This window comes from Pseudomonas sp. Sample_22, from assembly GCF_004307635.1.
In the GTDB taxonomy this organism is placed as follows: domain Bacteria; phylum Pseudomonadota; class Gammaproteobacteria; order Pseudomonadales; family Pseudomonadaceae; genus Aquipseudomonas.
The window spans coordinates 57,672-115,342 of record NZ_RCNY01000016.1 but is presented as its reverse complement, the minus strand read 5'-3'; the positions used below and the strand labels follow the sequence as shown (position 1 = coordinate 115,342).

Sequence of the window (57,671 nt, the reverse complement as noted above, 5' to 3'; positions counted from 1 at the left end):
GCCAGCGCGTTCTGGCTGGCGTCGAGCAATGCCCGTGGCAATTTGAGGATCAGTTGCTCACAGCCCTCCTCCCACACCACACGCGCGTGTTCACGCGGGGACAGAATCGCCACTTCTCCGGGGCTGACGCCATAGCCCATGCCGTCGGACTCAAGGGTGGCACTGCCGCGCAGTGGCATCTGTACCAGTACGAAATCTTCGAAAGGCCGCGGGCGGATCTCCACCTGGCCACCGTAGCGCAACGCATACAGTTCGCAGCTGGCGACCTGGCCGCGATAGAATGCCGTGTCGACACCGCCCCGTGGCCAATCCAGCTCATGCTCCACCAGCGCTTGCCCCATCAAACGCTGGGTTTCCTGCGCCGAACGGCTGGTGAAAACCGGCTCGCGGCACATCAGCGACAAGTTCAGGCCCACGCTGTTGGCGGTGGCGGCGTGTAAAGTCGTCATTTCAAAGCGACCGGTTGCGACGGGCTTCGCTGCGTTGCAAGGTGGCGCTCGGCGTTTCGTTGAACAGCTTGCGGTATTCGCTGGCGAACCGACCCAGATGCGAGAACCCCCAACACATTGCGATCACCGAAATGTTGCGCACCGAGGCGTCTTCGAGGATTTCCTGGCGCACCGCGCCGAGGCGATACTTTTTCAGGTAAGCCATGGGCGAGACGCCGAAGTGTTTGCGAAAGCCTTCGAACAGTTTGAAGCGGGACACGCCTGCTGCCGCCTCGATGTCCTCCAGGTGCATGTCTTCGCGGGCGTTGCTTTCGATGAAATCCTTGGCGCGTATCAAGTAGTACGGCAACTTGGCGCCCAATTGGTCACGCAGTTCAGCACTGTAGTTGTTGGGCTGCGAAAGGATCAGGCCCTTGATCAGCGCGCTTTCGATATCGCGGGTGAAGAACACCTGATTGAACAGATCCTGGCCGCGCTCAAGTTCATCGATGTAATAACGGGCCAGCCGCCACCAGGAGGCAGAGGCGCCGTTGACCGCGTCCATCACCGGCTCGAACTTCAGCGGCATTTCCAACGGGCGCTGCAGCATGCCTTCCAGGGTCTGTCGCATGGCCATGCGGGTAATCACCACGGAGATCTTGTGGCAGTCACCGGCCATGGTCAGTGACTGGGTTTCGTGGGGGGTGACGATCAGGCCCTGGTCCTGATTGGAGTACAACCGGCGACCGTCCTTGAGCAACTCTTGCTCGCCACGAATCGGCAGGCTGAGGCTGTAGCAATTGAGGTGTTCGGCATCTTCGACGCCGATGGTCACGTCGGTGCCGTATTCCATCCGGCCCAAGGTCGTGGACATGGATTTGAACACATTGGCCTTGTGGTGAAATTGAATCCGGTTCGGCTGGCTGGTCTGCAACTCATGTGGCCCGCAAATGCCGGCCATCCATGCGCGGGCACCGGCCAGGTCGTAGCGATCTATGCGGATATCTCGAAACTGGGCAACATTTGGTTCAGTCATTTCAGTACACCCACGGCAATGGACATCGACACGCTCTTCGGCGCGTATTCTCATTGGATTTGCAAGGGCTGTGCCCAGCCGGCGCGAACAAGCGATATCCGCATTTTTTGGCTAGTAATCGGAAACAATCTGGATATTGAACGCGTTGCGCGTCGTTGATGCACACGGCAACAGTGCCGATAAAGGTCGACGCCAAGGGTAATGCGCTACCCAAGGCGTCACTTCAGCGCACAACCGCGTTCGATTTGAGGGCAGGACGTTACCAAAATTTCCAGGTGTAAGTAGTGATCAGACGGTTCTCCACCCAGTCATTGCCGTGGCTGAATTTGGCGACAACATTGCCGGCTTCCACACCCACGCCCTTGAGCGGACCGCTTTGCACCACATAAGACAGCACCAGGTTACGCTCCTGCTCCGCTGCCTGGCTGAGGTTGTCGCCACGGTCCACCGAAGTACCCTTGAAGTAACGGGTCATGAAGTTCAGGCCCGGTACGCCGAGGGCGGCGAAATCGAAGTCATAACGCAGCTGCCAGGATTTTTCGTTGGGCTTGATGAACCCTACCCGCGACCAGTTCACCAGAAACGGCTGGGGTACATAACCACCCAAAGTCGGAAAGTTGCTGTCGCCGAGCATCCGCTGGTAGCCCACGCCGAATCGATGGCCGCCCTTTTTGAGCGAGGTCATGGCACCGTAGGAGCTGTTATCAATGTTTCCGTACAGGGCCTCGCCATCTTCGTTGTTATTGAAGTAACGCAGGTCGGTCTTCAGCCCATAACCGTCACCCAGATCCGCCAGGTGAGTGATACCCAGATAGTGCTGTTGATAGATGTCTTCCAGTTGCGCGTAGAAGTAGGTGCCGGTCACTGAGGGCGTCAAGGCATAACTGGCGCCGGCGAGGTTCAGACCGTCGCTGCCGTGGCGCACGCCGGAGCCGGTCTGCAGGTACAGTTTTTCGTAATTGGAGGAGTTACGCGCGCCGATTTCCGTCAGGCGTCCGGCGGTCAATGTCAGACGATCGACTTCCTTGGACTCGAGCAAGGCGCCGCGATAGGTCGTGACCAACTGGCGCGAGTCGTCAATGATCACCACTGGCAGAAACGGCCGCAACTCACCGACTTTCAGTTCGGTTTTTGAATAGCGCATTTTCAGCGTCACACCGCCACGGCCATATTCATCGGCCTGCTCCTGACGACTCTGGCTGTACGGGATGATGGTGTCATCGCCACGCCCGCCACCGCCGTCCAGTCGAAAGGCATACTGCGCCTCTGCATCGAGGCCGAACTGCAGCGGGCCATCGGTATAGCCGGAGGCAAAACGCAGGTCGAAACCCTGGGTCCAACTGCCCACTTGCGAATGGGGCGGGTTGTTCTCCTTGTAATCCCGATCAAGGTAAAAGTTGCGGGTACCCAACGTCAGCTTGCTGTCACTGACTACATCTGCCTGTGCCAACAATGGCGTCAACAAGCCAACTGCTTGAACCCCCCGAACTAACCACGCTTTATGCAACATATTATTTCTTCCCCCTGCCGCTTATATAGCAACACATGAATAGAAGGCACTTCGGGTACAGAACCCAGGGCCATGAGCAATGGCAGTTTTAGTGACCTGAAGCGAGACACTCTGGTGGTGCTTCGATTGAAATTAAGCCGTAACAAGTTCATCAGCGGCTATCCCGTTACTGAACGACAAATAGCCGTTTGCTCAGCCAGCGATCGCGATGAAAGCCCGTGTTTACGGGGATATATCGTCAACAGCTGCGTATCAGGGCTTATTTTCCGGATGGGTTTCCACTAATAAGCGGATAGACCCTGCCGGTCACCCCGTCATTAAATGAAGGCACGAATTAGCCCATTGGCCGAGGACTGGGAAATGACAACTGCACGAAGTGTCGAACAGTGGAAAAGTTATATCGAAAGTTGCCTGGACTTCCGCCCGCAAGACGGTGTTTATCGCATTGCCCGCGATATGTTTACCGATCCGGAATTGTTCGATCTGGAAATGGAACTGATTTTCGAGAAGAACTGGATCTATGCCTGTCACGAAAGCGAGATCGCCAATAACCATGACTTCATGACGATGCGGGCCGGTCGCCAGCCACTGATCATTACCCGTGACGGTGAAGGTCGCCTCAACGCCCTGATCAACGCCTGCCAGCACCGCGGCACCACCCTCACCCGCGTCGGCAAGGGCAACCAGTCAACCTTCACCTGCCCCTTCCATGCCTGGTGCTACAAAAGCGACGGGCGCCTGGTGAAGGTCAAGGCGCCGGGCGAGTATCCCGAAGGTTTCGACAAGGCCACCCGCGGCCTGAAAAAAGCCCGTATCGAAAGCTACAACGGCTTTGTGTTCGTCAGCCTCAACGTAGAGGGCACCGATACCCTGGAAGACTTCCTCGGTGACGCCAAGGTGTTCTTCGACATGATGGTGGCGCAGTCGCCGACCGGTCAGCTCGAAGTCCTGCCGGGCAAGTCGGCCTACACCTACGACGGTAACTGGAAACTGCAGAACGAGAACGGCCTGGACGGCTATCACGTCAGCACCGTTCACTACAACTACGTAGCCACCGTTCAGCACCGCCAACAGGTCAATGCCGAGAAAGGCCTGACCGCCAGCGACACCTTGGACTACAGCAAGTTGGGCGCAGGCGACAAGGAAACCGATGACGGCTGGTTCGCCTTCCACAATGGCCACAGCGTGCTGTTCAGCGACATGCCCAACCCGGCCGTGCGCCCGGGTTACGCCAGCATCATGCCGCGCCTGATCCAGGAACACGGCCAAGGCAAGGCCGAGTGGATGATGCACCGCCTGCGCAACCTCAACGTCTACCCGAGCATGTTCTTCCTCGACCAGATCAGCTCGCAGCTGCGGATCATCCGCCCGCTGGCCTGGAACAAGACAGAAATCAACAGCTTCTGCCTGGGCGTCGTCGGCGAGTCGGATGCGGATCGGGAAAACCGCATTCGTCAGTTCGAAGACTTCTTCAACGTGTCCGGCATGGGCACCCCCGACGACCTGGTGGAGTTCCGTGAAGCCCAGCGTGGTTTCCAGGCGCGCCTGGAGCGCTGGAGCGATATTTCCCGCGGCCAGGGCAAGTGGGTCGAAGGCCCGACTCGCAACAGCGAGACCATTGGCATCGCACCGGCACTGACCGGCACCGAATTCACCCATGAAGGCCTGTACGTCAATCAGCACGCCAACTGGCAGCGCTTTTTGCTTGAGGGCCTGGCGCGCAAGGCTGCCGAACAACAACCGTTGAAACTGCGTGAGGTGTGAAGATGAATTCGCAACTGCAATACCGCGTCGAGCAATTTCTTTACCGTAAAGCCGAAGCCTGCGATGCCCAGGACTGGGACACCTACCTGGCCATGTTCAGCGACGACAGCGAATTCCATCTGCCGCAATGGGATTCGGAACACGTCTACACCACCGACCCGAAAAAAGGCATGTCGCTGATCTATTACCCCAACCGGGGCGGCCTGGAAGACCGGGTGTTCCGTATTCGCACCGGCAAAGCGGCGTCGACCATCCCGATGCCGCGCACCCTGCACCTGATCAGCAATGTGCGCATCGCGTCGCTGCAGGACGATGAGCTGGAAGTGCGCGTCAACTGGAACACCCTCTACTACCGCATGCAGACCGCCGAACAGTTCTTCGGCCACGCCACGTATCGTCTGCGCCCCGACGGCGAGAGCTGGAAAATCGCCCGCAAACATGTGGTTCTGCTCAACGACACGATCAACTCCGTGCTCGATTTCTACCATCTCTGAACCCTGCGGATTAACGCTCATGACGTACAAGGTCGCCTTCAGTTTCGCCGACGGCAAAACACTCTTCTGCAACGTGCAGAACAATGAAATCCTGCTCGACGCGGCACTGCGCAGTGGAATCAAGATTCCGTTGGACTGCCGCGAAGGGGTTTGCGCGACCTGCCAGGGCCGCTGTGAATCCGGGCAGTACACCCAGGACTATGTGGACGAAGAGGCCTTGTCCGCCAGCGACCTGGTAGAGCGCAAAATGCTGACCTGCCAGACGCGCGTGCAGTCGGACGCGGCTTTCTATTTCGATTTCGATTCCAGCCTCTGCGGCAGCAACGGCCCGAGCAGCCTGCATGGCACTGTGAGCGAGGTGCGGCAAGTCTCCCCGACCACCGCCATCGTGCATGTGGAAGTCGGCGCAGCGGGCGCGGCGCTGGACTATCTGCCGGGACAGTACGCTCGCCTGAAAGTACCGGGTACCGAACATCGGCGCTCGTATTCCTTTGCCTGCGCGCCGGGCAGCAGCAACTTGCAGTTCCTCATCCGACTGCTGCCCAGCGGCGTGATGACCGACTACGTGCGCGATCGCTGCCAGGTCGGCGACGTGATTCACATGGAGGCGCCGCTGGGTGCCTTCTACTTGCGCCATGTCGACCGGCCGCTGGTGATGGTAGCCGGCGGCACCGGGTTGTCGGCATTCCTCGGCATGCTCGATCAGATCGCCGCGCAGCAAGGCTGCGGCCACCCGGTGCACCTGTACTACGGCGTGCGCGAGGCCGCGGACCTGTGCGAGGTTTCGCGCATCGAAGCCTATGCCGCACGAATCCCGGGATTCCGTTTTACGCCGGTGGTCAGCAACCCCGCCCCCGACTGGCCGGGCAAGACCGGTTACATCGCCGAACACCTCGAATTGGCCGAACTGCGTGACCAGCCATTTGACCTGTACCTGTGCGGCCCGCCGCCGATGGTCGAGTCGATCAAGGACTGGCGCCAGCACCACGGCCTGGACCACAGCCGTCTTTACCTGGAGAAGTTCACCGAGAGCAACAGCTGACGCAGCACCCCATAACAACAATCAATCGGCCCGACCGAACACCGAATCACTGCCCTCATCGACATCTACCGTGCGTTGGCACGACCTACTTCATAGGCCGCCTCATGAAAAACCTGGTATTGCGTGCATGTCTGGCAACCTCCCTCTGCGCAGCGACGGCTGCCCAGGCCGTGGAGCCTGTCCGAATCGGCTTCATCACCACCCTCTCCACCCCCGCCGGCTACCTGGGCGAAGACTCGCGAGACGGCTTCCAGCTGGCGATCGATCAGGAAGGCGGCAAGCTCGGCGGCGTGCCGGTGCAACTCATCGTGGAAGATGACGGCCTGCAACCGGCCAAGGCCAAGCAGATCGCCGACCGCATGAGCCTGGACGGCATTTCGCTGTTTACCGGGGTGATTTTTTCCAACGTGCTGGCGGCCGTGATCAACACCGCCACCAAGGACGCCTTCTACGTCAGCAACAACACTGCGCCCTCGACCCTGGCCGGTGAAAAATGCATGGCCAACTACTTCGTCGGCTCCTACCAGAACGACACCCCGCACGAAATGGCCGGTGTCGCTGCCAACGAGCTGGGCTACAAGAAGATGGTGATTCTGGCGCCCAACTATCAGGGCGGTCGGGACGCTTTGGCCGGCTTCAAGCGCACCTTCAAGGGCGAAGTGACCGAGATCTACACCAAGCTCAACCAACTGGATTTTTCGGTGGAACTGGCGCGCGTGCGTGCACTGACACCGGATGCGATCTTCCAGTTTCATCCGGGTGGTGGCGGCATCAACTTCGCCAAGCAATACGGCGGCTCGGGCCTGTCGGCGCAAATCCCGATGGTGGTGCCGGTGTTCTCCATGGATGAACGCATGCTCGCCGCCGTCGGTGATGTGGCCAAGGGCACCAACGTCGTCACCCTCTGGAACCCGCAATCGGACAATCCGGCCAACCAGGCTTTCGTCAAGGCCTTCACCGAGAAATACAAGCGCGCCCCGACGGTGTATGCCGCCCAGACCTACGACACGGCACGGCTGATCGGCGCCGCCCTGAAAACTTCCCAAGGCAATCTGAAAGACCAGCCGGCTTTCCGCGCGGCGATGAAGAACGTCCAGTTCGATTCCATTCGCGGTGACTTCAGCTTCGCCCAGAACCAGCACCCGGTGATCGACTGGTACCTGCTGCAAGTGCAGGCCGGTGCCGACGGCAAGCTGGTGGAAGTGCCGATCAGGACCCTGGCGACCCGCCACGTCGACAGCTACGCCGCTCAATGCTCGATCTGACCGGCACCTGAGCCCTGTCCTCGCCCTGCAGCACAGCTGCGGGGCGTTTTCGTGAGGAACGCAGTCATGTTATTGCTCGAACAGATTCTCAACGGCCTGCAATACAGCGCCTTGCTGTTTTTGCTGGCCTCAGGCCTGACCCTGATTTTCGGCATCATGGGCGTGATCAATCTGGCCCACGGTGCTTTCTATATGGTCGGCGCGTTCTGTGCTGCCTACACCGCCATGGCCACCGGCTCGTTCTGGCTGGGTGGCCTGGCCGCGCTGATCGGCTCGGCCTGTTACGGCGCGCTGATCGAAACTTCGATCATGCGCCGCCTCTACAATCGCGATCACCTGGATCAGGTACTGGCGACATTGGCCGTGGTGTTTTTCAGCAACGAACTGCTGACCCTGATCTTCGGCCGCAGCCCACCGGCGATGCCCACACCCGAGTGGTATTCAAGTTTTGTCGAAGTGCTGCCGGGGCTGATGTACCCGGTCAGCCGGCTGCTGTTCATCGCCGCAGGGCTGGTAGTGGCTGTCGGCATGTGGCTGCTGATCAACCACACGCGCCTGGGCATGCTGATTCGCGCCGGTGCCGACGACCACGAAATGGTCGGCGCGCTGGGCGTCAACATCGCCCGGCTGTACACCCTGGTGTTCGTATTCGGCTGCGTACTGTGCGGCCTGGCCGGTTTCATGGCCGCACCGCTGCTGTCGGTGGAAATCGGCATGGGTGAAAAGATCCTGATCACCACCTTCGTGGTCATCGTCGTCGGCGGTGTCGGCTCGGTGCGCGGTGCGTTGGTGGGGGCGTTACTGATCGGCATGGTCGACAGCCTCGGCCGTGCCTACATTCCGCCGCTGCTGGACCAGCTGTTACCCAGCGAAACCAGCGGCACCCTGAGCGCCGGGCTGATTTCCGCCAGCGCCTACATCGTCATGGCCCTGGTGCTGCTGGTTCGCCCACGCGGCCTGCTGCCGGCCCGCGCCTGAGGAGAACGCTATGTCACCACGCCTCATCATCGACCTCGCGTGCCTGGCGACATTCGCCTGCATGCCGCTGCTGGCTCACTGGTTGCACGAACCTTACCTGGTCAGCTTCTTCACCCGCCTTGCCATCTACGGCATGGCGGCCATCAGCCTGGACCTGCTGATCGGCTACGGCGCCATGGTCAGCTTCGGCCATGCCGCGTTCTTCGGCCTGGGCGGTTACATTGTTGGCATCGTTGCTTTTCATACTTCGCAAGGCATGCCGTTGTGGGGCTGGGAAGGCAGCAACAGTGCGCTGGTGGTGTGGCCCCTGGCCTTGCTGGTCTGCGCACTGCTCTCGCTGCTGGTGGGTTATCTGTCGCTGCGCACCAGTGGCGTGCAGTTCATCATGATCACACTGGCGTTCGGCCAGATGCTCTACTTCGTGCTCGGTTCGCTGTCGTTGTACGGCGGCGACGACGGCATTCTGCTTAACGAGCGCAATACCTTCGGCGCGCTGGATCTGGGTGACGCCAACCACTTCTACTACCTGTGCGTGGCCTTGCTGGCCGGCTGGTTGCTGCTGTGCCGGCGACTGGTCAATTCACGTTTCGGTTTTGTGTTGCGCGGGCTCAAGCAAAGCGAGCGGCGCAGCGTCAGCCTGGGCCTCAAACCCTTGCGCTATCGCCTGACGGCGTTTGTGATCGCCGGCACCGGCGGTGGCCTGGCGGGGATTTTGTGGGCTAACTACGCGTTATTCGTGAGCCCCGACATGGGCGCCTGGCACAAGTCCGGCGAGCTGATGGCGATGGTGATCCTCGGTGGCGTCGGCACCCTGCTCGGCCCACTGCTGGGCGCGGCCACTTACCTGGGCCTTGAACAGGTGCTGAGCCAGTGGACCGAGCACTGGATGCTGATCTTCGGGCCTCTGCTTTTGCTGGTAGTGCTGTTCGGCAAGAAAGGCGTCTACGGATTGCTGCTGAGTCTGTTGCAGCGCAAACCGAAGAGAGTTGCCATCAAACCGAACGCCGCTGTGGAGGCACGCCCATGAGCGCACAACTATCGATTCATGATCTGCACAAGGCCTTCGGCGCGGTGAAGGCCACTAACGGCGCCAGCCTTGAACTGGCCAAGGGCGAGTTGCACGCCATCATTGGCCCCAACGGCGCCGGTAAATCCACGCTGATCGCGCAGATCGCCGGGGAGATTTTTCCCGACCAGGGCCAGATTCACCTCAATGGCCAGGACATTACCCGCGTGCCGGCCTGGCAGCGGCCGCGCCTGGGATTGGCGCGGGCCTTCCAGGTCAGCCAGCTGTATACCGAGTTCACCCTGCTGGAAAACGTCGCCCTGGCCATCGCTGCCCGCGACGGCAAGGCGTTCGGCATGTGGCGTCCGCTGAGCCGCGACACCCGCCTGCTGGAACCGGCGCAGGGCTACTTGCAACAGGTGGGCCTGGGTCTTCGCGCACAAGACCCGGTCCACGAACTGTCCCATGGCGAACGGCGGCAACTGGAGATCGCACTCGCACTGGCCCAGGAAGCTTCGGTGCTATTGCTTGATGAACCGATGGCCGGGATGGGGGCCGACGAATCTGCGCGCATGACCGAGCTGCTGCACAGCCTCAAGGGCCGGTACGCGATCCTTCTGGTCGAACACGACATGGACGCGGTATTCGCCCTCGCCGACCGCATCACGGTGCTGGTGTATGGCCAGACGGTGCTGACCGGCAGCGTCGAGCAAGTGCGCAATGACCCGCAAGTACGGGCCGCTTACCTGGGAGAAGAACATGCTTGAGGTTCAAGGTTTGAAAGCAGGCTACGGCTTGAGCCAGGTGTTGTTCGACATGCACCTGAGCATCGAGCAGGGCCAGGTGGTGTCGCTGATCGGCCGCAACGGCATGGGCAAGACCACCACGGTCAAGTCGATCATGGGATTGCTCAAGCCCAGTGCCGGCAGCATCCGCATCAACGGCACGGAAATGCGTGGAGCTGCGCCCTATCGCATCGCCAAGGCCGGCCTGGGCCTGGTGCCGGAGGGTCGCCGCGCGTTCGGAACCTTGAGCGTGCGGGAAAATCTGCTGGCCACCGCTACGCGGGGCAAGTGGGATCTGGCGCGGGTCTATGAACTGTTTCCGCGCTTGCTGGAACGCCAGGACCAACTGTCACGCACCCTGTCAGGCGGCGAGCAGCAGATGCTGGTAGTCGGCCGCGCGTTGTTGACCAACCCCAACCTGCTGATTCTCGACGAAGCCACTGAAGGCCTGGCACCGATCATTCGCGAGCAGATCTGGAGTTGCCTGGCCACCCTCAAGGCCGAGGGCGAGACGATTCTGGTAATTGACAAAAACCTCAAGGAAATGGCGCGGGTGGTCGACCGTCATCACATCATCGAGAAGGGACGACAGGTCTGGGACGGCACACCGCTGGAACTGGCGGCGCAACCCGAACTGTCACAACGCTACCTGGGAGTGTGAGCGGACATGGACCTCGATCAGGCTTACAACAACGTCGCCGCCGTGGGTAATTTTCCACAGATCATGCAGGGCTTTCGTCAACGCAGTGCCCAGACCTACAAGCGCCATGCCTGGCAACGTGACCTGGCGTATGGCGATGCCATACGCGAGCGATTCGACTGGTACGCCCAGACGACTGCCGGGGCGCCGACACTGCTGTTCATCCACGGCGGTTACTGGCAGGCCTCGGACAAGGAAGACTACGCCTTTATCGCAGAAGGCCTGATCGAGGCCGGCTGCAATGTCGGGTTGCTGGAGTACACCCTGGCGCCCGAGGCAAGCATGGGCACCATCGTCGGCCAGATCGGCAAGGCTCTGGACTACCTGTTGGCGCATCGCGAATTTTTCAACATAGGCCAGCAAGTGGTGCTGTGCGGGCACTCGGCGGGTGGCCACCTGACTGCGTTGCATCGCCGGCATCCGCTGGTGACCCTGGCCATGCCGATCAGCGGCCTGATGGAGCTGGAACCCATCAGCCGTTGCTGGCTGAACGACAAGCTGCAACTGAGCGACGAAGACATCCAGCGCTATAGCCCGCAAAGGCTGATCGGCGATGGCGCACCGCTGCTGCTGACCGTGGGCGCAGATGAGTTGCCGGAGTTGATACGCCATTCCCGCGAGTACGCCAGTGCCTGTCGCGAGGCCGGGCAGGCCGTGAGCCTGGTCGAGCTTGCAGGGTGTCATCACTTTGCAGTGCTGGACGATCTGGCGAAGGCTGAGGGTGAACACTTGCGGGTTTTACTTGAGTTGCTGAACCGGTAGGAGCGGGCCTCGCTCCTGCAACAATCACTCTCGCCAGAAGTGGATACCGGTTTGCCGTTTGCGGCTTTTTTGACCCTCTGAGGCTTCATACAGTGGCTACGAATTCAGACAGGAATTGCGTATGTCCAGCCTCTCGCTCAGGGTCCAACAGATCGAGCCTCTGACCCCAAGAATCCGCCGCGTGCTGCTGGTGTCCAGCAACGCCCAGCCATTGCCCGGCTTCACCGCCGGGGCGCACCTTGAGTTGCATGTCCCTGGCAGTCGCGCTCAACGCCGAGCCTATTCGCTGGTCAACCTGCCCGATGGTGCACACTACGAAATCGCCGTTCAGCTCGAAGAGTCGAGCACAGGTGGATCGCGTTGGGTGCACTCGCTCAAGGTCGGCGATGAACTGCTGGCCGAGGCGCCACGCAACCACTTCCCATTGTGTGAAACCACCGAGCATGCCCTGCTGATCGCCGGGGGCATCGGTATCACGCCGATGCTCAGCATGGCCCGGTCACTGCAAGCAGCGGGCAAGTCCTTCACCCTGCATTACGCCGGTCGCGACGAAACGCAGATGGCCTATCTGCCAGAAGCTCGCGCCTGCCTCGACCACCATTGCTGGATCAGCGGCGGCGACCCGCAAAAGCGCTTGCCTGCCGCCGCGATCCTTGCCGCGCCAAGACCCGGCCTGCACCTCTATATCTGCGGCCCGACCGCCCTGCTCAACAGCGTGCTGTCCTGCGCTCGCGAACAGGGCTGGGCAGAAGATCACCTGCATTACGAACTGTTCAGCGGCGCTTTGGAAATGGCCGGCGATCAAGGCTTTGAAGTGCACCTGCGCGAAAGCGGCGTGAACCTGCAGGTGGCCGCCGGGCAAAGCGTGCTGGACGCCATGCTCCAGGCCGGCCTGGACCCGATGTTCGATTGCCGACGAGGTGACTGCGGGGTGTGCGTCGCCCAGGTCATCGACGGTCAGCCAGACCACCGTGACATCTGCCTGTCGGAGCGCGAACGCGCCACCGGCAGTTTCTGCACCTGTGTCTCCCGTGCCAGCAGCGCGCTGCTGGTGCTCGATCTGTGACAAGCCGAGGACATCCCGTGATACCGACCAACGAGCAAATTGCTGCCTTGATTCGCGAGGACAGCGTACACAAGAGCGTCTACACCGATCCGACCCTGTTCAAGCTGGAAATGGAGCGCATCTACGGCAACGCCTGGATCTACGTTGGCCATGAAAGCCAGGTGAAAAACCACGGCGATTACCACACCACGCGCATCGGCGATCAGGACGTGATCATGGTGCGCGGCGCCAACCAGCAAGTCAGCGTGCTGTACAACCGCTGCCCGCACAAGGGCGCCAAACTGGTCGCCGACGGTGACGGCAGTGTCGGCAAATTCTTCCGCTGCCCGTACCACGCCTGGACCTTCAAACTCGACGGCCAACATTTGTCGGCACCGCTCAAAAGTGGATTCGAAGGCACTTGCTACGACCCCAAGCACCCGGATTTTTCCATGGTCAGCGTTGCCCGCGTCGAGACCTATCGCGGCTTCGTGTTCGCCAGCCAGGCAGCGTTCGGACCGGACTTGAAATCTTTCCTGGGCGGCGTCATCACCTCCATCGACAACCTCTGTGACCGCTCACCGATCGGTGAAGTCGAGGTCGCAGGCGGCATCTTCCGTGTTCAGCAGCGTTCGAACTGGAAGGTGTTCTACGAGAACCTGCACGACACCATGCATGCCCGCGTGACCCACGAATCGTCGGTAGACGCGGCGCGTGGCGAAGCCGAAGCCATCGGTGAAATGCCCTTCGAGTTGCTGATCATGGACGGCAACGGCGAACCCTACGACTTCTGGGAAAAACTCGAACTGCGCGCCTACCACAACGGCCACGGCTACATGGAAGCGATCTTCGACCCGGCCGCCGCCGAGCGCGACGAGGTCTCCCGCGCTCACTTCGAATGCCTGAGCCAAGCCTACGGCGAGCAGCGCGCCAAGGAAATTCTGGGCATGAACCGCCACAACACGGTGATTTACGGCAGCGGATCGCCGCACACGGTGTTCATGCAATTCCGGGTCATCCGCCCCATCGCCGTGGACCAGACCATGGTCGAGATCCAGACCTTCCGCTGCAAGGGTGCTCCAGATGCCGTGTTCGACCGCGCGCTGACCTACGCGAACGTCATCAACTCGCCCTCCTCCAACGTGATGCCCGACGACGTCGAAGTCTATGCCCGCTGTCAGGAAGGCAACATGACCCGCGGTGGCGAGTGGATCAGCATGCACCGCTACGCGGGCACCGATAAGCCGCTGGAAGACGGAGCAGTGTCCACCAACGGCACCAGCGAACTGCCGATGCGCAACCAGTTCGCCGCCTGGAAACAGTTCATGACCGCCACCCTGATCGCCAAGGAGAGCACCCATGCTGCTTGACCGCCGTATCGACGTCGACACCCGCCAGTTGACTCCCGCCCAGGTTCCCGTCGAAACCCTGCGCCAGCTCGAACAGTTTCTTTACCAAGAGGCGCGCCTGCTCGATGAGCGGCGTTTCTGGGAGTGGGACAAGCTGTTCACCGACACCGGCATGTACTGGGTGCCGCACAAGCACGAGCAAGCCAACCCGTTCGACCATATCTCGCTGTTCTGGGAAAACCGCATGCTGCGCGAGGTGCGGATCCGCCGCGTGGAAAACGCCCGCAATTGGTCGCAGCAACCGCAGACGCAAACCGCGCACCTGGTCGGCAACGTGATGGTTGAAGGTCTAGATGCCCAGGGCCTGCTGGTGGTCAGCGCCAGCTTCCAGTACAGCGAATGGCGTCTGGAGCAACGCCAACTCGCCGGTCGCTACACCTATAAATTGGCCGCCCGGGAAAGCGGCGGCTGGCAGATCCAGCTCAAGCGCGTGGACCTCATCAACTGCAACGATGTGTTCGCCAATCTTGAGGTATTCGTGTGATGAACGCGCCGATGCTGATCGCCCTGCATTATCAGAACGACGTATTGCATCCCGAAGGCAAGATTCAGGTCGGGCTCGGCGCCGATGACGGCGTGCGTGCTGAGCTGCTCGACGCTGCCGGCCGACTGCTCGCCGGCGCACGCGCCAAGGGCTGGCCAATCGTTCACGTGCGTGTGGCGTTCCGACCGGACTACGCCGACCTGATCCAGAACGCGCCGATATTGCGCACGGTCGCCACCCTTGGCGCCGTCCGGGAAGGCAGTTGGGGCGCGGAATTCCTCGGCGCTCTGGCCCCGCTCAACAGCCGCCGTGAGTTCGTTGTCACCCATCAGCGGATCAATGCGTTTTATGGCTCGCCGCTTGAAACCGTGGTGCGCCAATTCAATCCCTCGCACCTTTTGATAGCCGGCGTGGCCACCCACTCGGTGGTGGAAAGTACGGTGCGCCATGCGGTGGATTGCGGTTTCGAGGTGACGGTCGCAGCGGATGCCTGCGCCAGCGCAGACAGCGGCGCACACGCGGCATCGCTGGCGAGCATGGCGCTGATCGCCCGAATCCGTCAGGTCAATGAAGCTCTGGAGGACTTGTCATGATGCTCGAAGGCAAAGTGGCCATTGTGACCGGCAGCACCCAGGGTCTGGGCCTGGACATTGCTCGGCAGCTGTCGACCGAGGGTGCACGGGTGATGCTGGTGGGGCGCAACGCCGACAGTGGCCAGGCACTGGCGCAGGAACTCGATTGCGGATTTTCGGCTTGTGACGTGGAGCGCGACGAGGACATCGACGCGTGCATCGCGGCCACGCTGGCCCGTTTCGGCCGGCTCGACATACTGGTCAACAACGCTTGCCTGTACGCCGATCAAGGCCTGGCCTCGAACCGCGCACAGTGGCTGAAAACCCTGAACGTCAATCTGGTGTCGGCGGCGATCTTTACCCAGAAGGCCGCCGTGCATCTGCCCAGCGGTGGCGTGGTGATCAACATCGGCAGCACCGGTGGCAAGTTCGGCGCGGCCGGGCGCGCGCTCTACCCCGCCTCCAAAGCCGGCATCCTGCAACTGACAAAAAACCTGGCGATGACCCTGGCTCCGGAACAAATCCGGGTGCTGAGTGTGTCACCTGCCTGGACCTGGTCGCCCAGCGTCGCCGAACTGAGCGACAACGACCCGCAGCTGGCCGATCGGGTCGGGGCACCTTTTCACCCGCTCGGCCGCATCGGTCGCGGCCATGAGATAGCTAGCGTCGTGGCCTTTCTATGCAGCACCAGTGCCGGTTGGATGACCGGTGTCGATGTGCCGGTGGACGGCGGCTTTTCGATTCTCGGACCAGATCGTGGCGTGTCGCCGCGCGCGTGGTTCCAACAACACCGTGACAGCCAATAACTCCTGATAACCGAATGAGGTAGATGACATGGGCAAGATGATTGAGATCCGGGCAACGGACAGCTGCGCCACGTTCAGCGGTTACCTGGCCTTGCCGGCCAGCGGCAAAGGCCCCGGCGTGGTAATCGGCCAGGAGATTTTCGGGATCAACGCCAACATGCGCGCAGTGGCCGATTTCTATGCCGAGGAAGGCTATGTGGCGTTGGTGCCAGACCTGTTCTGGCGCCTGCAACCGGGCGTTGACCTGGGCTACACCGAAGCGGACTTCGCCGTGGCCATCGACCTGTTCCAGCGCCTGGACGTGGACAAGGCCGTCAATGACATCGACGCCAGTTTCAACACCCTGCGCGCACTGCCTGAAGTCGAAGACACGGGCCTGGGTTATGTCGGCTTCTGCATGGGGGGCAAACTGGCCTGGCTGACTGCCACGCGTACCGACGTGGCCTGCGCTGTCGGCTACTACGGCATGGGTATCGAGCACCTGCTGCACGAGTCGGAAAACCTCAAGGGTCGCCTGGTCCTGCATTTTGCCGAAAACGATGGCTATTGCGACGCCAGTGCCCGCGCCCAAATCAGCCAGCACCTGGCGGCCAATGCCAAAGCCGAAGTCTACGTGTACCCAGGCGCCGACCACGCTTTCGCCCGGGCCGGCAGCTCACACTACGACAAGCCGTCCTCGCTGATGGCCCATGAACGCAGCATCGCCGCTCTCAAGCGCGAGATCGGCCCACACTTCAATCTGTCGGCCCTGTGGGACGAACACATCCGCCACGAGTTCGAGACCCGCGACGTACCTGCCACCATGGCGACCATGGTCGCCGAGCCCTACGTCAACCATATTCCCACCATGACCGGCGGCGTCGGCGCCAAGGAACTCAGCCGTTTCTACCAACACCATTTTGTCCACGGCAATCCAGCGGACATGAAGCTCATCCCTATCTCGCGCACCATTGGCGCATTGCAGATCGTCGATGAGTTCATCATGTGCTTCACCCACAGCAGCGAAATCGACTGGATGCTGCCCAACGTGGCTCCGACCGGAAAGTACGTCGAGATTCCGATGTTGGGGGTGATCAAGTTTCGAGGGGACAAGCTCTACCACGAGCATATCTACTGGGACCAAGCCAGCGTGCTGGTGCAAATCGGCTTGTTGAACCCTGAAGGGCTGCCGGTGGCCGGAGTGGAAACGGCGAGAAAGCTCTTGGATGAACAACTGCCGTCGAATACGTTGATGGGGCGCTGGACGCAAAGCGGGCAATAGAAACCGACAATGAAAAAGGCCGATCTGTCATTCAACAGATCGGCCTTTTTTCATTCACTCAACCGTCAGACATGCTCACTGGCTTTCGCAAGCGTTGCCCGTGGCTCGCCATGCCCGTGTTCCGCCTCGACCACCGGAATCTCCTTGCCATCGCAGTCGTGCAGTTTGCCGTCGCTGAAGTAATCACCCTCACGCAGCGCCGCCAGATCCTGATAACGCAGAACCCGCTCAGTACCCGCTGCAAATACCGACTGCTGATCGGAGTTACCGGCAGTAAGGTGGTTGAAGGTCAGGTTGAGTACGATCGCCATGATCGCCGAGGAGCTGATGCCCGAATGGAAGATCGTGGCGAACCAGCTTGGGAAGTGGTCGTAGAAGTTCGGTGCAGCGATCGGGATCATGCCGAAGCCGATGGAAGTGGCGACGATGATCAGGTTGACGTTGTTGCGGTAGTCGACCTTGGACAGCGTACGAATGCCGCTGGCTGCCACGGTGCCGAACAGCACAATACCGGCGCCCCCCAGGACAGACGTCGGCACGGCGGCGATGACCCGCCCCATGAACGGCAACAGGCCGAGGATCACCAGGAACAGGCCGCCTGTGGCCACCACGTAGCGACTTTTGATTCCCGTCACCGCCACCAGCCCGACGTTCTGGGCGAAGGCGCTTTGGGTGAAAGAGCCGAAGATCGGCGCGATCATGCTCGACAGCATGTCAGCGCGCAGGCCATTGCCCAGACGCTTGGAGTCGACCTTGGTGTCGATGATTTCACCGACAGCCAGGATATCCGCCGAGGTTTCCACCAAGGTCACCATGACCACGATGCACATCGACAGGATCGCCGCGAAGTGGAAGGTCGGCATGCCGAAATGGAACGGGGTCGGGAAGCCGAACATCGGACCCTCGCTGACGGATGAGAAATCCGCCATGCCCAGGAACACCGCGACCACCGTACCGATAACCATTGCCAGCAGGATCGAGAGACGGGAGATGGTCGCGCTGCCGATCTTGCTCAATAACAGCACCAGCACCAGCGTCATTGCGGCCAGGCCGATGTTGGCCATGCTGCCGAACTCTGGGGAATGGCTGTTACCGCCCATGGCCCAGCGTGCGGCCACCGGCATCAACGTCAGGCCGATGGTGGTGATCACAATGCCCGTGACCAGGGGCGGGAAAAACTTGGTGATTCGTGAGAACACCGGCGTTATCAGCAATCCAATCAGGGACGCCGCTATCACCGCGCCCAGAATCGATTGAAACCCGCCCTCGCCGCCGCTGCTGACAATCGCCACCATGGTCGCGACACCCGAGAACGAAACACCCTGTACCAGCGGCAACTGACAACCGAAAAACGGCAGACCCAGGGTTTGCAGCAACGTGGCCAGCCCCCCCGCGAACAATGAAGCAGCAATCAACAAACCGATGTCCGCCGGCGACAGCCCGGCAGCCTGGCCGATGATCAAAGGCACCGCGACGATGCCACCGTACATGGTCAGAACATGTTGCAGGCCGTAAGCCATATTCGCGCCGATCCCGAGGTTTTCGTCTTCGGGCCGTTGGTGTGAAACATGGGGCGTTTTCATGTTAGGGGGTTCCCTGGTTTTTGTTATGCGCACACTGTATGCAAGACTCAGGACAAATGTCTATAGAGTTGTATACAACTTGCCCGTCAAAATATGAACGAGCAGTCATGCAGACTGTGTGCCACCGCGCTCCTGCCTCACCTAATTCCTTGAAATACATCCAGCCGAGCCATTCTCCTGCGCCCACTAGTCTTTTGAATGCATGGCGACGATCGGTCGACACCGCCTCCTTCCATATACATATAAAGTATGCATAATGAAGTCATTCGAAATTCAGTACCACAAGGCAAAGAACGCAGCCAACAAGCTCAAGCACCAAGGCATCAGCCTCGCCGAGGCTGAACCGGTTTTCCATGACGAGCGCGCTCTGACATTGCAGGACGACCACCATGACGAACAGCGCTGGATCACCATTGGGCTGGATGGCAAAGGGCGTTTATTGGTCGTTGCATACACCTATCGTGATCCGAATTTCGTTCGAATCATTTCTGCGCGCCTCGCCAGCAAAAACGAGCGGCGCCAGTATCTGGAGGCTTGAACCATGAAAGACGAATACGATTTTAGCGATGCCAAGCGCGGGGCAGTTGCCTCGGGCAAAGGCAAAACCCGCATCACCATCATGCTTGATGACGTGGTCATCAAGGCCGCACGCGCGTTGGCAGAAGATGAGGGCTACGGCTACCAGACCGTAATCAACAACATCCTGCGACGGGCTTTGCTCACCGCTTCGAGCAAAACGGCTGAAACGAATACGACTGGACATTTAAAACCGGGCATCACGGCCACGGAATTGAAAAGCCTGGAGAAAAAACTGCTCGAGGCCCTCAACGAAATTCATCGCGTGATGGAGCCCGACGCTCGGCCCTAGACCCTGGCCAATAAACAAAAACGGGCAGATTGATGCAATCTGCCCCTTTCTTGTGCACACGATAATGGCGCTATTGCAGCTTGATAAGCTGTTCGAGTGTGTGCATTAACGTCGCCTGGGTTGGCACCCGAATACCAAACTCGCCTTCCAGCACGCCAAGCAGGTCCTGCAAGTCGGCCATCTGCCGACGCTCGCTTTCGTGGCCGATGCGATGGATCGCAAAGCTGCCGTTATTGAGGGTGCGGCGCCAACCCTCCCCGGTCCGCGCCACCATCAGCTGACGGGCGAAGGGTGATTGCGGATGGGTCGAGACGTACCAATTGCCGACGCAATAATCGATATCTTCCTGGCGCTGCAGATCGAAGATGTACATCGCCCGCCACTCGTCGCCGACCTTGGCACGAAGCGTGTAGCCGTCAGCGTGCTGTTCGATGCGATAGGGTTCGTGTGGCGTGGGTTGCTCGGCGGGACTGTCGAGCAGCAGCGGCGCGGTGGGCACCATGCCGCCGAAACCGACATCGGTGATGTAACGCACGCCATCCAGCGTCACCAGGCTCAAGCGATGGGTGCGCGCCGTCCATGCGCCTTCGGGCTGGCCCATGACCACGCGACCACTGATGCCACGCACTTCGAAACCCAGTTCCTGCAGCAAGGTCAGGTACAGATAATTGAGTTCGTAACAGTAACCACCGCGTCCCTGATGCAAGACTTTTTGCTCGATCGACCCAAGATCGATGAGCACCGGCTCGCCGGACAAGGTCGTCAGGTTTTCAAACGGGAAAGCCCCGGTGTGGCGCAATTGAAGCTGACGCAAGGTCTCCAGGGTCGGCGCCGGGGGGGTATCGAAGCCCAGCCGTTGCAAATACAGCGCACGATTGGTCAGGCGTGGTTCGCTCATCGTTCAGTCCTTATGCACGCAAGCGGCGGATCATTCCGCCAATGGCCGCCAGGTATAAGGGATGAACCACTGCGCACGACAATTGATTTAACCAATGGGCTGATGGGACAAATCAATGACGCTTGCGCGTACCCAGTTGAATCCAGGTTGGCGCATGGTCACTGGCATGGGGTTCATTTCGGACCCAGGCATCGACGCCAGCCTCCTCCAGGTAAGGACTCAGGGCCGGATTGAGGAGCAGATGATCAATGCGCAAACCGGAATTCGTCTGCCAATGCTGGCGAAAATAATCCCAGAAGGTGTAGACCCGTTCCTGCGGGTACAAATGCCGGATGGCGTCGGTCCAGCCCTGATCCAGCAGACGCTGAAAACACGCTCGGCTCTCGGGTTGCAGCAGCGCATCCTTGAGCCACGAGCGCGGATTGTAGATATCCAGATCGGTCGGGACCACGTTGTAGTCGCCGGCCAGCACCACCGGATGCTCACTGCTTTGCAGCGTCTGCGCGTGGCGGATCAGGCGCTCGAACCACGCCAGTTTGTAATCGAACTTCGGCCCCGGCTGTGGATTGCCGTTGGGCAGGTACAGGCAACCCACCAGAATTCCATGCACGGCAGCTTCCAGGTAGCGGCTGTGACTGTCGCTGTCGTCACCCGGCAACCCCCGGCGGCTTTCCAGCGGTTGCGCATCGCGCGCCAAAATCGCTACCCCATTCCACGAGGCTTGCCCTTGCCAGATCGCACCATAACCAATGGCTTCAAGCTCCGCTGCGGGGAATGCGCTGTCAGCTGATTTGAGTTCCTGTAAACAGGCGATGTCTGGACGTTCGCGTTCGAGCCAGGCAAGCAGGTTTGGCAGCCGTGCGCGCATACCGTTGACGTTGAACGTCGCGATCCGCAGTTTTTTCATGACCAACGCTCCATTTCCTGGCTGTCCTGGCTGTGACCGCAGGAACTTGCCAGTGGTTGCGTCGGCCCGCTGATTTGCAAGGCATTTGTAGGCATTCCAGCGCCAACAAGGCACAGGCTGCGCCGCTCGTCACCCTACCGGCACCAACCCTGCCGCCGTCCACACCAACATCAGGAACCGACTCACTTTTGTGGAGACGTAACCATGTTGAACATCAAAATGACTTCGTTGTTACTGGCCGGATTGTTGTCCGCGATGTCCGTGCACACCTTTGCGGAATCTACCGACAGCCCCGATGCAACCAACACCAAATCCGGTGCCACCAGCGGCCCGGTCATGCCACCTGATAACACCCCCTCAGCGCCCTCGGGTGGCAACGCCGGTGACGGCGGCGCTACCGGCTCCTCGAGCGGCAGTGCAGGAAGTGGTAGTGGTAGCGGCTCAGGCGCGGGTGGAGGGACCGGCTCTGCAGGTGGTGGAACCGGTGGTGCCGGCGGCGGGACAGGCAGCTGAACAAACAAACGCAGCCGATGACCGTCCTTCATCGGCTGCTTTCCATTGCTCGTATTTCACATCTGTTTGACCGGGGGCGGGTTCCATTTGCCGTTCAGCGCTTCGGCCTTTGGCCCGTACAGGCGCATGGTCAGGTTAAATGGGCCTTTGGGGGCCGGTAGCCAATTGGCCTCAAGATCTTTGCCGGGGCTTTCGTTCTGGAAGTAGATATCCAGTGAGCCATCTTCATTGGTTTTGAAAGGCATCCAGCTACTAACAGCAAAGCGATTGAGGCCATTGCCGACCTGGAAGCCTTCAGAATCGTAGAGAGTGATCGACCAGAATGCGTTCACCGGAGGCGCCTCACCCTTGGCGAAATGCATCACGTACTTGTTCACGCCATCGAGGGGCTTACCGTTGGCATCACCGATGTTCAGAGGATAAATCGCATCTTCGGGCAAATTGGCGCCGAGCCCCTGTTGGGCAACTATCGCCCGTTTCAAGTAGTAGTTGCCGTAGACGCCCATGGTGTCAGTGTTCATCGACCAGCCGTTAGCTACTCGTGCCAGGGTTTCCAATTTCCATTTCATCAGCGCCTGTGCCTCTTCGGGCACCGTCTCTAACGCCGCTTTGACGTCCGGGTCCATTGCATCCAGGTTAAACGTTTTACCGGGCTCGAAGCCGATACGTTTCATTTGTGCCAGCATCGGCTGATCAGTGCTGTGGGCGGGATGCATTTTCAGCAATTCACCGGCATAGGCGAAGTAGGTGGCTGCCGACATCGTGTCGACCTGGATCTTCGGCGGGGTCTTCATATCCACAGCCGGATCGATCTTGATGCTGACCGGTTCAGCGCTCTTGCCCAACCGCGACAACGGCGTCACGGTGTAGCCAGCCTGGATCTTGTGCACCGCCGCGTAATCCGCTGCGCCGTCGGTTTTGGTGCGGCCGATGACCCAGACAAAAGGCGTGGTTGCCGGCAAATGGTTTAAACCGGCAGGCACCGTGCCGGTCCAGCCCGGTGGCGTCACCAGAAACTGCGCGGCGTCGGTTCCCGTGGTGCGCCAGCCCGGTGAAGCGAATACATCGGTCCACATGTCGAGCATCGGCAACAAGTAAAAGCGCCCGTCAGTATTCGGCGTGGCGATGACCAACGGCTCTTTGGTCAAGTCGAGCCAGGCGATGGAATACAAGGTGTCGAAATTCGAACGCACCACCCCTTTGAAATTTGCCGGTGGATACTCCGGCACGTTCACAAACATGTTCATCGGGCCCTTACCGAATTCCTTGCCCGGCTCGATGTTGGTGAACTGCTTTCGGGTGATATCCATACTCAACAGCGGATAGAAATAAATGTAGGCATCAACGCCAATAGCGTGAGCTTCTGCAGATGTAATTTTCGATTGCGCGTGACTGACCAGCGGGAAGATAGCGGAGGCTGCAAGGGTCAAGGCAACGGCTGTCAATGCTTGGGTTATCAACATGTTGGCGATCGTCCATGCGAAGGGGGCCCTGACCGTTTCGGCAGGGCTAACGCAACTCTAGACGATCAAATGCACGACATTTGACAGGCAGACAGTCGGCTGGAAGATGTGTTGCATACATGAAACAAGCCAATAAAGCACCTTCACCGATCCGAACGCATCAGCGCCTCCACACCGCCCTCCATCGACAGCACCGCCGAACGATTACGCCCCGAATGTTTGGCCTGATAGAGCGCAGCGTCAGCCCGCTGGATAAACACTTCCATGCTGTCGCGGCCCGTCGGCATGAACGAGTAACAGCCGAGACTGACCGTTACAAAACCGGTAGGCGACCCCGCGTGGCTGATGTTCTTGTCCATGACGCTGCGGCGGATCTGCTCGGCAATGGTCATGGCACCATGGATGTCAGTATCAGGGAGCAGCACGGCGAACTCTTCCCCGCCGTAACGCACCGCAAGATCAGCCTTGCGATGGCAACAACCTTTCACGGCGTGCGCGACTTGAGCGAGGCAATGGTCACCGACCACATGACCATAAGTGTCGTTGTAGCGCTTGAAAAAATCGATGTCGAGCATGATCAGGCTTAGCGCAGTGTGCTGGCGTGCGCCGCGGCCGAACTCGATATCCAGCGCTCGTTCGAACAAGCGGCGGTTGGCCAGACCCGTAAGGCTGTCGTGGGTGGCGATCAATTCCAGGGCTTGCTGAGCCCTGCGCAAATCCGCTTCGACTCGCTCGCCGACCCGAACCTGACGGATAAACATCCAGCCAAACAGTCCGACCCCCAGCATCACCAGCGCGACGATGAAGCTGGAGCGAAACGCTGTGTCGTACCACCCCGCCAGAATCGCTTCCCTGGACGATGCCGCCGAAACCACCAACGGATAAGCGTGTAGCTGTCGATAGCCATGTAACCGCACGATCCCATCCACCAACGAAGGGAACATCGCGTTGCCAGAGGTCGCCCGTGGCAACAGGTTCTGAAAGATTTCGCCCTTGGCCAGCGACGTGCCGATCTGTGCCTCCACGAACGGACGGCGCGCCAGAAGCGTGCCATCGGTCAACGCAATGAACATCGAGCCTTCTTCGTCGATGCTGAAGCTTCTGAAAAACTGGTCGAAGTAAGACATTTTGATCCCTGCCAGCAAAACGCCCTGGAACTCGCCGTTCCTGCCGTTCACCCGCTTGGAAATCGGGATGATCCACTCCCCGTTTTCGCGACTGCGAATGGCCGCGCCGATGTGCGCCACGGACGAGACATTCTGCTGGTGAAACCTGAAGTATTCGCGATCCGCCACACCGGGACCCCGGGGCAGATTCTCGAATGAGCTGACGATCCACTGGCCTTTTTGATCAAACAACAGGATGCCGTGCAACTGATCCAGCGACTGCACCCGTCGGACAAAGGTTTTTTGTAATCGTGACTTGAACGCCGGGCTGGAGCCGTCGAGTTGAATCCAGTCCACCAGGCTGGTCAGGACCAGATCGGCCTTCATGATGGTGTCTTCGGCCTGTTGTGCCATGGCACGCGTGAGGTTCGACGATGCCACTTGAGCCTGATTCAGGTCGTGTCGCCGGGACTGCTCCAGTTGCAGATAAAGCAAGGCACACAGGCAAAGACACACCGTAGCGATGAACAGCACCGCAGCCTTGCGCAAGGGCAGGCGCTTCAATGCATCGCCGGGGGCGTGGTGCTGGTCGTCGAGGTGAATGGGCAAAAGCGCGTCCTGAAAAGGGCAAGTCATGAGTCCAGGCCCATATCCCTTGGTTCCGGGCGCCAAGTCTACGGGTTTGCAAAGCAAAAATGGGAACCGCTTGGCCAGTGGTTCCCTTGCGTCGCACGACACATTCGTCTGACAGCGTATGACGCCTGACGCTGCTCCCGCAGGGCTGCATTTATCGTCAGCGAGCTATCCCGCCCTTAGTTGTTTTTCCCCGTCACCACCAAAGAAGTTGTCGCCTTTTGCAAGTCCAGTACGGGCAACTCCGTCGGCATGTTCAACCGACGCAAGACTGGAGAGTCATAACCATAGACGTCAGGCTTGAACGTCACTCGCCCATCGTTGCTCAAGTCCACCGTCCAGTAAGCCAGCAACACCGGCACCTTGACTGGCAGCTTGATGTTTTCGGTCTTGCCGTTGGCCAACTGCTTTTTAATACCTTCGCTGTTCCAGCGCACCGGATCGTTGAACAGCAATTCGACCAGTTGCAACGGATTCTCCACCCGAATACAGCCGGAACTGGTAGCGCGCATGGACTTGGCAAACAACTCGCGGTGCGGCGTGTCATGCAAATAAATGGCGTAATCGTTGGGGAAGCGAATCACCACCTGGCCCAAGGAATTTTCCGGACCAGCATCCTGACGCAAGGTGATGCCGCGTGCGTTGTACCAATCGATGCCCGACGGATCGAGTACATTGCCTTCCCGGTCAAGCGCTCTGATTCGGTTCGCGGCCAGATAGCCAGGATTCTGTTGAATCTTGGGCAGCATATCCTTGACCAGAATCGTTGGTGGCACGGTCCACGTGGGGTTGAACGTCACATAGGTAATTTCCGACTGGAACACCGGCGTGCTGCGAAATGGCTTGCCGACCTGCACCCGGGAGCGCCAGATCGGTTGACCATCGCGATACAGCGCGACCTTGTAACCGGCAATATCAACGACGACAAAAGTACCCTGGAGTTTGTACAGCAACCACCGCGCCCGCTCCATGTTCACCCGGACCTGATCGATCCGCGCTTCCACAGGCACGTTCAACGCCGCCAGAGTGGCCGCCCCCGCTACGCCATCCGCGCCCAGATACTGCTCAACTTGATACTTCTTCACTGCTGCGATGACTTTGTCGTCGTAATCAGTGCGTTTTCCGTTGTGCGGCTCCAGATAGCCACCCGCCGCCAATCGGGAACGCAATTGCATCACCGCCACGCCGTCCATACCAGGTTTGAGAGATTGCCCTTCAGTCACTTTTGGCCAGCCGCCGGAATCCCTGACCTGGCGCAACTGCGCCAAGGCCACCCGCATGCTGCGATAAACCGCCTCTTGCGGTGGCGCTTGAGCAAATGCGCGTGCCACATCGTGATCGTTCAGGGCGGTGAAGAAACTATTCACATCCTCACGGGGATCAACCCCGACCGGGTCGAAGTTCCAGTGAAAATCCAGCCGCGCCGGATCGACCTTGCCACGACGCAACTGGAGCAGCGCGGTGATGTAAGTGCGGGTAGCCGCAAGATCAAAAGCGGCCGACTGGGCCGGTGTCGGTGCGGTAGTCTGGATCGCCAGTTGCGCCTGAGCCAACTCCGCTACATGGAAATCCGTCGGGACCAAGCCATCGATTTCTGTTTCGTTCAGGCTCTTGAGCAATTGGGAGAAGTCACGGCCGTCCGTCCAGGCGGCACGGAAGTTGCGATGGGAATAAAAGTCCATCACCACACGGCCGACATCCATTCGTTGATGCTTGCGTGACGTGAGTAGCGGCGGGAACGAAGATTGCAAAGGTTCCAGCGCTGCCTGGATCGACTGACCGACGACATCGTCGGGCGCGGCGGCCAGCGGACCGGTTGGCGGAGTTACCGGCATGATCGGCGAAGTTTCTGCCAACGCAGTGCCGCTGATCAGAAAGACCATAAAAAGTGCACGGCTTATGACGAATAACCTTGTTAATTGACCCATGGATAATCCTTAATCTCCCGTAATCAAAGGGCTAGCGTCCAACTCGCTGCTAGACTCGAAATATTCCTGATGAGACATTTTTATGACGCTACACCGCTTTGGCTTTCTATACACAGCGCTGCTGTTGACGTCGGCTTACCTTCCAACAGCCTACGCCGATTCGCTTGAAGTCGCGCTGGCCAAAGCTGCTCCAAATGCCAATGCCAAGGTCATTGCCCTGGCGGTCCGTGCCAGCCAATGCACTCGCGCTCAAGGCGCAGCTGCGGCACAGAGACTAGCAGTGATCGATTACTCCCTGCCTTCGACCGAACAACGTCTGTGGGTGTTCGATCTGAAAAAGCGCAAATTGCTGTTCCACGAGCTTGTCGCCCATGGCCGCAACAGCGGCGAAAACATGGCCACCCAGTTTTCCAACCAGAACGAAAGCTTCGCCACCAGCCTCGGCCTGTTCCGTACCCAGGAAAGCTATCGCGGCCAGAACGGCTATTCATTGCGCATGGAAGGCCTGGAACCAGGGTTCAACGATAACGCCTATGACCGGGCAATCGTCATTCATGGCGCGCCGTACGTCAGTCCAGTCCTGGCAAGGGCGAACGGCCGGATTGGCAGAAGCCTCGGTTGCCCGGCAGTTCGGCCGGCGATTGCTCATCGGTTGATCGACTCGATGAAAGACGGGCAACTGCTGTTTTCCTACTACCCGGATCAGCGCTGGCTGAAGTCGTCTTCTTACATTAACTGCGGCGGCGGCACTGTGGCCTCGTCCGACAAACCTACCAAGCGCCAGTAATCATCACCTACCTGACAAAACTGTAATCTTCGCCTCAGCCAGCTGAAAGGCACCGTCCGTTAGCCTCGTAGATATGTTCACCAGGCTGACGGACGGGACAATCGGCATGCACTCCAACACTTCACGACGCACCTTCGTCAAAGGACTTGCCGCAGGCGGACTGCTGGGCGGTCTTGGATTATGGCGCCCGCCCGTCTGGGCGATCACCAGCCCCAGTGAACCGCAAGTGCTGACCGGCAGCGATTTCGAGCTATTGATCGGTGAAACGCCGGTCAACTTCACCGGCAATCCGCGCACTGCGATGACAATCAACGGCAGCCTTCCCGGCCCTCTCCTGCGCTGGCGCGAAGGCGATACGGTTACCTTGCGGGTGAAGAACGCACTCAAGGACAGCACTTCCATTCACTGGCATGGCATTTTATTGCCAGCCAACATGGACGGCGTGCCGGGGCTGAGCTTCAAGGGTATCGACCCCGGCGGGCTGTATGTCTACCAATTTAAAGTCCGGCAAAACGGCACCTACTGGTACCACAGTCATTCGGGATTGCAGGAGCAATCCGGCGTCTACGGCCCGCTGGTGATCGACGCCAGGGAACCGGAACCTTTCCAGTACGACCGCGATTACGTGGTGATGCTCACCGATTGGACCGACGAAGACCCGGCCAGTCTGATGAAGACACTGAAAAAGCAATCCGACTACTACAACTACCACAAGCGCACCGTGGGCGATTTCATCGACGACGTCAGCACCAACGGTTGGGGCGCGACCGTTGCCGATCGCAAGATGTGGGCTGAAATGAAGATGAATCCCACCGACCTGGCCGACGTCAGCGGCGCCACTTACACCTACTTGATGAACGGACAGGCGCCGGACGGAAATTGGACCGGCGTGTTCCGTCCCGGGGAAAAACTGCGGCTGCGCTTCATCAACGGCTCGGCCATGAGTTACTTCGACGTGCGCATTCCAGGCCTGAAAATGACCGTTGTCGCGGCCGATGGCCTGCATGTCAAACCCGTGGCCGTCGACGAATTTCGCATCGCCGTGGCGGAGACCTTCGACGTGATCGTCGAGCCGATTGATGCCGTCCATACCGTGTTCGCTCAATCGATGGACCGCACCGGCTACGCCCGCGGCAGCCTTGCGATCAAGCCTGGCCTGTCCGCGCCGGTGCCACCGCTGGATCCGCGCCCCTTGGTCAGCATGGAGGACATGGGTATGGGCGGGATGGATCACGGCAGCATGGCCGGCATGGACCACAGCCAGATGGCCATGCCCGGGATGCAGTCCCATCCCGACTCGGAAAACGACAACCCGCTGGTGGACATGCAAGCCATGTCCACCTCACCCAAACTCGACGACCCCGGCCTGGGCCTGCGCAACAACGGCCGCCGCGTCCTGACCTACGCCGACCTGCGCAGTACCTTCGAAGACCCCGACGGCCGCGATCCCGGACGCACGATCGAATTGCATCTCACCGGACACATGGAGAAGTTTTCCTGGTCATTCAATGGCGTGAAATTCTCCGACGCCGAGCCCTTGCGGCTCAAGTATGGCGAGCGCATTCGCGTGGTGCTGGTCAACGACACCATGATGACCCACCCCATTCACCTGCACGGAATGTGGAGCGATCTCGAAGACGAGAACGGCGACTTCATGGTGCGCAAACACACCATCGACATGCCACCGGGTACACGCCGCAGCTACCGGGTAACCGCCGATGCGCTCGGGCGCTGGGCCTATCACTGCCATCTCCTGTTCCACATGGAAATGGGCATGTTCCGTGAAGTTCGCGTGGAAGAATGAGGTGCCAACCATGATCAGAATTTCCTCCATCGCCGCGGGCATCATCTGCGCTGGCCTGCCGCTTTCTCCGGTGATTGCCGCGACAGACGACATGCAGGGCATGGATCACAGCCAGATGAACTCCATGGACCATGGCGAGCTGCAAACCATGGACGAAGGCCAGATGCAACCAGCAGCCCCGACCGAAAGTCGTACGCCGATCCCGGCCCTGACCGACGCCGACCGTGCTGCCGTCTTCAGCAGCCATAGCGGCCATGCCATACATGACACCGCGCTGAATTCATTCTTCCTCGCCGACAAACTCGAATGGCAGGACGCCGACGACGGCAGCACCCTGGCCTGGGATTTGTCCGGCTGGATCGGCGGCGACATCGATCGTCTGTGGCTGCGCTCCGAAGGCGAACGCACCAACGGCAAGACCGAAGATGCTGAAATCCAGGCGCTGTGGGGCCACGCGATCAGTCCATGGTGGGACGTGGTCAGCGGTGTCCGCCAGGACTTCAAACCCGGCGCCCCGCAAACCTGGGCAGCGCTTGGTGTGCAAGGCATGGCGCTGTACAACTTCGAAGCCGAGGCCACGGCGTTCATCGGCGAAGGCGGTCAGAGCGCCGCGCGGTTGGAGGGCGACTACGACATCCTGCTGACCAACCGACTCATCCTGCAACCGACCGCAGAGCTCAACTTCTATGGCAAGAACGACCCGCAACGAGGAATTGGCTCCGGCCTGTCCAACAGCGAAGCGGGCCTGCGCCTGCGCTACGAAATTCGCCGGGAATTTGCGCCCTACATTGGCGTGACCTGGAACCGCACCTACGGCAAAACCGCCGATTACGCCGCAGCCGAAGGCGAGGACCGCAGCGAGGCGCGGCTGGTTCTCGGCGTGCGCCTGTGGTTCTGAACCCCTATACCAACAATCATAACCAGCCGCATTAAGCGGCAAGAGGCCTTGCATGCACATCATCAAAACCACCGCTGTCACTGTCTTGCTGTCAGCCGGGCTGCTGCTGAGCACTTTGGTTCTAGCCCATCCGAAGTTGCTGTCGTCCAGCCCCGCCGAAGGTGCCATCGGTGCGGCGCCGGGCATCATCGAACTGCACTTTTCGGAAAACCTGGTCAAACAGTTTTCCGGTGCAAAACTGGTCATGACCGAAATGCCCGGCATGGCCCACTCGCCCATGCCCATGAAAGCCAAAGTCAGTGGCGGCAGCGACCCGAAAACCATGCTCATTACTCCGCTGTCACCCCTGCCTGCCGGCACCTATAAAGTAGAGTGGCGCGCCGTATCGTCAGACACCCACCCGATCACCGGCAACGTTTCATTCAAAGTGAAGTGATAGATGAGCGACTCGGCCAACATCGTTCTGCGCTTTTTGTTGTACGTGGATTTGATGCTGCTGTTTGGCGTCGCGCTGTTCGGGTTGTACAGCCTCAGGGGGCCGGAACGGATTTCGGGGGCCGTGCTGCCATTTCGATCGCTATTGGCGGGGGCGGCCATTATCGGGGGGGCGCTATCCGTCATTGGCATGCTGCTGATGGTCAGCACCATGAGCGGGGAATCCAACCTTGGCGAACTGCGCCCGCACATTGAAATGATGGTGCTTGAAATGGACGCCGGGATGGCCTGGATGATTCGGATCACGGCGTTGTTCATCGCCACTTTAGCGATGTTGTTCAACACCCGCGCACCTGCCCCTGGCTTGTGGATGGCGGCTATTGCTGGTGCGATCGCCCTCGCCTCTGTGGCCTGGAGCGGACATGGCGCCATGGATGAAGGCATCTGGCATTTCACCGCAGACATTCTGCACTTGCTGGCCGCGGGTGCCTGGCTGGGCGCATTGGTCGCGTTTTTCTGGATGTCACGCAGCAACAGCCTGCAATCGGAAAACCACATCCGCCTGCTGGCTCGTGCCATCACCCGGTTTGAGCCCGTGGGGGCGCTGATTGTGATTGTCATCACCGTCACCGGAGTTGTGAACTACCTCTACATCGCCGGACCCCGCATCGACGAAGTACTCCTAAGCACCTACGGGGTTTTGCTGCTGATCAAAGTCGCATTGTTCGCCGGTATGCTCGTCCTGGCCGCGATTAACCGCTTTCACCTGGGACCGTTACTGCAACAATCATTGCGAGAGGGGCAGTATCGCGTAGCGGCGAATGCGCTTCGCTGCAGCGTGAGAGTGGAGCTCTTCGCAGCGGTGTTGATTGTGGGGTTGGTGGCGTGGCTCGGCACGTTGAGCCCGCAAGTGGGCGAGCTGTAACGTTCGCCCGTTTTTTGAGTCGCGCACAGTTTTCACTACACTCCCTCCTCCAAGTCACTCAATCAGAAAGCCCGATAACAATGAAAAACAACAAAAGCACATGGATGCTCGGTGGGCTGTTCGCCCTGTCGTTTGGTGTTCAGGCACAGCAAGTCCCTTCACATCTGGACAGCGTCATCCAACAAGGCCAACTGCGGGTTTGCACCACCGGCGATTACAAGCCCTATACCTTCAAAGCCGAGGACGGCGAATACTCCGGCATCGACATCGCCATGGCCCGCTCTCTCGCTGACAGCCTCGGCGTCAAGGTCGAGTGGGTGCAAACCACCTGGAAAACCCTGATGCCCGACATGCTCGCCGGCAAATGCGACATTGGCATGGGCGGCATCTCCGTCACCCTCGAACGGCAGAAAAAAGCCTTCTTCAGCACCACCCTCGACGTCGACGGCAAGATCCCGCTGGTGCGCTGTGAAAACCAGGCGAAGTACCAGACCATCGACCAGATCAACCAGCCATCGGTACGCCTGGTCGAACCGGCCGGCGGCACCAACGAAGCCTTCGTGCACGCCTTCCTGCCCAAGGCGCAACTGAAGTTGCACGATAACGTCACCATCTTTCAGGAGCTGCTGGACAACAAGGCCGACGTGATGATCACCGACACGTCCGAAGCGCTCTATCAACAAAAACTCAAACCGGGACTCTGCGCGGTGAACCCGACGCAGTACATGCAATATGGCGAGAAAGCCTACCTGTTGCCCCGGGATGACATCACCTGGAAATCCTATGTGGACCAGTGGCTGCATCTGGCCAAGGTAACGGGTAATTACCAGAAAGTGCTGGGACAGTGGTTGGCGGTGCCTGAAGGCAAGTAACCATGTGCCCGTCCCTGTAAATTCTCCAAGCCGTGACAAACTGCGCGCTAGTGCACTTTGTCATGGCTTGTTAAATCCAGTTACATGCTTGAAACTTGGCCCGCACCGATAGCAGTCCGGTCGCCTGCAAGACGCGTTGACAAGCGCACCGAATGATCATTCGGTCGATGCCTCGACCGAGCAAAACCCTCAAAAAAGGACAGACAATGAGCAGCACGGATGAATTGCAAACCTACAACGCCAGTCCGAAATGGCAAGAAAGATTCGCTTTCTTCGATCAGTACGGAGCCCCCAAAAGCCCTGAGTTCAAATCGGCTTTCAAACAATTGCCGGCGCGCAAGCGTATTCTGATCAACCTGAACTTCATCGCTTTTTTCTTCGGGCCTATCTATCTTTTCGTGCTTGGACTGTGGAAAAAGAACCTGGCAATCATCGCGATTATCATCGCCATCTCCTTCGTCCTGACACTGATATTCACTCTGCTGGGTTACGACGAAGGACCCAAAGCCGTTAACACCGGCCTGAATGTCGTCTTTGCACTGATGTACGGGCTGAGCGCCAACTACGCCTACTACCTGAAACAGGTCAAAGGCTCACAAGGCTGGAATCCTTTTGAAGGCTTGAGAATCGTCTAAGCCTCATCCCGCGTGCAGAACGGCGGAAATCATTCCACCGTTCTGCATCGATCAATCGTCAGGTGCTCTCTCACTCTCCAGGTGAGGCAGAAGCAGCAGAGCGGGCCCTTCTCTCTGTATTCCGTATCGCCAATAAAGCGCTTGCTTCTCGAAATGGCGAGTCGTGGGATTCCCGCGCTGGTTGTGAGTTATCTATACACACTGATTGATCTGCCTGCGCCTGTGCCTCCAATAGCAGCTGCCGACGAAGCGAGGATTAAAATGCTTCCAGTTCAGTCCGCGTGATAATAAAGCTGTCCCCTTTTCTCCCTTCCTCAAACGCCCCGTTCATCGCTCACCCCGGTACCGTTCAGGGCTAGTGAAAACGCCCTCGCTCTGGCAGCGAATGAAAATATTACACGCGTCATATTTACAGCTGGAATTTATTATGCCCATAATCCCGCACAGACAGGGAGAGCCTCATGATTGTTTAATTTGCCGCTGCGACACGGCTGCGCAGCAGCACCCCGAGAGATTCCGACCATGAATTCAGACATCGATCCCTGGCCTTGCCCCGCTGTCACCTTGGTGTTGTTGCGCCTCGAATGTCAGTCCTTGAACTCCAACGGAGTTGGGTGCGCATCCTTCCATTACAGCCTTGGATAAAAGTCATGAACCTTCCCAGCCGTTCCAGCGTATTGCTTGCACTCTTGATCGGGCTCTGCGCACTGGGGGAGATTTCCACCCAGATGCTGATTCCCAGCCTGCGCGACCTTGAAGCAGGGCTCGGCGCCGTGCCGGGTTCCTCCTTGACGGCATTATCGGTATTTGTTGCTGCCTTTGGTCTCGGCCAACTTTTCTTCGGCCCGCTGTCAGACCGCATCGGTCGTCGACCTATGCTGCTCGTCGGTGTTACCACTTACGTGCTCGCCTCTCTGTGGATGGCGTTTGCCCAAAGCATGCCCGAGTTCATTGCGGGCCGTGCGCTGCAGGGTTTGGGAGCCTGTGTTGCGCTGGTGGTAGCACGTAGCGTCGTGCGCGATGTCTGGAAGGAAAAAGCCGGCCCGGTCATGGCCATCACGGTGATTGGGATGCTCAGCGCGATTATGCTCTCACCGGTTCTAGGCGGGCTGATTGCCACCCATGCCGGTGGCTGGCGCGCGGTCTCGTTCGCAACCGTATTGTTTGGCGGTGCGGCTCTCGCGGGGTCACTATTTTTCAAGGAGACCAATCTGCAGCCCGACGCGCAGGCGGGAAGGCTGAAGACGCTGCTGGGTAACTACGCCTTGCTGCTCAAAGACTCATCCCTGCGAAGCTTCGCCATCGCCATCGCCTGCACCTACGGCGCAATGTTCAGCTTTATTGCCGGCTCTTCCCGCGTACTGGTTGGGCAACTCGGCTTGAGTCCAACCCAATATGGGCTGGTTTTCGGCGGCATCGTTTCGGGGTTGATTGCCGGCGCGATCTTCACCAACCGCACCATCATGAAGTACGGCCCGGAAAAAATCGTTGCCATCGGTACAAGCCTGGTCGCGGTTGGCGCCGGTTCAGGGCTGATACTGCACGAACTCATCGGCCCGTCGGTGGCCGGCCTGATGCTGCCGCAGATGCTGTTGACGCTGGGTTCGGGCATGGTCTTGCCGGGTTCGGTTGCTGGCGCAGTGATTCCTAATCCGACTCGCGCCGGGCTGGCAGCGGGCTTTATCGGTTTTTCCCAGATGGCCGGCGCGACTGTTTCTGGCTTGCTGCTGAGCCATCTGCAGGACAATACAGCCTTCCCGATGGTTGCTCTGAATAGCGCATTCGCCGTGGCCGGTTTCCTTGTTTTCCGGATCATGCGTGCAAAAAAGGGGACAGATCTATTTTCCAACGCCAAAACAAAATAGGCCTCACATGAAAAACGCCTGCTTAAATTCAAGACGCCATGTGCGCTTGGATTTGTGGGGCTTCCACACCCTTGTCGCTGATTTTGCAGCGACGGGGTGAACAGAAGATCAGCAATATGGTGTGGATTCAACCGGCGCTAGACACGTCCAAGCCCTATTAGCCCAATCCTGATAAACTCCCCGATCTCCCAGCCTCACCGACTCCAGATCTCCATGTCCGTAAACACTGCTGCACCCGCCCCGCTTTCTCGCCGCTTCAGCGTGGCACCGATGATGGATTGGACTGACCGCCATTGCCGTTTTTTCCTGCGCTTGTTGTCGAAAAATGCCCTGCTCTACACCGAAATGGTCACCACCGGTGCTTTGCTCAATGGTGATCACGAGCGTTTTCTGCGGCATGACGAAGCTGAGCACCCGCTCGCGTTGCAGTTGGGTGGCAGTGTTCCGCTGGATTTGGCGGCCTGTGCGCGGATGGCCCAGGAGCATGGTTACGATGAGGTGAATCTGAATGTCGGCTGCCCGAGTGATCGGGTGCAGAACAATATGATTGGCGCGTGCCTGATGGGGCATCCGCAATTGGTGGCCGATTGCGTGAAGGCGATGCGTGATGCGGTGTCGATTCCGGTAACGGTCAAGCATCGTATCGGCATCAACGGTCGCGACAGTTACGAACAACTGTGTGACTTCGTCGGTACGGTGCGAGATGCCGGTTGCACCAGTTTTACCGTGCATGCGCGGATTGCGATTCTCGAAGGTTTGTCGCCGAAGGAGAACCGTGACATTCCGCCGTTGCGTTACGACGTAGCGGCGCGGCTGAAAGCGGACTTTCCGCAGTTGGAGATTATTCTCAATGGTGGGATCAAGACGCTGGATGCCTGCCATGAACATTTGCAGACATTCGACGGTGTGATGCTGGGCCGCGAGGCGTATCACAACCCGTATCTGATGGCTGAGGTGGATCAGCAATTGTTCGGCAGCACAGCGCCGGTGATCACGCGTGCCGAAGCCTTGGCGCAGTTGCGCCCTTACATTGCTGCGCACATCGATGCGGGCGGCTCGATGCACCACATCACCCGACATGTGCTGGGTCTGGGCACCGGATTTCCCGGAGCACGCAAGTTTCGCCAGTTGTTGTCGGTGGACATTCACAAGACCAAGGAGCCCTTGGCACTGCTGGATCAAGCCGCTGGATTGCTTGAAGGACGATAACCCCGGTGATAAAAACCAGGCGGTATGAACCGCCTGGTATTGCTGTCAGCCCACTGCTGCAGCCGCTGTCCAGTTAACCCAGCCGAATATCCAGGTTGCCAGAATCAGCAATCCAAAGGCGATCCGGTACCACGCAAATGCGGCATAACTGTGGTTCGCAATGAACTTGAGCAGGCCGCGCACAGCGATCATCGCGAAAAAGAATGCGGTTACAAAGCCCAGGGCGAAAACCGGCAGATCGCTGTTCTGGAACAGGTCGCGGTACTTGTAGCCCGAGTACACCGCGGCGCCGACCATGGTTGGCATCGCCAGGAAGAACGAGTATTCGGTAGCGGCCTTGCGTGACAGGCCAAACAGCAAGCCACCGATGATGGTCGATCCGGAGCGGGAAGTCCCCGGTACCATCGCCAGGCATTGTGCGAACCCCACCTTCAGCGCATCTGACCAGCGCATATCGTCCACGTGCTCGATGTGCACAACATGATCCCGTTGTTCAGCCCACAACATGACAATGCCACCCACGACCAATGCGACAGCCACGGTTATCGGGTTGAACAGGTATTCATGGATCTTGTCGGCGAACAACACACCCAGAACAACTGCCGGAAGGAAACCGATCAGCAGGTTGAGGGTAAAGCGTTGTGCATTGCGCTGGGTCGGCAAGCCTTTGACGATATCGAAAATCCTGGGACGAAACTCCCAGACAACGGCAAGAATGGCACCCAGCTGAATAATGATATTGAAGGCCATGGCGCGCTCACCGCCAAACTCCAATAAATCTGCAACAATAATCTGATGCCCCGTACTGGATATGGGCAAAAACTCCGTAAGGCCTTCTACCGCACCTAAAACCAACACCTTTAAAAGGGTCAAGAACTCCATTAATCCTCCGTCAGACCGCCCTCGAAGCGCGCCCCGTTAACTACTTTTCAGGTATTGAGCAACTGGACCAAGCGTAACTGGCAAATTGACAGCCTTTACCCGACCCAGCGACGGAGAATAGGTCTTATCAAACAACACACTCAAGGCTTGTTAATAATCGTCCGACTGAATAATTAATCGAAAATGGATTTCGACATTGAGCTCGTAGCGCGCTCGCTCTCAATAAAACGTGACCCACCGCACACTATTTATATTTCTGCACAAAAGGACTAAATTCTGTAAATCACGAACTCAGCGTACAAACAGTGGCAAAAAGACATTAAAAAACCATCGCCAGAGACTCAAAGTAATGGCACAATTCCATATTGCCACCATCTAACGAGGGATTTTCACTAGTTCACCCCGCCGAGAAAATCAACTAAAAGCTTGAAAAGCTTAATTATTGTTAGAAAACTCGAGAGCCACGTCTAAAATTCGCTTGAATGTTACCAATTGTCAGTCACAGATGAGAACCGGTGCTTTAACATCCCGATGTCAGCACCTATTCGAGTCAATGCATGATGCTTACAGGGAACTTAGCGACTAGAAGCCTGCGCCAGACAAACGACGAACCCGGTGTTCTCACGCTGGGTCGAACGCGTGGCGTGGCTGAACATTTTAGAGCGCTAATCGCAAGGCATGTGCAGGCCGATATGGCACTGGATGCCAGTTCGTACACACTTTCGTATAAGAAAAACGAGTACTTAGGTTCGTATCGAGCCATCTTCATCATCATCGATAGCCCCCAGGCTCTCGAGGAAAGCCTTGCGCTGGTGGAAAGCCTGCGCACTACCCACTTGAAACCGATCATATGTGCGGTCATCACAGGCCGCGGCACCTTCAACAAGATGAAATATTATCTTGCCGGGGCCGACTTTTGTCTCAAGTTCAATACCCTGTCTGAAGAAGGCGCCGAGTTACTTGCCGATTTTTTCAGCAGTGAGGAATGGCAAAGGGATATCAATCTGATATTGGACCCCACCCGTATCTGCTTATTGGGCTCCGACAAAAAACTGGATATTTCATTTGCAGAAATGAAGATTCTGGAAGCATTTGCGCAAACCAGTAACCACATACTAAGTCACGATGAAATCGCCGGCATCATGGGTCTGAATACCAATTTCTACGACCCCAGAGCACTGGAAAAATCAATCAGTCGCTTGCGCGGAAAAATCAAAGACGTGTACGGTACAAACGCCATCCAGAGCATTCGGGGGTACGGCTACCGCCTGATGAGAGGGTTGATATCGACTGTCTGAGCCAGCAATTCAAAGGCTTTTTGACATCATCTAAGGGAATGTTTTTTCAACTATACAAAGATATCGGTTTCATTGTTTGATTTGTATTTTATACTTCATGCCAATTTATCGACTCCATGACCGTGGCAACACTGAACCATAACAATAAGAAGTCATTCTATAGCAGATCGCGTGGAACCTATCGAGGGCCATTTTTGCGCCCAAACCCTGCCTTTTCGATTACTTCCGAGGGAGTCTCTACTCCCCTGCCGATCATTTTTTGCCAAATTTGGTGCGTACTTCAGGAGAGAGACATGGAAATTAGTACACCCCTCCCAAGAAAATATTTCGTCGTCGTAACCCACAGCACTACGTCGCAACGCGAATTGGAGAGCATTCTGTCCAGTGAGCGTTTCAACTCATTCGGAACCTCCCAAGCACAAATGTTTGTTGAAGGTGTTGCCTCGTCCTCTACTGCCCCGGTGCTGATGGAGTTCACTTACCCAAGCGTGACAAGGAAAAAAGTTGCGCAAAGTATCGAACACGATACGCAGAGAATATTGGCCACCCTTGAATCTGAATGGCTGGCAGCTCAATCGGAAAATCCTTTTCACGGCAAGCCGGCAATGATTGCGGAAGCCAGTAACACCGCACAAGCGATAGAAGGTCACGCACCTTGCAGCGAAGTCTGGCAACTCGACGACGATCAGGGCGCGCTGGTGAAAGCGGGTATCGAGATAAACCTGACCGGACTGGAAACTGCACTCGTCAGGAAAATGCTCAACCATGAAGAACGCGTTGTCAGTCGAGATGAACTGATCCTCAGTATCGGCAGGGAACCGGAGCAATACCGCGGCCTGGAGATGTGCCTCAGTCGACTGCAAGATAAATTCAAAAGTGCCAGCAATGGTGAGCGGTTGTTTCGTGCGGTGAGAAACCGCGGCTACTGCCTGATCCAGGAAGTGGTGTGCTGAACGCCTGATCCGGACAAACAACACAAACATCAACAGTGCGACAACAACAATAAAAATAGCACTTTGTTTGTTTTCCCCGCTTGAAAACTCTATTCAAACCCGCCTGCCTCCACCCCTCCTACAATACCCAATACAACATCAAATATTCACCCCCTGCTGATCGACCATTTCTAACGTTCGACTATTTGCCCTTAATAAAAGTTGGCACCCTGCCACCTTGTTAGAACTCGTCAGACAGCATCCCCGTCAATAACTTAGTCTATTGACTGACGACAGTTCCGCATATCGGCGTTGTTACCTCAGGACACTCGCTACAACAACAATAAAAAGTCTATTAACAACTCGGATTTCAACTGTCGAAACCTGAATGGACGTCTTTTGGGGATATTCGTATGGATCTTTCTCTTCGTATCAATCGAAACACCGGCCTCAAGGGACTTACCTTTTGGGGCCAATGGGCATTGGCACAGGGCTTTGTTGTTTCACTGCTGTTCATACTTGCTGAGCGACATACTGGCTCGGTCGAGTTCTACTATCGAATGTGCGCAACGCTGGCGGTACTTGCCTCGGTTCCGGCTTACACGTTCAGCGGTGTATATCGAAAAAGAGACAACTACCTGACGGGGCTGGGACGCCTGTTCATGGGCTGGTCCATGACCATGGCTGCGCTGGCCTGCATTGCATTCATCTGCAAAGCCGATGCGCTGTTTTCACGGGAAGTTATTCTTGGCTGGGCAGTGTACGGTTTCCTCGGCCAGGCATTGCTGTATGCGCCCCTGCATGCGTTTTCGAAGTACTACCAGCGTTCGCGCAAAAGCGAGCACAAGACCCTGATCGTTGGCACTGGCGAACTGGCACTGGGGCTGGCAAACAAGCTGAGTCTTCTGGAAAACCTGCCACTGGTGGGCTTGGTCAGCAACGGCAGCGTGCCATCGCTGGAGCCGGGCGCGCCGCGCGTCGTCGGTGCTCAAGAAGATCTGCTGGACCTGATCAAAGCCCATGACATTCGTCGCCTGTACATCACCCTGCCCTTGTCCGAAGCTGCCAAAATCGAAGCCATGTACCTCGATTTGCTCGGTGCCAACGTTGACGTGGTCTGGGTCCCGGACTTGAACAGTCTGACGCTGCTCAATCACTCGGTGAAGGTCGTGGACGGTCTGCCGGCGATTTACCTGAACGAAAGCCCGCTGACCAGCCGGCCGACCGCTGCACTGAGCAAAAGCCTGGTGGAAAAAAGCGTGGCGCTGCTGGCCATCATCCTGTTGAGCCCGGTTTTGCTGGTCATCGCACTGGCCGTGAAACTCAACTCGCCCGGCCCGGTGTTCTTCAAGCAAGACCGACATGGCTGGAACGGCAAGGTGATTCAGGTCTGGAAGTTCCGCTCGATGCGCGTCCACGATGACAAAGAGGTCAAGCAGGCCAGCCGCAACGACTCGCGTATCACCGCCGTTGGCCGCTTCATCCGCCGCACTTCGCTGGATGAACTGCCGCAACTGTTCAATGTGCTGCAAGGGCATATGGCGTTGGTGGGTCCACGGCCGCACGCCGTCGCGCACAACAACTACTACTCCGGGAAAATCCTCGCTTACATGGCGCGCCATCGAATCAAACCGGGCATCACCGGCCTGGCGCAGATCAACGGTTGCCGAGGCGAGACCGATACCCTCGACAAGATGCAGAAGCGCGTCGAGATCGACCTCAAGTACATCAACAACTGGTCGTTGTGGCTGGACCTGAAGATCCTGGTGAAGACGCCGTTCACGTTGCTGTCGAAGGACATCTACTGATGGATTAGCGTTGCACAGCGCAACACCGCAAGGGGACGCAAGTCCCCTTTTTTGTGGGCGCAATTCGTGGAAGCGATGGCGTGGCAGGCAAGGTTGTGTCGACTGGGCTGACGTCATCGCCAGCAAGCTTGCTGCCACAGGGTATCGGGTGTGATTTGGGTATCGGGTACGGCAATGAGCAGTTTAGCAGCCAGCCTGCTGGCGATGGCGTCGGGTCAGTCAGCATTGAAGCTGGATGTTGCTGACGCCATCGCCAGCAGGCTCGCCCCTGCAGCTTCGAGGTACGAGCCAGGTGTTACTCAGTGATCTTCTCGAAGTTGCGATAGAACATGTCGTCGTCACGGCTGTCGGTCATGGAGTGCAACTGAAAGCTGCGATTGAGTCGTGCACCGCCGTCCCGGGTCAGTGGCGACCAGACGAGGTTGGCGCGACGCATGGTCGACATGCTCATCAGTTCGTCGAACGGGATCGACAGATAGATGCCTTTGTCAAAGCTACCTTCGCCATATTCGGCGCCAGTAGCAGTCGTAATCGTTGCCCAGGCGCCAAATCGCACACCATTGGAAAACTCCTTCGAGATATCCAGCGTGCCGCCCCAGTCACCGGCCAGATAACGCCCGACACTGACTGCCGCGAGCGTATCGAACGGCAAGTAGGTGTAGCCGGTGATGTGCCCGGTGACGATCGAATAATCTCGCAGCCCAAAGCCCTGGTCGAATTCGCGCTGACGCACATAGTTCAAGTCCGCGCCCAGCGACCAGCGCTCGCCGGTCGGGCGAAACAGCACCTCGCCACCTACCCCGGCGAACATTGATTCCAGATAGCCGCCGTAGACCATGCCGTACAAATCTTTGTCCAACTGTTCGGCGTGACTGACCTGGAACAACGGCATGGTCACTTCGGAAGTCGTCAGGTACTGGCGCAAGTCCGTGCGCACACGGGGCAAGTCGCTGGGAGCGTCATAGGTGAACTTGTCAAAGTTGTTCGCCAGATTGGCACTGAGCAAACCGCTCCACCAAGTGTTGCGGTTGAAGCGGTATTCGGCGTCCGCGTCGGCACTGAATTGATAGAGCAAGCCATCAGGACCGCCGACGTTCTGCTTGAAGCCCAGCCCGACGCCATAGCTGAATGGTTGAAGGGCTTCGGTGTAGATGGTTTTTTCGTTGTGCGGCATCGCCGGGTTGATCTCGGTGGTGCGATGCAGCGATTGCAATGGCTCCTCGTTGTTGATCACCTCACGGAAGGTTTGCCGAGGCACGCTGGTCTCTTCCAGCGGCAGGTCGTAGCGCTTGTTCACCACGGTGAACCAGTCGATGTCGTCGTTGACGCTGTTGTCCAGAATCCGGCTCGCCCGGCCAACCGCTTTGGCGGAATGGAAATAACGCTGCTGTTCGCCATAGACGAACAATTCCGACCCGCGCTGGCTGATGCGCTCAACCTTGTAGCCGGCGTTTTGCTGCAGGCGCCTTGACACATCGGCCCAATCGACCTGCTGCATTTGCGTACTCGGCGCCTTCGCCGGTAGCGGTTCAGCCGGCGGATCGAAGGTCTTCGCCGGCGCCTTGCGGCTGACGAAATTGGTGTGGAAGGTGACGCCAAACATCGCGGTGTTGCCGCGCTCCCACGCAGCACTGACGTCGATCGAGTCGGTCAGTTTGAACACCGCACCGAGGTTGATCGGCGAATCCTGCTTGATTTCGTTGTCCTTGGGTTCGTGCTTGTAATCGTTGCCTTCGTATTCCAGTTTCAGACTGAGCCGATCCCATGGCGTCTGATAACTCACACCGCCGAACAAAGAAGGCTTGCCGCGAAAATACGACCCGGCGTTGACGTCGCCGGTACCTTCGCTGTCGGGCCGGGTATTGAAGCGGTCAGCGAGCTCGCCCAGCGGGTTATCGAAGTCGCCTCGATTGCCCAGGTAACCCCAGGCAATGCCGGCGCTGAAATCGAAATCGTCATAGCGTTTGTTGGCAACCACAAACTCACTGGAGAACAGACCGGTACCACCGATGTCTCGAAAGCCCAGCGCCACTTCCGGCGCCCAATGGCTCTCTTCCCACAGTCGGGCCTTGATATCGACCGCCTTATCCTTATAGCTCTGGCTGCCACTCAGCGAGTCGGGGCCGTAAGGGCGGTTGGTGATGGCGGTATAGCGGAACGAACCTTCCAGCCATTCGAACGGCTGAAGCGACACGCTGTATCGGCTATAGGGATCGGTACGGTTGGCATTCACGCTCAACTCACCGGCCGGCAACATCCGCGCGGTCGGCGTTTGCAACAAACCAGCGCCACCAAAATCATTCTGAGTAATACGTGGTTCTGCATGGGCCAGACCACACGGCAATAACAATACGGCTGCAAAACGTAAATTCAACGAACCACCTCAGCCAGCTGCGTGGCAATGAATTCGGCCAACTGCTGATTCAGTTCAGGGACAGGCGGATCAAGGTCATCGTTTTTGACCGGCACCAGAATCTTGCTGCCGGCAACGGGAAAGTGCCCGCTCTCGCGATTCCAGTGCGCAATACCCACCCGCCGGACCACGCCATCGGGCTGAATCAGCCACAGGTAATCGGCCTCGGCATCGTCCAGCGGCGTGCAACCTTGCAGATACTCGCGAGCCTCCAGTAACGGCTGATATGGCAAGTGGCAGGTTTCAGCGACAGCACCGAGCACTTCGACTTCATCGACACGTTTCGGGTAAATCAGGCGATCGCCATCGTCGAGACGAATGTTGCGCGCGAAGCCGACTTCCACTGCGACCGGATCCAGATTGGCGATCTGTCGCCCGGTGACCGGCATCTGCCGCACTTGCTCGGACAAACGCACTGCCAGCGCTGCACGGCCTGGTTTGTCGAAGAGCGAAGCCATGCGCTGCAAAACGTCCAGATCAAACAACACGCCCGCCTTGAGCCGCGCCTGCTCTTGCAGCAACGACTGACGCAACAACACACCCGCCAGCCAATAACCTTCGGCATTGGGCACGGCCACGTTGATCACATCGAGCAAACGCCCGCCTGCCGAGAGCTCGACCGGCCCGGGGTTGGCGACGTCACCGGTGACCGTGACAGCGGCCTGGCTCACGCTGGTGATCAACAGTAAACACGCCGATAGCGTTCTCAAGCGCTTCACGGGACATGCCTGCGGTTGGGGGTCAGTTGCACGATCCTGACGCGCAACTGCGCCGTCAGCTGTTGCTCGCTCTGCACAATGAAACCGTCGACGGGATCGACCCAATAACGATTGGTCGCCCGCAGACCGATGGCCGGGGCATCAATCTGCTCATCGACACGCAGCACGCTGTATTCCTTGTTGAGAATGGTCAGGGTGTCCATGGACTTTCGGGAGAAGCGGCTATTAACGATCACTCCCACTTCCTGGCCCTTGTAGAGATCGATCCAGCGCCGGGAGGTGTAGCCATCGGCGACATGATGAAGGCCTTGCTTGAACGGTGAGGTGTCCGGCAGACGCGTGCCGTCCAGATCACCCTCCTGGCCCAGGCCAATGCTGCGCACGGCAAGACCATTGCGCAGCAGCAGCACTTGTTTGCCGGAGGCGACCCAGAACTGCAGGTCTTCACGCTCGCGCACCAGCGCCAATACCCCGGAGCCGGACGGCGTGGTCAGTTTGATCTGCGGATAGTTGACCTCGGCCACCTGGGCCGGGGTCACGTCCACCTCATCCGGTCCGATCACCGCCGATTTGAGGTTGTTCAACGAAGCGTTCATCAACGGGTTGCAGCCACACAACAACAGGGCCGCGCTCAGGCAGACGCCAACTTTCAACGTGTTCACTGTCGGCGACCTTATTTGCTGTTGTTACTGTATTCGCTCCAGTTCTTCGCAGCGGAAGCACCCGTACCGACAATCGACGCCGATGGCACCAATTGGCTGATGAAGCGGTTCCAGCGAGTCACGTTGGCAGGCCCGACATAGACAACGTCCTGAGGGCGCACTTCGAAGTGCGTGGCGAGCGCCATGGCGGTCGGCGATTGAGCGTTCAACTGGTAGATCTTCGCCGGCTCCACGTCGAGGTTTTCAACGCCGCGGATGACGTAGACCGCGTTGCCGTTGGAAGTGGTCTGACTCAAGCCGCCAACCGAGCCGAGGACATCGGACAGGTTCATGGTGGCGGTCTTGAAGCTCAACGCGCGCGGCTGGTTGACCTCGCCCATGACGTAGATGCGCTTGTTGTCGTTGTACGGCAGATACAACTGATCACCACCCTTGAGATAGACGCCCTGCAACTCGGAGTCCTGCTGGTTGAGCGAGTCGAGATTGAGCGGGTACACCCGCCCGTTGCGCGTCAGCGTCAGGCCGGACAAGTCAGCGTTGTTGGTATCGATTCCAGCGGAACCGAGGGCCTCGACCACGCTCAGCGGGTTGGTGGAAATCGCTTGCGGGCCACCCTTGGTCACGGCGCCGGTGACCACGACTTTCTGGCTGGCGAATCGCAGCACTGCGACATCTACCTGCGGCTCGGCGATAAACGCCGACAGCCGTTGTTCGATGTCTGCGCGCAGTTGCTGGATCGTACGCCCGGCAGCCTGGACTTCTTTGATGAAGGGGTAATACAGCGTGCCGTCGGCGCGCACCAGCCGTCCGTTGGCATCGATCTGTTGTTGCGCGCCGGACGGGGCTGTCAGTTCAGGGTGATCCCAGACCGTGATGTACAAGACATCGTTGTTACCGATGCGGTACTCGGCCGGAGTCGCCAACAGCTCTGCCGGCAGCGACTCACGCTTTTGCGTGGTGCGGGTGGTGGATATGAGCTTGGGGGTAATCGGGATCAGCTCGACCCTGCTGCTTTCACTGGCCCCTTGGCGGGTGATATCACTGGTGCTCAGGTATTGGCCGGGGGAAAACATGCAACCTTGTAAAGCGAGACTTGCCAACATTAAAAGAGAAAAACTACGAGTCATAATGGCACTACGCTATTCAAGGGCGAATCTAAAAAAGAAGTCACCCGACTTGCGTCGGGCGACCCTGTACTGCACTAACAAAACTTCTGTTAGTTGTGCGTGCCGGTGGTACCTGTGGTACCGGTCGTACCGGTAGTACCGCCGTTGGCACTACCACCGCTGTTTGACGCCGCTATTGCACTGGCAACCATTGCAGTACTAGCTGCAGGGGCTTGAGAAGCCGCTACACTGCCAACTACATTGGTCACCGCAGTCAGCGGCGCTTCAGCTGCGGCAGCCCAGTTGCTCAACATCGTCAACAGGGCAACTGCCATCACTTTTCTCATATCAACTCCTTTCTAACATTCAACCCGATTAACACCGGGCGTTCCGTTAGAGGTGGTAGAGTTCAAGTCGCAAAAAGTGCGAACAAGATCCGTCATTCATTCACAGTCACTCCTGACTGATAAACGTCAAACGGCAGGTTTATATCTACGGATATGCAAAAGGCATTTCCAGTGTATTTTCCCGACGTTATCTAACAACCTGACTGGAAATAACATTGAGCCAAAACGACATCATCCGAGATAACCCTTGGGATGATTCGATTGCCAGCGCCAGGTGTCGGTCATCATTTGCTGCAAGTTGCGTGTTGCTTTCCAGCCCAACTCTTTCGCGGCCTTGGACGGATCAGCCCAGCTCTGGGCAACATCGCCCGAACGACGCGGCATCACGCGATACGGCACCGACTGCCCACTCGCTTGCTCGAAAGCCCGCAGCACTTGCATCACGCTGTAGCCATCGCCCGTACCGAGGTTCCAGGTATGAATGCCGGTACGCCCGGCGATGGACTGCAATGCCTTGAGATGCCCGTCCGCAAGGTCCACGACGTGGATGTAGTCACGCACGCCAGTGCCGTCGATCGTCGGGTAATCGTCACCGAAGATCGACAGCTCTTGCAGACTGCCGACCGCGACCTGGCTGATGTAAGGCACCAGGTTATTGGGAATGCCATTTGGGTCTTCACCCATCTGCCCGCTGTCATGCGCGCCGATTGGATTGAAATAGCGCAACAGCGCGATGCTCCAGCGCGGCTCCGCCAGGCTCAGGTCGCGCAGCACGTTCTCGACGATCAGCTTCGATTGGCCGTAGGGATTGGTCGGATTGCCCGTGGGGAAATCCTCGCGAATCGGCATCTGATCCGGCGCGCCATAGACTGTGGCCGATGAACTGAACACCAGGCGGAACACCCCGGCAGCAGCCATCGCCTGACACAGCGTAATGCTGCCGCTGACGTTGGTCTCATAGTACTCAAGCGGCTTGCGCACGCTCTCGCCCACCGCCTTGAGCCCGGCAAAGTGCAGCACTGCATCAATGGCATGCTCTCGAAAAATCCGATCCAGCAAAGCCCTGTCGCACACATCGCCGCGAATCATCAACGCACTTTTGCCGCAAATGGCTTCAACCGCATGCAGCGCCGCATCACTGCTATTGCAAAGATTATCCAGCACTACAACTTCATAGCCTGCTTCAAGCAGCGCGAGTGTGGTGTGCGAGCCGATATATCCGGCTCCACCCGTTACCAGAATTTTCATAGTGCGGTCCATAGAGAGGAAAGTACTCAATAGCGTGTCAAGCCCCGTGTATTGAAGATGTGTCGTGAACCACACAAACAGGGCGACAACAACCTAAAACAAATTTAGTTCAACGACTGGCAATAAATATTTTTGCAGGTCAAACTGTATTGCCCGGTACTTATTAGCACTCCAACGCCTTCCTCACTATCAACAGATACCGACTAAAAATAACTAACAAGTATCTATCCGACATCTCATAACATTGGCGCATTCTGCCACTACCACTAATTGCCATTAACAACCTGACTCGGGTATTAAAGTACACCTTCAATACTCATTGAAACTTGCAATCACTCGTTATTGCGCGCACTCGTTGACGATGTGCCGTGACTGTCCAGGATACTTTTATGATTCGTAAATGTTTGTTCCCCGCTGCCGGCTATGGCACGCGTTTCTTGCCGGCAACCAAAGCCATGCCCAAGGAAATGCTGCCGATCGTCAACAAGCCGTTGATCGAGTACGCCGTTGAAGAAGCCCGGGACGCCGGCCTGCAACACATGGCAATCGTCACCGGGCGGGGCAAGCGTGCACTGGAAGACCACTTCGACATCAGCTATGAACTGGAGCATCAGATTCGTGGTACCGAGAAAGAGAAGTTCCTCGCTGGCACCCGCGAACTCATCGACACCTGCACCTTCTCCTATACCCGTCAGGTCGAAATGAAAGGCTTGGGCCACGCGATTCTCAGCGGCCGCCCATTGATCGGCGATGAGCCCTTCGCGGTGGTGCTGGCCGATGACCTGTGCCTGAACCTGCAAGGTGACGGCGTGCTCACGCAGATGATCCAGCTCTACAAAAAATTCCGCTGCTCAATCGTGGCCATTCAGGAAGTGCCGCGCGACCAGACTCACAAGTACGGCGTAATTGCTGGCGAGCTGATCTCCGAAGGCATCTACCGGGTCAACAACATGGTGGAAAAACCCAGCCCGCAAGACGCCCCGTCCAATCTGGCGATCATCGGCCGCTACATTCTGACGCCGGATATCTTCGACCTCATCGCCGACACCCAACCCGGCAAAGGTGGCGAGATCCAGATCACCGACGCATTGATGAAGCAGGCCCAGAACGGCTGCGTGCTGGCCTACAAGTTCAAAGGCATGCGCTTCGATTGCGGCGGCGCGGAGGGCTATCTCGAAGCGACCAATTTTTGCTACGACAACGTGTACCTCAAGGGTCTCTGACCTGGCCCAAGCCGATCCAACGCTCCACACCAACCACACGCCCACTCTTCATTCAGGCAAGCCATCATGAACAACGCAAAACACTCGGCAGACAATGAACTGGAGGTGGGCAACCTCGGCGTGATGACCTGGTTGTCGCGCCATCAGCCATTACCCAGCGCCAATGAGCCCTGGTTGGGCAGCACGCTGCTGGTGGAACGGATCGGCATGTTTCCCTCGTCCGGAGACATTCGCCGGCCGATACGCAACCCCTACCCCCTCCTCGCCCACTTGAAAAAGCTGTATGGCGATCAGGCTTTGGAAGTCGACGACCGCGATGGCTTGAAAGTGATTTTCAGCGACTGGCGGTTCCGGGTGCGCATTTGCTGCAACGAACCGGCCATCATCATCAATGTGGAAACCCGCTGCGCCACGCAATTGATGCCGCTCAAAACGGCAGAACTGCTGAGTCATTTGCAGCACTTCGAAACAGCTCTCCTGTAGGAGCGAGCCTGCTCGCGATGGTGGTCAACGATAACGCGCGCATCCTGAAGAACTACGGTGTTATTGAGTTTTTCGCGAGCAGGCTCGCTCCTGCAGTTCTGTGGCAACAGCAGTCAAAGCGACGCGTCGCAACGGTCCTGCCCGCCCACCATCCAGCGATAGAAGTAATCGGCAATCACCCGCCCACCCGTGGCCGGAATCGGATGAATCTTGTCCGGGCCGATCATGGCGGCGGCATAGCGTTTGACGTCGGGTCCGAACGCGCACTGCAAATCGAGATAACCCAGATGCTCCGCCTGCGCCCAGGGCTGCAACACCTGCGCATACGCCGACATCGGGTAAGCACTGGAGCGTGTGGTGTCCTGACGCAGGATCAGGTTGATGCTCGCCTTCGGCTGGATCTGGCGCACCATCCCCACCAGCCCTTGAACGTTCTTCAGATACTGCTCGGGTTTGACGCCGAAGCCTTGATCGTTGCCACCGAGCATGATCAGGTAAATGTCCGCAGGAATGCTCGACACCGCCGCCTTCCACTGCGTCTGCCAGTGGCTATCGCTGTGGTAGAAGTCCCCGGATGCGGCGCCGGAGGCGGCCAGCTTGGAAACCCGCACGCCGCCCTGATCGTTGTTCATCCACAGACCGAACAGGGTTGGCGTGCCCTTCACCACTTCCAGCCGGAACGCCCAGTCCGGCGCCTGCGATACGCCGGGCAGCGGCACCTCCTGAACTCCTGAGCCGGCGAGTGTCAAGGGTTGCCAGTCTTGCGACGGGGTCCAGCGGTAGCGGATCTCGTTGAGCTCGCCGTTGCCCAGGTAAAGCAATTTCGCCTGAGTCACGGCGGTGCTGATGGCCGGCGTCGGGCTGGCATCGATCTGCAGCCATGCGCCGGGGCGGCCCATTACCGTGCGGCTGTCGGGACTGGCCTGGCCGAGGCCGGACACTTGCCAGTCCCCGCCGAAGTACTTTTCACTGCTGCGGGTGTATTTGAAATGCGTGCCACCCAGCGCCGCGCCGTGGTTGAAGCCGATATAGCCGGGGCCGGCAAAACCAACTTCCCCGGCCACGCGCTGCACCAGTTTGTTCAGATAAAAATCCTGTCCGGCGCTGTAGCTGTCGCCGATCACCGAGATCGACAGTACCTGGCCAGCCTTACCTTCACGCCACTGAGCAAACCGCTCGCGCGCGTCGCCAACCTCAATCACCGACGCAGCAACGGGCTGAATGTCATCAACTGCCAACATGCATTGATTCCTTCCCTCGGACAATCATTGGGTCTGCGCCACCGGAGCGATGCTCGCCGCAGGCTTTTTTGTCGCAGCACGCTCACCCAGAAACAGCACGGAGGTGAAGTTGAATCGACTGAAAATCATCGAAAGCACCACCGGTCCCAGCAAACCACAAGTCACGCCGCCGAACACCAGCAGACTCTCATCCTTCACACCCAACCGCCCCAGGACAAACCGCGATGTCGCCGCAAACAAAACATGGAACAGGAAGATCGCATAGGAATAGCCGCCCAGCCAGGTCAGTGCCTTCGAACGCAGGTCACTCGCCAGCAGCGCCATGCAGGACACGCAACCCACCGTCAAACCGATCAGGCTGCGACGGTCGACGATCAACTCCCGGTCGACCGCCGCCACGTACAGCAGCGTTAGCGTGATCATCACGAACACCAGCGGGCCAATCACCTTGAACCGCTGCTTCAACGCGCTGACATTTTCCTGGCCGATCATCCCCGCCACAAAAAACGGTAGCAGATAGATCGCGCCGTTGATGCCGAACGCGTCGAGCGTGAATGGCGGCAGCAAAAACACCACCGCCGCAAAGGCGAACAGCAGATTCAAGCGCGTTGCGGTGCGCAACAGCCCACGCCACTCCAGCAGGCCGACAAACATGAAAATGATGAACACCGCCTGCAGGAACCAGAAGTGGTTGATCGGTACCCAGAACGACAACAACGCGTCGATCACGCCGACATCCTTGTTCACGCCCGGGCCAACCGCCTGCAACACCGAGAACGGTATGCCTACGCAAAACAGCGGCACGATCAACCGTCGAACCTTGCCGCTGAAGAATGCGGAAAAGTCATTGCCGCGGATTTTGTAGATGGAATAGATGTAGCCCGAGATGAAGGTGAACAGCGGCATGCGCACATACACCATGGAGTCGGCGATCACCCGGAACGGCGAGCCCAGGTCGATCTTCAAGCCGCCGCCCAGCGGGCCGATGACGTGATAGAGCACCAGCAGCAGGCACGCCAGACCGCGCAGGGTTTCGATCTCCAGGGACTTTTTCTTGCTCGACATAAAACAAGCCTCAATTCAGAACGCGTGATTCAACCTGTACCGGTTTGTTTGCCCGCAACATCAATCCCAGGCCCACGAACAACACAGGCACCACCATCGAGAAGTGCCGGGCAAAGGAGCCGAAGTCCGGCTCGAACAGGCCTTGAACCAGCAGGAATGCCAGCGGAATCGCGATCAGTTCCTTAGGCTTGGTCTGGATCGGCGCACCCTTGTAATCGGTCGAGGTGATGACCTTGAACAGCAGCAACGCGGTCATGATCATCAACGCCACGAAGATCACCTGGCCCGGCCCCGACAGCAGAATCAGCTCCACGGGGAACGACAACCGAAAAAAGATGATCATCGAGTCCAGGGCCTGGGAAACGAAGTCGCTGCCGCTGAGCCACGAAACGATCAACGACTTGGAACCCTCCTCCCCCGCCGTGCGCAGTTCGTTGTTGCTGGCGCGAATCGACGACACCGGAAAGCCGAGCGCGACCTGGATCGCCATGGCGACCGCCAGGTAGAACAGAAACAGCATCAGGAAGAAGGTGAAGCGCGAGACGTATTTCTTCATCACGCAGACGCCGACCCAGGACAGTGAAAACAGAATCCAGTAAGGCCGGATCAGCACGCCGTAGATCACTGCCGAGAGGAAAAACCCGCCGCGATATTTGCGCGTCAACGAACTGAGCAGAATGCTCAACACCGCCACCGACACGATGATTTCCTTGGTCAGGTTCTCCAGGAAAAACGAACGGACAATGCCCCACAGACACAGAGTGCCGAAAATCGCCAACGGCATGCGGCGAAACACCACCACCGGAATCGCCGTGAGCAAAAAATTGCAGAACATGCCGTAGGCCCAGGCATTGGTCAGGTTGATCCCGGTGGGCCGCAACAGGAATGCCGAACACTCATAGGAAGAGCGATCCGGCGAGAACGGGTTCCAGAAATTGCAGTTGTCGGCTCGCGCGTAGGACGACCACAAGGTCATGGCATCAGGGCCGGGAGCGCGTGGGACCAACATCGGCATGGCCACCGACAGGAACAACCCGGTAAACAGAATCAGGAAGGAAATCGATGAGTCGAGCTTCTTGCCGCGGAACTCGATGCACGGCAGCTTCAGGCCCATGACAGTGCTGCCTTTTTTGCGCCGGTCATACGGGTCAACAGCGCAATGACCCCGAGCTGCACAATGATTGCGAAAACGTTGCCCCAGGCGGCGCCGTAGATCGAATAGTGCTTGATCAGCAGGTAGCTGACCGGCACTGAAACCAGCAGGCATATGAATGCGCTCGCCAATGACACCCGACTGTTTTTCGAGGCGATCAACCCACCCCAGACGATGTCGCCGATAGCGCGCAAGGCAAAGGAAAAAATCAGCACGCCGAGGATTGCGTTGTCCGGTCGCGGAACCGCCGCGCCGACATAATCGAGCACAACATTGAAGAACAGATAAATCAGCACCGCCACCGCGGCAGACACCACCAGCGAGCGCATCACCCATTTGTTGACGAACAATTGCCTGACCGTGAACGGCTGTTGGTCCGCCTGAAACCGCTTGGCGAGCACCGGAATACCCACCACTGCCACCACCGCGTAGGACAGCGCTTGCAAGGTGTTGGCCGCCGACCAGGCGTATACGTATTTACCGAGGCTGGCGTAGGGCTCCAGATCGATGATCAGAAAGCGCTCGGCATACTGGCTGAGCGCGATCAAGCCTGTGCCAAGATAGAACGGCAGCCCGGCCTTCCACACGGTTGCGGTGGCCAGCGTGCCACTGACCCGGCCTTTGTGCACGTTCACCACAATCAGATAACCGGCGACGATCACCAACACGTTCGCCGCCACCCAAAGCCACAACACACTGGCGATGCCGGACACCCAGCCGAGCATCATCCCGCCCACCGCCAGCACCGCCCACAGACCGGTCTTGACGAAAAACAGCAACGCACCCGCCGTGGCTTTCTGCGCGGAAAACACGAAGGAATTGATTTCGAAGGACAGGTGTTCGGTGAGCAGTACCAGCGTCACACAGAGGATCAGCGCAGTCGTCGCCTCGACGGCCTGGAACAGCGAGTAAACCAGCACTGTCACCACCGACAGCAGCAACCCCACCGCCAGATACAACAGCAAAACCTTGTCGACCACCCGCCGCGACGTCCCACCCACGCTGATCAATCGATTGATCTCGGAACTGAACCCGACGCTGTAGAACTTCGAGGCGATCAACGACGCCGCGACCACCACGCCGTAAAAGCCCAGTGCCTCATAACCCAGGTAATGGGTGATGGCCAACACCAGCAAAAACTTCGCGCCTAATGCCCCGCCGCGAAGCAACAGCCGAAATATCATCGAACGATACCTTTGATGATCTCGTCCATGGCCACGGTTTTCGCTTCGATCTCGCGGCAGGTATCGGTCAGGCGTTTGCCGAAATTCGACAGTGCATTCGGTGCGTAGACCGTGTTGATGATGGTATCGACATCGATGTCGCCGCCATTGATCACCCAGTCTTCCACGCCCATGTCCTGATAGGCGCCAAAGCCTTTGCGCTCGTAGCTGATGTGGTACGCCGGGACGCCGGAAAGCAGCGATTCGATGGCGCCGTGCAGGCGCACGGAAATCACCAGGTCCGGCTGGTATTTGGCCAGTGTCGCCTTCAATGGCAGCAGGTCTTCGGTAATGCCCAACTCGCGATAAAACGCGCCGTCATCGTTGCCGCGTACCGCGCTTTGCACGGCGCACACCACCTTGCTTTTGTTCTTCAGGCGCTGCAGCAGCAACTTCAGGTTGGCCACATAGGCGAGCTTCTTTTCCTTGCTCCACTCCGGCGGCTTGCGCAGCACCACGCACACCGTTGCCGGCGACGATGCGCAACGGGTGAACTTGGGTTGCGCGAGGATTTTGCTCGCCAGGGACTGGACTGCCAGGTCCGGCGCACGGTAGACATTTTCGTAAGCATCAAAGATCGCCGAGGAGCGATTGTCCCGCACGAACACCGCGTCGGCGCTGGCGTAATGCTCGACGATCCTGCGGCTCTCGCCGTGGAACGGCCCAATGCTTTGCGGCAGGTAAACCGACGGCACTTTGCTGAGGATTGCCGTTTCCAGTTGCTTGGCGTGCCCCAGTTTCAGCTTGATGTGTTCGAAGGCACTTTTGGAGCGCATGTAGCCGCCGCCGACACCGACGATCAGGTCGGTTTTTTTCAACAGATCCGCCAGGCCTGCGTAGGACTGGTTGAGGAACACCGCTTGCTTGACCCGACCCAAGCCTTTGGCCGCCATCACCGGGGCCTCAAAACGCGGGTGTGGCAAGTAGCTGAAGGACTGCGGATCGGAGGCCACCACGCTGATCGAAGTGTCTTCGCCGAAGTTTCGCTGCACCAACTCAATGGCCAAATCGACGAGCAGCCCGTCACCGGAGTTGGACGCACTGTAGCCATGCAAAATCGTTACGTTCATATGCTTGAGTTCTACTTAAAAAGAGGGAGCGCGATACAGGTCGTAGGTCTGGCGAATCATCAAGGCGGCGCTGAAACGCTCGCGCACGATGCTGCGCCCTTCGCTGCCAAGGTCGAGCAAGCGCGGTTTCTGGATTTTCTTCAGCACATCGGCCAACGCGTGGTGGTCGCCGCTGGGAAAGACGTAGCCGGACACCTCATCAGTGACGAGCTCGGGCAGCGACGTGCAATTGCTGGCGATCACCGGCAAGCCCATGGCCATGCCTTCCAGCGGCACCATGGCGAAGCCTTCCCAACGACTGGGCACAATCAGCGCATCGGCTTTCTGATACAGCACCTGCACTTCGTTCGGCGTGACCCACGGCAGGTATTCAACGGCGTCCATCGGCGGACACTCGACCGAATCCTCGTTGACCGCACTGCCAACCACCGTCAGTTTCAAGTCGTTGCGCTGCACCTTGGCGAAGGCCTTGAGCAACACATCGAAGCCTTTCTGATAGTCGAGCCGACCGACGAAGAGCAAGTGAATCGGCTCGGGGCTGCTGGTTTTCGGCGCGTCATCCTTGCGGTGAATGCCGTTGTAGATCAGCTTCATGCGTTTGCGCTCGATGCCAAACCGCGCGGCTTTGTCCAGCTCGTACTGGCTGACGCAAATGATCACGTCGGTGACTTTCTGCAACATCCGCTCGATCGATGCATAGACCTTCTGCTTGATCGGCGAGCTTTCCATCAGGAACGAAAACGCATGCGGGCAGTAGACGATTTTCGGCTTGCGCCACGGTCGCAACAGCACGCAGACACAACGGCCGATCACCCCGGAAAACGTGCTGTGCAAATGCACCACATCGGGCTTTTCCTTGAGCATCACCTGGGTCAGACGCCAGGCGAAGCGCAGCAACGACGGCACATTGCGCCCGGAGCGGGCGAAGGTGCGGATCTGCTGCGCTTGGATGCCGTGCAGTTCTTTTTCCTGATCCTGCGGGACCAGATACACCAGTTCGTAGTTCGCGACGTCATCGTCCGGCGAAGCCGAAATAGTGCGGATAACGGTCGCGACGCCACCTTTGATCGTCTCTGCCACGTGCAGTATTTTTTTCACAGTTCACCCACTTCAAACATGAAAGGACAATCGTCAAAACTCAGGACTTGTCGGACGCGTATTCGTAGCTGTAGTAGCCGTAACCGCCGTTGCCGTAATAGCTGGCCGCACGTTTTTCGACGCCGTTGAACACCGCACCTTTCAACTCGATGCCGTTCTGCGCGAAGCGGCGAATCGTCAGTTCGATTTCTTTGGCCGGGTTCACCCCGAAGCGCGTGACAATCAGGCTGATGCCCGCTTCACGACCGACAATCGCCGCATCGGTCACGGCCAACAGCGGCGGTGTATCGATGATCACCAGGTCGTAAAGCTCGCTGAGTTGCGCCAGCAGTTCGCGAAAGTTGGCGTGCATCAACAGCTCGGAAGGATTGGGCGGGACCTGGCCACGACTGATGAAATGCAGGTTGTCGACTTCGACTTTGTTGATCGCCTGCTCGATGCTGCAGCGCTTGACCAGCAGGTCCGACAAACCATTGGTGATCGGTGTGTTCAGGGTTTTGTGCAAATGACCTTTGCGCATGTCGGCATCGATCAGCACCACGCGCTGTCCGCTTTGCGCCATCACCGCTGCGAGGTTGGAGGACACGAACGTCTTGCCGACCTGCGGGCTCGGGCCGGAAATCATGATGCGGTTGTTGGTCGAATCGAGCCCGGCAAAATGCAGGCAGGTACGCAAGCTGCGAATCGACTCGATCGACAGATCCGTCGGGTTGCGCAGGGCCAGCAGGTAGGCCGGTTTGTCCACGCCGTCCCGGGCACGACCTTTTTTGCTGTCCTCTTCCTGCTGCAATGCGCTGTAGGGAATCGACGCGTAAACCGGCAGGCCGAGTTGTTCGATGGCTTCCGGCCCTTCCAGTCCTCGACTCAAGGATTTGCGCAGCAACACCAGCGCCACCCCGAAGAAGGCGCCAAGGAAGGTTGCAATCAGCACGATCAAGGGTTTGCGCGGCTTGACCGGATTGGTCATGTCGACATCCGCAGTGTCAATCAACCGCACGTTGCCCACCGCCCCTGCCCGGACAAT

At 58.3% G+C, this 57,671-nt stretch carries 55 protein-coding genes (2 of these 55 cut by a window edge); 32 read left to right on the top strand and 23 right to left on the bottom strand.

Annotation, left to right across the window (positions count from 1 at the left end; translation table 11 throughout):
• The 3 genes from D8U73_RS03620 to D8U73_RS03610 all read right to left on the bottom strand — a co-directional run.
• Positions 1–449 carry the beginning of an AraC family transcriptional regulator gene (locus D8U73_RS03620; RefSeq protein ID WP_130903756.1) on the bottom strand. Its footprint begins 547 nt before the window's first position, so only the first 449 of its 996 coding nucleotides appear in the window; the start codon lies at positions 447–449; its stop codon lies off the left edge, out of view.
• A 1-nt stretch (position 450) separates the two neighbouring features.
• Positions 451–1,464 carry an AraC family transcriptional regulator gene (locus tag D8U73_RS03615; protein WP_177336616.1) on the bottom strand — a complete coding sequence of 338 codons (1,014 nt, stop codon included), beginning with the start codon at positions 1,462–1,464 and terminating at the stop codon, positions 451–453.
• A gap of 259 nt (positions 1,465–1,723) precedes the next feature.
• Positions 1,724–2,974 (bottom strand): OprD family porin, encoded by a 1,251-nt coding sequence (locus D8U73_RS03610; RefSeq protein WP_130903755.1) that lies wholly within the window; start codon positions 2,972–2,974, stop codon positions 1,724–1,726.
• Positions 2,975–3,334: 360 nt separating this feature from the next.
• On the opposite strand from D8U73_RS03610, the gene antA reads away from it, so the two are divergent.
• The 15 genes from antA (at position 3,335) to D8U73_RS03535 (ending at position 17,347) form a co-directional block, all read left to right on the top strand.
• Positions 3,335–4,738: an anthranilate 1,2-dioxygenase large subunit gene (gene antA, locus D8U73_RS03605; protein WP_056857105.1), complete on the top strand. Its 1,404-nt coding sequence runs from the start codon at positions 3,335–3,337 to the stop codon at positions 4,736–4,738.
• 2 nt (positions 4,739–4,740) lie between these two features.
• Entirely contained in the window at positions 4,741–5,232 is a 492-nt protein-coding gene (gene antB / locus D8U73_RS03600) for an anthranilate 1,2-dioxygenase small subunit (RefSeq protein WP_056857091.1), read from the top strand.
• A gap of 19 nt (positions 5,233–5,251) precedes the next feature.
• Entirely contained in the window at positions 5,252–6,274 is a 1,023-nt protein-coding gene (gene antC / locus D8U73_RS03595; RefSeq protein WP_130903754.1) for an anthranilate 1,2-dioxygenase electron transfer component AntC, read from the top strand.
• A gap of 104 nt (positions 6,275–6,378) precedes the next feature.
• A complete protein-coding gene (locus D8U73_RS03590) occupies positions 6,379–7,539 on the top strand; it encodes an ABC transporter substrate-binding protein (protein ID WP_130903753.1) in 1,161 nt (386 codons plus the stop codon).
• Positions 7,540–7,605: 66 nt separating this feature from the next.
• Positions 7,606–8,517, top strand: a complete 912-nt coding sequence (locus D8U73_RS03585; protein WP_046038155.1) for a branched-chain amino acid ABC transporter permease — start codon at positions 7,606–7,608, stop codon at positions 8,515–8,517.
• Positions 8,518–8,527: 10 nt separating this feature from the next.
• Positions 8,528–9,544 carry a branched-chain amino acid ABC transporter permease gene (locus D8U73_RS03580; RefSeq protein WP_056857088.1) on the top strand — a complete coding sequence of 339 codons (1,017 nt, stop codon included), beginning with the start codon at positions 8,528–8,530 and terminating at the stop codon, positions 9,542–9,544.
• Complete coding sequence (locus tag D8U73_RS03575) at positions 9,541–10,290, top strand: ABC transporter ATP-binding protein (protein WP_056857087.1); 750 nt, start codon at positions 9,541–9,543, stop codon at positions 10,288–10,290. The genes D8U73_RS03580 and D8U73_RS03575 overlap by 4 nt, the downstream gene beginning before the upstream one ends.
• Positions 10,283–10,969, top strand: coding sequence for an ABC transporter ATP-binding protein (locus tag D8U73_RS03570; RefSeq protein ID WP_056857086.1), 687 nt, complete (start codon positions 10,283–10,285; stop codon positions 10,967–10,969). Before D8U73_RS03575 ends, D8U73_RS03570 begins: the two co-directional genes overlap by 8 nt.
• A 6-nt stretch (positions 10,970–10,975) precedes the next feature.
• Complete coding sequence (locus D8U73_RS03565) at positions 10,976–11,770, top strand: alpha/beta hydrolase (protein WP_130903752.1); 795 nt, start codon at positions 10,976–10,978, stop codon at positions 11,768–11,770.
• 121 nt (positions 11,771–11,891) lie between these two features.
• Entirely contained in the window at positions 11,892–12,836 is a 945-nt protein-coding gene (locus tag D8U73_RS03560; protein WP_130903751.1) for a PDR/VanB family oxidoreductase, read from the top strand.
• 17 nt (positions 12,837–12,853) lie between these two features.
• Positions 12,854–14,185 carry an aromatic ring-hydroxylating dioxygenase subunit alpha gene (locus D8U73_RS03555; RefSeq protein WP_130903750.1) on the top strand — a complete coding sequence of 444 codons (1,332 nt, stop codon included), beginning with the start codon at positions 12,854–12,856 and terminating at the stop codon, positions 14,183–14,185.
• The gene (locus tag D8U73_RS03550; RefSeq protein ID WP_056857082.1) at positions 14,175–14,708 is read left to right on the top strand and encodes an aromatic-ring-hydroxylating dioxygenase subunit beta; all 534 of its coding nucleotides are present in this window, start codon (positions 14,175–14,177) and stop codon (positions 14,706–14,708) included. Before D8U73_RS03555 ends, D8U73_RS03550 begins: the two co-directional genes overlap by 11 nt.
• Entirely contained in the window at positions 14,708–15,301 is a 594-nt protein-coding gene (locus tag D8U73_RS03545; RefSeq protein WP_056857081.1) for a cysteine hydrolase, read from the top strand. Before D8U73_RS03550 ends, D8U73_RS03545 begins: the two co-directional genes overlap by 1 nt.
• Complete coding sequence (locus D8U73_RS03540; protein ID WP_130903749.1) at positions 15,298–16,086, top strand: SDR family oxidoreductase; 789 nt, start codon at positions 15,298–15,300, stop codon at positions 16,084–16,086. Before D8U73_RS03545 ends, D8U73_RS03540 begins: the two co-directional genes overlap by 4 nt.
• 28 nt (positions 16,087–16,114) lie before the next feature.
• Entirely contained in the window at positions 16,115–17,347 is a 1,233-nt protein-coding gene (locus tag D8U73_RS03535) for a dienelactone hydrolase family protein (protein WP_130903748.1), read from the top strand.
• 65 nt (positions 17,348–17,412) lie between these two features.
• On the opposite strand, the gene D8U73_RS03530 is transcribed toward D8U73_RS03535, so the two are convergent.
• A complete protein-coding gene (locus D8U73_RS03530; RefSeq protein ID WP_130903747.1) occupies positions 17,413–18,930 on the bottom strand; it encodes a nucleobase:cation symporter-2 family protein in 1,518 nt (505 codons plus the stop codon).
• Between the two features lie 256 nt (positions 18,931–19,186).
• Between D8U73_RS03530 and D8U73_RS03525 the strand changes: the two genes are divergently transcribed.
• Both D8U73_RS03525 and D8U73_RS03520 read left to right on the top strand, forming a co-directional pair.
• Complete coding sequence (locus tag D8U73_RS03525; RefSeq protein WP_056857077.1) at positions 19,187–19,468, top strand: BrnT family toxin; 282 nt, start codon at positions 19,187–19,189, stop codon at positions 19,466–19,468.
• 3 nt (positions 19,469–19,471) lie between these two features.
• Complete coding sequence (locus D8U73_RS03520; RefSeq protein WP_130903746.1) at positions 19,472–19,798, top strand: BrnA antitoxin family protein; 327 nt, start codon at positions 19,472–19,474, stop codon at positions 19,796–19,798.
• A gap of 70 nt (positions 19,799–19,868) precedes the next feature.
• Here the strand turns inward: D8U73_RS03520 and D8U73_RS03515 are convergent, their stop codons facing one another.
• A complete protein-coding gene (locus D8U73_RS03515) occupies positions 19,869–20,696 on the bottom strand; it encodes an arylamine N-acetyltransferase (RefSeq protein WP_130903745.1) in 828 nt (275 codons plus the stop codon).
• A 112-nt stretch (positions 20,697–20,808) separates the two neighbouring features.
• Positions 20,809–21,603, bottom strand: a complete 795-nt coding sequence (locus D8U73_RS03510; protein ID WP_056857074.1) for an exodeoxyribonuclease III — start codon at positions 21,601–21,603, stop codon at positions 20,809–20,811.
• A gap of 204 nt (positions 21,604–21,807) precedes the next feature.
• Between D8U73_RS03510 and D8U73_RS29115 the strand changes: the two genes are divergently transcribed.
• Positions 21,808–22,116, top strand: a complete 309-nt coding sequence (locus D8U73_RS29115) for a hypothetical protein (protein ID WP_082557690.1) — start codon at positions 21,808–21,810, stop codon at positions 22,114–22,116.
• Between the two features lie 56 nt (positions 22,117–22,172).
• Here the strand turns inward: D8U73_RS29115 and D8U73_RS03500 are convergent, their stop codons facing one another.
• The 3 genes from D8U73_RS03500 to D8U73_RS03490 all read right to left on the bottom strand — a co-directional run bounded on the left by D8U73_RS03500 (position 22,173) and on the right by D8U73_RS03490 (position 27,246).
• Positions 22,173–23,579 carry a DUF1254 domain-containing protein gene (locus tag D8U73_RS03500; RefSeq protein WP_130903744.1) on the bottom strand — a complete coding sequence of 469 codons (1,407 nt, stop codon included), beginning with the start codon at positions 23,577–23,579 and terminating at the stop codon, positions 22,173–22,175.
• Between the two features lie 143 nt (positions 23,580–23,722).
• On the bottom strand, positions 23,723–25,294 hold the full coding sequence (locus tag D8U73_RS03495) for a GGDEF domain-containing protein (protein ID WP_056857104.1): 1,572 nt from the start codon (positions 25,292–25,294) through the stop codon (positions 23,723–23,725).
• Between the two features lie 203 nt (positions 25,295–25,497).
• Entirely contained in the window at positions 25,498–27,246 is a 1,749-nt protein-coding gene (locus D8U73_RS03490) for a L,D-transpeptidase family protein (protein WP_130903743.1), read from the bottom strand.
• 82 nt (positions 27,247–27,328) lie between these two features.
• Between D8U73_RS03490 and D8U73_RS03485 the strand changes: the two genes are divergently transcribed.
• The 9 genes from D8U73_RS03485 to dusA all read left to right on the top strand — a co-directional run bounded on the left by D8U73_RS03485 (position 27,329) and on the right by dusA (position 36,676).
• On the top strand, positions 27,329–28,033 hold the full coding sequence (locus D8U73_RS03485) for a murein L,D-transpeptidase catalytic domain family protein (RefSeq protein WP_130903742.1): 705 nt from the start codon (positions 27,329–27,331) through the stop codon (positions 28,031–28,033).
• Positions 28,034–28,139: 106 nt separating this feature from the next.
• Complete coding sequence (locus D8U73_RS03480; protein WP_130903741.1) at positions 28,140–29,837, top strand: copper resistance system multicopper oxidase; 1,698 nt, start codon at positions 28,140–28,142, stop codon at positions 29,835–29,837.
• 10 nt (positions 29,838–29,847) lie between these two features.
• On the top strand, positions 29,848–30,735 hold the full coding sequence (locus D8U73_RS03475) for a copper resistance protein B (RefSeq protein ID WP_056857070.1): 888 nt from the start codon (positions 29,848–29,850) through the stop codon (positions 30,733–30,735).
• A gap of 52 nt (positions 30,736–30,787) precedes the next feature.
• On the top strand, positions 30,788–31,171 hold the full coding sequence (gene copC, locus D8U73_RS03470) for a copper homeostasis periplasmic binding protein CopC (protein ID WP_056857069.1): 384 nt from the start codon (positions 30,788–30,790) through the stop codon (positions 31,169–31,171).
• A gap of 3 nt (positions 31,172–31,174) precedes the next feature.
• Complete coding sequence (copD, locus tag D8U73_RS03465) at positions 31,175–32,095, top strand: copper homeostasis membrane protein CopD (protein WP_130903740.1); 921 nt, start codon at positions 31,175–31,177, stop codon at positions 32,093–32,095.
• An 80-nt stretch (positions 32,096–32,175) separates the two neighbouring features.
• A complete protein-coding gene (locus D8U73_RS03460; RefSeq protein WP_056857067.1) occupies positions 32,176–32,967 on the top strand; it encodes a transporter substrate-binding domain-containing protein in 792 nt (263 codons plus the stop codon).
• Between the two features lie 206 nt (positions 32,968–33,173).
• Positions 33,174–33,602, top strand: coding sequence for a DUF2628 domain-containing protein (locus tag D8U73_RS03455; protein WP_130903739.1), 429 nt, complete (start codon positions 33,174–33,176; stop codon positions 33,600–33,602).
• 650 nt (positions 33,603–34,252) lie between these two features.
• Complete coding sequence (locus D8U73_RS03450) at positions 34,253–35,467, top strand: multidrug effflux MFS transporter (RefSeq protein ID WP_056857065.1); 1,215 nt, start codon at positions 34,253–34,255, stop codon at positions 35,465–35,467.
• A gap of 213 nt (positions 35,468–35,680) precedes the next feature.
• Entirely contained in the window at positions 35,681–36,676 is a 996-nt protein-coding gene (gene dusA, locus D8U73_RS03445) for a tRNA dihydrouridine(20/20a) synthase DusA (protein ID WP_130903738.1), read from the top strand.
• Between the two features lie 45 nt (positions 36,677–36,721).
• Here dusA and D8U73_RS03440 read toward each other — a convergent pair whose 3' ends face one another.
• Positions 36,722–37,558, bottom strand: coding sequence for an undecaprenyl-diphosphate phosphatase (locus D8U73_RS03440; protein WP_130903737.1), 837 nt, complete (start codon positions 37,556–37,558; stop codon positions 36,722–36,724).
• Between the two features lie 557 nt (positions 37,559–38,115).
• Here D8U73_RS03440 and D8U73_RS03435 point away from each other — a divergent pair.
• The 3 genes from D8U73_RS03435 to D8U73_RS03425 all read left to right on the top strand — a co-directional run bounded on the left by D8U73_RS03435 (position 38,116) and on the right by D8U73_RS03425 (position 41,596).
• Positions 38,116–38,856 carry a winged helix-turn-helix domain-containing protein gene (locus D8U73_RS03435; protein ID WP_056857062.1) on the top strand — a complete coding sequence of 247 codons (741 nt, stop codon included), beginning with the start codon at positions 38,116–38,118 and terminating at the stop codon, positions 38,854–38,856.
• 293 nt (positions 38,857–39,149) lie between these two features.
• Positions 39,150–39,809 carry a helix-turn-helix domain-containing protein gene (locus D8U73_RS03430; RefSeq protein ID WP_056857061.1) on the top strand — a complete coding sequence of 220 codons (660 nt, stop codon included), beginning with the start codon at positions 39,150–39,152 and terminating at the stop codon, positions 39,807–39,809.
• A 392-nt stretch (positions 39,810–40,201) separates the two neighbouring features.
• A complete protein-coding gene (locus D8U73_RS03425) occupies positions 40,202–41,596 on the top strand; it encodes an undecaprenyl-phosphate glucose phosphotransferase (protein ID WP_056857060.1) in 1,395 nt (464 codons plus the stop codon).
• A gap of 295 nt (positions 41,597–41,891) precedes the next feature.
• Here the strand turns inward: D8U73_RS03425 and D8U73_RS03420 are convergent, their stop codons facing one another.
• The 6 genes from D8U73_RS03420 to galE form a co-directional block, all read right to left on the bottom strand.
• Positions 41,892–43,970, bottom strand: coding sequence for a YjbH domain-containing protein (locus D8U73_RS03420; RefSeq protein WP_130903736.1), 2,079 nt, complete (start codon positions 43,968–43,970; stop codon positions 41,892–41,894).
• Entirely contained in the window at positions 43,967–44,728 is a 762-nt protein-coding gene (locus tag D8U73_RS03415) for a capsule biosynthesis GfcC family protein (RefSeq protein ID WP_056857058.1), read from the bottom strand. The genes D8U73_RS03420 and D8U73_RS03415 overlap by 4 nt, the downstream gene beginning before the upstream one ends.
• On the bottom strand, positions 44,725–45,390 hold the full coding sequence (locus D8U73_RS03410) for a YjbF family lipoprotein (RefSeq protein ID WP_130903735.1): 666 nt from the start codon (positions 45,388–45,390) through the stop codon (positions 44,725–44,727). The genes D8U73_RS03415 and D8U73_RS03410 overlap by 4 nt, the downstream gene beginning before the upstream one ends.
• Positions 45,391–45,401: 11 nt before the next feature.
• Positions 45,402–46,463 (bottom strand): polysaccharide biosynthesis/export family protein, encoded by a 1,062-nt coding sequence (locus D8U73_RS03405; RefSeq protein ID WP_130903734.1) that lies wholly within the window; start codon positions 46,461–46,463, stop codon positions 45,402–45,404.
• A 143-nt stretch (positions 46,464–46,606) separates the two neighbouring features.
• Positions 46,607–46,843: a hypothetical protein gene (locus D8U73_RS03400; protein ID WP_056857055.1), complete on the bottom strand. Its 237-nt coding sequence runs from the start codon at positions 46,841–46,843 to the stop codon at positions 46,607–46,609.
• A gap of 231 nt (positions 46,844–47,074) precedes the next feature.
• Complete coding sequence (gene galE / locus D8U73_RS03395) at positions 47,075–48,091, bottom strand: UDP-glucose 4-epimerase GalE (protein ID WP_056857054.1); 1,017 nt, start codon at positions 48,089–48,091, stop codon at positions 47,075–47,077.
• A gap of 389 nt (positions 48,092–48,480) precedes the next feature.
• Between galE and galU the strand changes: the two genes are divergently transcribed.
• Both galU and D8U73_RS03385 read left to right on the top strand, forming a co-directional pair.
• On the top strand, positions 48,481–49,314 hold the full coding sequence (gene galU / locus D8U73_RS03390; RefSeq protein WP_056857053.1) for a UTP--glucose-1-phosphate uridylyltransferase GalU: 834 nt from the start codon (positions 48,481–48,483) through the stop codon (positions 49,312–49,314).
• A gap of 66 nt (positions 49,315–49,380) precedes the next feature.
• Positions 49,381–49,797, top strand: coding sequence for a mannose-1-phosphate guanylyltransferase (locus D8U73_RS03385; RefSeq protein ID WP_130903733.1), 417 nt, complete (start codon positions 49,381–49,383; stop codon positions 49,795–49,797).
• A 113-nt stretch (positions 49,798–49,910) separates the two neighbouring features.
• On the opposite strand, the gene D8U73_RS03375 is transcribed toward D8U73_RS03385, so the two are convergent.
• The 7 genes in view from D8U73_RS03375 to D8U73_RS03345 are tightly spaced (at most 40 nt apart) and all read right to left on the bottom strand, a layout consistent with a single transcriptional unit that may run on beyond the window.
• Positions 49,911–51,038: a GDSL-type esterase/lipase family protein gene (locus tag D8U73_RS03375; protein ID WP_130903732.1), complete on the bottom strand. Its 1,128-nt coding sequence runs from the start codon at positions 51,036–51,038 to the stop codon at positions 49,911–49,913.
• A gap of 24 nt (positions 51,039–51,062) precedes the next feature.
• Entirely contained in the window at positions 51,063–52,103 is a 1,041-nt protein-coding gene (locus D8U73_RS03370) for an acyltransferase (protein ID WP_056857050.1), read from the bottom strand.
• Between the two features lie 10 nt (positions 52,104–52,113).
• Positions 52,114–53,217 carry a hypothetical protein gene (locus D8U73_RS03365; RefSeq protein ID WP_056857049.1) on the bottom strand — a complete coding sequence of 368 codons (1,104 nt, stop codon included), beginning with the start codon at positions 53,215–53,217 and terminating at the stop codon, positions 52,114–52,116.
• A complete protein-coding gene (locus D8U73_RS03360) occupies positions 53,208–54,440 on the bottom strand; it encodes a polysaccharide biosynthesis C-terminal domain-containing protein (protein WP_130903731.1) in 1,233 nt (410 codons plus the stop codon). Before D8U73_RS03360 ends, D8U73_RS03365 begins: the two co-directional genes overlap by 10 nt.
• Positions 54,437–55,549, bottom strand: coding sequence for a polysaccharide pyruvyl transferase family protein (locus D8U73_RS03355; RefSeq protein ID WP_130903730.1), 1,113 nt, complete (start codon positions 55,547–55,549; stop codon positions 54,437–54,439). The genes D8U73_RS03360 and D8U73_RS03355 overlap by 4 nt, the downstream gene beginning before the upstream one ends.
• Before the next feature lie 15 nt (positions 55,550–55,564).
• Positions 55,565–56,647 carry a glycosyltransferase gene (locus tag D8U73_RS03350; RefSeq protein WP_056857046.1) on the bottom strand — a complete coding sequence of 361 codons (1,083 nt, stop codon included), beginning with the start codon at positions 56,645–56,647 and terminating at the stop codon, positions 55,565–55,567.
• A gap of 40 nt (positions 56,648–56,687) precedes the next feature.
• Positions 56,688–57,671: the 3' end of a polysaccharide biosynthesis tyrosine autokinase gene (locus D8U73_RS03345; RefSeq protein ID WP_056857045.1), read on the bottom strand. Its footprint extends 1,245 nt past the window's final position; 984 of the gene's 2,229 nt are visible here — the last part of the coding sequence; its start codon lies beyond the right edge, outside the window; it ends in the stop codon at positions 56,688–56,690.

Coding starts and splice junctions, on each gene's coding strand:
- D8U73_RS03535 (WP_130903748.1), top strand. CDS start 16,115: ATGGGCAAGATGATTGAGATCCGGGCAACGGACAGCTGCGCCACGTTC.
- D8U73_RS03610 (WP_130903755.1), bottom strand. CDS start 2,974: ATGTTGCATAAAGCGTGGTTAGTTCGGGGGGTTCAAGCAGTTGGCTTG.
- galE (WP_056857054.1), bottom strand. CDS start 48,091: ATGAAAATTCTGGTAACGGGTGGAGCCGGATATATCGGCTCGCACACC.
- D8U73_RS03490 (WP_130903743.1), bottom strand. CDS start 27,246: ATGGGTCAATTAACAAGGTTATTCGTCATAAGCCGTGCACTTTTTATG.
- copD (WP_130903740.1), top strand. CDS start 31,175: ATGAGCGACTCGGCCAACATCGTTCTGCGCTTTTTGTTGTACGTGGAT.
- D8U73_RS03565 (WP_130903752.1), top strand. CDS start 10,976: ATGGACCTCGATCAGGCTTACAACAACGTCGCCGCCGTGGGTAATTTT.
- D8U73_RS03475 (WP_056857070.1), top strand. CDS start 29,848: ATGATCAGAATTTCCTCCATCGCCGCGGGCATCATCTGCGCTGGCCTG.
- antB (WP_056857091.1), top strand. CDS start 4,741: ATGAATTCGCAACTGCAATACCGCGTCGAGCAATTTCTTTACCGTAAA.
- D8U73_RS03425 (WP_056857060.1), top strand. CDS start 40,202: ATGGATCTTTCTCTTCGTATCAATCGAAACACCGGCCTCAAGGGACTT.
- dusA (WP_130903738.1), top strand. CDS start 35,681: ATGTCCGTAAACACTGCTGCACCCGCCCCGCTTTCTCGCCGCTTCAGC.
- D8U73_RS03545 (WP_056857081.1), top strand. CDS start 14,708: ATGAACGCGCCGATGCTGATCGCCCTGCATTATCAGAACGACGTATTG.
- D8U73_RS03435 (WP_056857062.1), top strand. CDS start 38,116: ATGATGCTTACAGGGAACTTAGCGACTAGAAGCCTGCGCCAGACAAAC.
- D8U73_RS29115 (WP_082557690.1), top strand. CDS start 21,808: ATGTTGAACATCAAAATGACTTCGTTGTTACTGGCCGGATTGTTGTCC.
- galU (WP_056857053.1), top strand. CDS start 48,481: ATGATTCGTAAATGTTTGTTCCCCGCTGCCGGCTATGGCACGCGTTTC.
- D8U73_RS03480 (WP_130903741.1), top strand. CDS start 28,140: ATGCACTCCAACACTTCACGACGCACCTTCGTCAAAGGACTTGCCGCA.
- D8U73_RS03510 (WP_056857074.1), bottom strand. CDS start 21,603: ATGAAAAAACTGCGGATCGCGACGTTCAACGTCAACGGTATGCGCGCA.
- D8U73_RS03520 (WP_130903746.1), top strand. CDS start 19,472: ATGAAAGACGAATACGATTTTAGCGATGCCAAGCGCGGGGCAGTTGCC.
- D8U73_RS03400 (WP_056857055.1), bottom strand. CDS start 46,843: ATGAGAAAAGTGATGGCAGTTGCCCTGTTGACGATGTTGAGCAACTGG.
- D8U73_RS03370 (WP_056857050.1), bottom strand. CDS start 52,103: ATGTCGAGCAAGAAAAAGTCCCTGGAGATCGAAACCCTGCGCGGTCTG.
- D8U73_RS03375 (WP_130903732.1), bottom strand. CDS start 51,038: ATGTTGGCAGTTGATGACATTCAGCCCGTTGCTGCGTCGGTGATTGAG.
- D8U73_RS03585 (WP_046038155.1), top strand. CDS start 7,606: ATGTTATTGCTCGAACAGATTCTCAACGGCCTGCAATACAGCGCCTTG.
- D8U73_RS03550 (WP_056857082.1), top strand. CDS start 14,175: ATGCTGCTTGACCGCCGTATCGACGTCGACACCCGCCAGTTGACTCCC.
- copC (WP_056857069.1), top strand. CDS start 30,788: ATGCACATCATCAAAACCACCGCTGTCACTGTCTTGCTGTCAGCCGGG.
- D8U73_RS03485 (WP_130903742.1), top strand. CDS start 27,329: ATGACGCTACACCGCTTTGGCTTTCTATACACAGCGCTGCTGTTGACG.
- D8U73_RS03365 (WP_056857049.1), bottom strand. CDS start 53,217: ATGGGCCTGAAGCTGCCGTGCATCGAGTTCCGCGGCAAGAAGCTCGAC.
- D8U73_RS03525 (WP_056857077.1), top strand. CDS start 19,187: ATGAAGTCATTCGAAATTCAGTACCACAAGGCAAAGAACGCAGCCAAC.
- D8U73_RS03575 (WP_056857087.1), top strand. CDS start 9,541: ATGAGCGCACAACTATCGATTCATGATCTGCACAAGGCCTTCGGCGCG.
- D8U73_RS03385 (WP_130903733.1), top strand. CDS start 49,381: ATGAACAACGCAAAACACTCGGCAGACAATGAACTGGAGGTGGGCAAC.
- D8U73_RS03500 (WP_130903744.1), bottom strand. CDS start 23,579: ATGTTGATAACCCAAGCATTGACAGCCGTTGCCTTGACCCTTGCAGCC.
- D8U73_RS03615 (WP_177336616.1), bottom strand. CDS start 1,464: ATGACTGAACCAAATGTTGCCCAGTTTCGAGATATCCGCATAGATCGC.
- D8U73_RS03460 (WP_056857067.1), top strand. CDS start 32,176: ATGAAAAACAACAAAAGCACATGGATGCTCGGTGGGCTGTTCGCCCTG.
- antA (WP_056857105.1), top strand. CDS start 3,335: ATGACAACTGCACGAAGTGTCGAACAGTGGAAAAGTTATATCGAAAGT.
- D8U73_RS03540 (WP_130903749.1), top strand. CDS start 15,298: ATGATGCTCGAAGGCAAAGTGGCCATTGTGACCGGCAGCACCCAGGGT.
- D8U73_RS03580 (WP_056857088.1), top strand. CDS start 8,528: ATGTCACCACGCCTCATCATCGACCTCGCGTGCCTGGCGACATTCGCC.
- D8U73_RS03430 (WP_056857061.1), top strand. CDS start 39,150: ATGGAAATTAGTACACCCCTCCCAAGAAAATATTTCGTCGTCGTAACC.
- D8U73_RS03570 (WP_056857086.1), top strand. CDS start 10,283: ATGCTTGAGGTTCAAGGTTTGAAAGCAGGCTACGGCTTGAGCCAGGTG.
- D8U73_RS03515 (WP_130903745.1), bottom strand. CDS start 20,696: ATGAGCGAACCACGCCTGACCAATCGTGCGCTGTATTTGCAACGGCTG.
- D8U73_RS03590 (WP_130903753.1), top strand. CDS start 6,379: ATGAAAAACCTGGTATTGCGTGCATGTCTGGCAACCTCCCTCTGCGCA.
- D8U73_RS03355 (WP_130903730.1), bottom strand. CDS start 55,549: ATGAACGTAACGATTTTGCATGGCTACAGTGCGTCCAACTCCGGTGAC.
- antC (WP_130903754.1), top strand. CDS start 5,252: ATGACGTACAAGGTCGCCTTCAGTTTCGCCGACGGCAAAACACTCTTC.
- D8U73_RS03405 (WP_130903734.1), bottom strand. CDS start 46,463: ATGTTTTCCCCCGGCCAATACCTGAGCACCAGTGATATCACCCGCCAA.
- D8U73_RS03530 (WP_130903747.1), bottom strand. CDS start 18,930: ATGAAAACGCCCCATGTTTCACACCAACGGCCCGAAGACGAAAACCTC.
- D8U73_RS03360 (WP_130903731.1), bottom strand. CDS start 54,440: ATGATATTTCGGCTGTTGCTTCGCGGCGGGGCATTAGGCGCGAAGTTT.
- D8U73_RS03455 (WP_130903739.1), top strand. CDS start 33,174: ATGAGCAGCACGGATGAATTGCAAACCTACAACGCCAGTCCGAAATGG.
- D8U73_RS03440 (WP_130903737.1), bottom strand. CDS start 37,558: ATGGAGTTCTTGACCCTTTTAAAGGTGTTGGTTTTAGGTGCGGTAGAA.
- D8U73_RS03560 (WP_130903751.1), top strand. CDS start 11,892: ATGTCCAGCCTCTCGCTCAGGGTCCAACAGATCGAGCCTCTGACCCCA.
- D8U73_RS03450 (WP_056857065.1), top strand. CDS start 34,253: ATGAACCTTCCCAGCCGTTCCAGCGTATTGCTTGCACTCTTGATCGGG.